58 protein-coding genes and 3 tRNA genes (1 of these 61 only partly in view) are annotated in these 55,077 nt (G+C 65.9%); 27 read left to right on the top strand and 34 right to left on the bottom strand.

What is annotated here, in order from left to right; translation table 11 throughout:
• A protein-coding gene (gene mscL / locus JWP90_RS09440) for a large conductance mechanosensitive channel protein MscL (RefSeq protein WP_297363002.1) crosses the window boundary here: on the top strand, window positions 1-35 show its final stretch. 370 nt of this gene lie to the left of the window's left edge; the window shows 35 of its 405 coding nt (coding positions 371-405); its start codon lies beyond the left edge, outside the window; the stop codon is at window positions 33-35.
• Window positions 36-99: 64 nt separating this feature from the next.
• Here the strand turns inward: mscL and JWP90_RS09435 are convergent, their stop codons facing one another.
• The 3 genes from JWP90_RS09435 to JWP90_RS09425 form a co-directional block, all read right to left on the bottom strand.
• Window positions 100-327, bottom strand: a complete 228-nt coding sequence (locus tag JWP90_RS09435) for a hypothetical protein (protein WP_297362999.1) — start codon at window positions 325-327, stop codon at window positions 100-102.
• A gap of 29 nt (window positions 328-356) precedes the next feature.
• Complete coding sequence (locus JWP90_RS09430; protein WP_297363062.1) at window positions 357-4,058, bottom strand: AAA family ATPase; 3,702 nt, start codon at window positions 4,056-4,058, stop codon at window positions 357-359.
• A gap of 529 nt (window positions 4,059-4,587) precedes the next feature.
• Window positions 4,588-4,659, bottom strand: a tRNA-Arg gene (locus tag JWP90_RS09425).
• Window positions 4,660-4,874: 215 nt separating this feature from the next.
• Here JWP90_RS09425 and JWP90_RS09420 point away from each other — a divergent pair.
• On the top strand, window positions 4,875-5,255 hold the full coding sequence (locus JWP90_RS09420) for a VOC family protein (RefSeq protein ID WP_297362996.1): 381 nt from the start codon (window positions 4,875-4,877) through the stop codon (window positions 5,253-5,255).
• Between the two features lies 1 nt (window position 5,256).
• Here JWP90_RS09420 and JWP90_RS09415 read toward each other — a convergent pair whose 3' ends face one another.
• The 3 genes from JWP90_RS09415 to JWP90_RS09405 all read right to left on the bottom strand — a co-directional run bounded on the left by JWP90_RS09415 (window position 5,257) and on the right by JWP90_RS09405 (window position 7,978).
• Window positions 5,257-5,757, bottom strand: coding sequence for an HNH endonuclease (locus JWP90_RS09415; protein WP_297362993.1), 501 nt, complete (start codon window positions 5,755-5,757; stop codon window positions 5,257-5,259).
• A 332-nt stretch (window positions 5,758-6,089) separates the two neighbouring features.
• The gene (locus JWP90_RS09410) at window positions 6,090-6,857 is read right to left on the bottom strand and encodes a C40 family peptidase (protein ID WP_297362989.1); all 768 of its coding nucleotides are present in this window, start codon (window positions 6,855-6,857) and stop codon (window positions 6,090-6,092) included.
• Between the two features lie 425 nt (window positions 6,858-7,282).
• Window positions 7,283-7,978: a metal-dependent transcriptional regulator gene (locus JWP90_RS09405; protein WP_297362986.1), complete on the bottom strand. Its 696-nt coding sequence runs from the start codon at window positions 7,976-7,978 to the stop codon at window positions 7,283-7,285.
• 123 nt (window positions 7,979-8,101) lie between these two features.
• Between JWP90_RS09405 and serC the strand changes: the two genes are divergently transcribed.
• Window positions 8,102-9,214 (top strand): phosphoserine transaminase, encoded by a 1,113-nt coding sequence (gene serC / locus JWP90_RS09400; protein WP_297362983.1) that lies wholly within the window; start codon window positions 8,102-8,104, stop codon window positions 9,212-9,214.
• Between the two features lie 82 nt (window positions 9,215-9,296).
• On the opposite strand, the gene JWP90_RS09395 is transcribed toward serC, so the two are convergent.
• Together JWP90_RS09395 and JWP90_RS09390 are read right to left on the bottom strand one after the other, a co-directional pair.
• Window positions 9,297-10,229: a DUF3027 domain-containing protein gene (locus JWP90_RS09395; protein WP_297362980.1), complete on the bottom strand. Its 933-nt coding sequence runs from the start codon at window positions 10,227-10,229 to the stop codon at window positions 9,297-9,299.
• 47 nt (window positions 10,230-10,276) lie between these two features.
• A complete protein-coding gene (locus JWP90_RS09390) occupies window positions 10,277-10,660 on the bottom strand; it encodes a cold-shock protein (protein ID WP_121672606.1) in 384 nt (127 codons plus the stop codon).
• Window positions 10,661-10,839: 179 nt separating this feature from the next.
• Here JWP90_RS09390 and JWP90_RS09385 point away from each other — a divergent pair, with 179 nt between their 5' ends.
• Window positions 10,840-11,118 carry a multidrug ABC transporter ATPase gene (locus tag JWP90_RS09385; protein WP_297362974.1) on the top strand — a complete coding sequence of 93 codons (279 nt, stop codon included), beginning with the start codon at window positions 10,840-10,842 and terminating at the stop codon, window positions 11,116-11,118.
• 19 nt (window positions 11,119-11,137) lie between these two features.
• Window positions 11,138-13,021: a helicase-associated domain-containing protein gene (locus JWP90_RS09380; protein WP_297362972.1), complete on the top strand. Its 1,884-nt coding sequence runs from the start codon at window positions 11,138-11,140 to the stop codon at window positions 13,019-13,021.
• A 2-nt stretch (window positions 13,022-13,023) separates the two neighbouring features.
• Here the strand turns inward: JWP90_RS09380 and JWP90_RS09375 are convergent, their stop codons facing one another.
• The gene (locus JWP90_RS09375) at window positions 13,024-13,776 is read right to left on the bottom strand and encodes a pyrimidine reductase family protein (RefSeq protein ID WP_297362970.1); all 753 of its coding nucleotides are present in this window, start codon (window positions 13,774-13,776) and stop codon (window positions 13,024-13,026) included.
• On the bottom strand, window positions 13,769-14,692 hold the full coding sequence (gene folP, locus JWP90_RS09370) for a dihydropteroate synthase (RefSeq protein ID WP_297362967.1): 924 nt from the start codon (window positions 14,690-14,692) through the stop codon (window positions 13,769-13,771). Before folP ends, JWP90_RS09375 begins: the two co-directional genes overlap by 8 nt.
• Before the next feature lie 77 nt (window positions 14,693-14,769).
• On the opposite strand from folP, the gene JWP90_RS09365 reads away from it, so the two are divergent.
• The 3 genes from JWP90_RS09365 to JWP90_RS09355 all read left to right on the top strand — a co-directional run bounded on the left by JWP90_RS09365 (window position 14,770) and on the right by JWP90_RS09355 (window position 17,637).
• A complete protein-coding gene (locus tag JWP90_RS09365; protein WP_297362963.1) occupies window positions 14,770-15,459 on the top strand; it encodes a response regulator transcription factor in 690 nt (229 codons plus the stop codon).
• A 15-nt stretch (window positions 15,460-15,474) separates the two neighbouring features.
• A complete protein-coding gene (locus tag JWP90_RS09360) occupies window positions 15,475-17,181 on the top strand; it encodes an ATP-binding protein (RefSeq protein WP_297362961.1) in 1,707 nt (568 codons plus the stop codon).
• Window positions 17,182-17,346: 165 nt separating this feature from the next.
• On the top strand, window positions 17,347-17,637 hold the full coding sequence (locus tag JWP90_RS09355; protein ID WP_297362959.1) for a WXG100 family type VII secretion target: 291 nt from the start codon (window positions 17,347-17,349) through the stop codon (window positions 17,635-17,637).
• An 84-nt stretch (window positions 17,638-17,721) separates the two neighbouring features.
• On the opposite strand, the gene groL is transcribed toward JWP90_RS09355, so the two are convergent.
• The 4 genes from groL to JWP90_RS09335 form a co-directional block, all read right to left on the bottom strand.
• Window positions 17,722-19,341: a chaperonin GroEL gene (gene groL, locus JWP90_RS09350; RefSeq protein ID WP_297362956.1), complete on the bottom strand. Its 1,620-nt coding sequence runs from the start codon at window positions 19,339-19,341 to the stop codon at window positions 17,722-17,724.
• A gap of 195 nt (window positions 19,342-19,536) precedes the next feature.
• A complete protein-coding gene (locus JWP90_RS09345; RefSeq protein ID WP_297362953.1) occupies window positions 19,537-19,740 on the bottom strand; it encodes a cold-shock protein in 204 nt (67 codons plus the stop codon).
• 245 nt (window positions 19,741-19,985) lie between these two features.
• On the bottom strand, window positions 19,986-20,555 hold the full coding sequence (locus JWP90_RS09340; RefSeq protein ID WP_297362951.1) for a LytR C-terminal domain-containing protein: 570 nt from the start codon (window positions 20,553-20,555) through the stop codon (window positions 19,986-19,988).
• Between the two features lie 74 nt (window positions 20,556-20,629).
• Window positions 20,630-20,920, bottom strand: a complete 291-nt coding sequence (locus JWP90_RS09335) for a DUF3263 domain-containing protein (protein ID WP_297362948.1) — start codon at window positions 20,918-20,920, stop codon at window positions 20,630-20,632.
• A gap of 207 nt (window positions 20,921-21,127) precedes the next feature.
• Between JWP90_RS09335 and msrB the strand changes: the two genes are divergently transcribed.
• Entirely contained in the window at window positions 21,128-21,529 is a 402-nt protein-coding gene (gene msrB / locus JWP90_RS09330; protein WP_297362945.1) for a peptide-methionine (R)-S-oxide reductase MsrB, read from the top strand.
• A gap of 1 nt (window position 21,530) precedes the next feature.
• Window positions 21,531-22,064, top strand: coding sequence for a nitroreductase family protein (locus JWP90_RS09325; RefSeq protein ID WP_297362942.1), 534 nt, complete (start codon window positions 21,531-21,533; stop codon window positions 22,062-22,064).
• Here JWP90_RS09325 and JWP90_RS09320 read toward each other — a convergent pair.
• Together JWP90_RS09320 and JWP90_RS09315 are read right to left on the bottom strand one after the other, a co-directional pair.
• Window positions 22,048-23,004 (bottom strand): DMT family transporter, encoded by a 957-nt coding sequence (locus JWP90_RS09320; RefSeq protein ID WP_297362939.1) that lies wholly within the window; start codon window positions 23,002-23,004, stop codon window positions 22,048-22,050. The two genes, JWP90_RS09325 and JWP90_RS09320, sit on opposite strands and share 17 nt — an antisense overlap.
• 25 nt (window positions 23,005-23,029) lie before the next feature.
• A tRNA-Thr gene (locus JWP90_RS09315) sits at window positions 23,030-23,106 on the bottom strand.
• An 83-nt stretch (window positions 23,107-23,189) separates the two neighbouring features.
• Between JWP90_RS09315 and JWP90_RS09310 the strand changes: the two genes are divergently transcribed.
• Complete coding sequence (locus JWP90_RS09310) at window positions 23,190-24,530, top strand: threonine/serine exporter ThrE family protein (RefSeq protein WP_297362936.1); 1,341 nt, start codon at window positions 23,190-23,192, stop codon at window positions 24,528-24,530.
• A gap of 5 nt (window positions 24,531-24,535) precedes the next feature.
• Here JWP90_RS09310 and JWP90_RS09305 read toward each other — a convergent pair whose 3' ends face one another.
• The gene (locus tag JWP90_RS09305) at window positions 24,536-25,492 is read right to left on the bottom strand and encodes a thioredoxin domain-containing protein (RefSeq protein WP_297362933.1); all 957 of its coding nucleotides are present in this window, start codon (window positions 25,490-25,492) and stop codon (window positions 24,536-24,538) included.
• 305 nt (window positions 25,493-25,797) lie between these two features.
• Between JWP90_RS09305 and JWP90_RS09300 the strand changes: the two genes are divergently transcribed.
• Both JWP90_RS09300 and JWP90_RS09295 read left to right on the top strand, forming a co-directional pair.
• Window positions 25,798-26,901, top strand: a complete 1,104-nt coding sequence (locus tag JWP90_RS09300; RefSeq protein WP_297362930.1) for an ABC transporter ATP-binding protein — start codon at window positions 25,798-25,800, stop codon at window positions 26,899-26,901.
• Window positions 26,902-26,962: 61 nt separating this feature from the next.
• Window positions 26,963-28,249, top strand: coding sequence for a DUF4032 domain-containing protein (locus JWP90_RS09295; protein ID WP_297362927.1), 1,287 nt, complete (start codon window positions 26,963-26,965; stop codon window positions 28,247-28,249).
• Window positions 28,250-28,282: 33 nt separating this feature from the next.
• Here the strand turns inward: JWP90_RS09295 and rlmB are convergent, their stop codons facing one another.
• The 4 genes from rlmB to JWP90_RS09275 all read right to left on the bottom strand — a co-directional run bounded on the left by rlmB (window position 28,283) and on the right by JWP90_RS09275 (window position 32,449).
• Window positions 28,283-29,299, bottom strand: a complete 1,017-nt coding sequence (gene rlmB / locus JWP90_RS09290) for a 23S rRNA (guanosine(2251)-2'-O)-methyltransferase RlmB (RefSeq protein WP_297362924.1) — start codon at window positions 29,297-29,299, stop codon at window positions 28,283-28,285.
• Window positions 29,289-30,707: a cysteine--tRNA ligase gene (cysS, locus tag JWP90_RS09285; protein ID WP_297362921.1), complete on the bottom strand. Its 1,419-nt coding sequence runs from the start codon at window positions 30,705-30,707 to the stop codon at window positions 29,289-29,291. Before cysS ends, rlmB begins: the two co-directional genes overlap by 11 nt.
• A gap of 3 nt (window positions 30,708-30,710) precedes the next feature.
• Window positions 30,711-31,892, bottom strand: a complete 1,182-nt coding sequence (gene ispD / locus JWP90_RS09280) for a 2-C-methyl-D-erythritol 4-phosphate cytidylyltransferase (RefSeq protein ID WP_297362918.1) — start codon at window positions 31,890-31,892, stop codon at window positions 30,711-30,713.
• 74 nt (window positions 31,893-31,966) lie between these two features.
• Window positions 31,967-32,449 (bottom strand): CarD family transcriptional regulator, encoded by a 483-nt coding sequence (locus JWP90_RS09275; RefSeq protein WP_090713134.1) that lies wholly within the window; start codon window positions 32,447-32,449, stop codon window positions 31,967-31,969.
• A 154-nt stretch (window positions 32,450-32,603) separates the two neighbouring features.
• Here JWP90_RS09275 and JWP90_RS09270 point away from each other — a divergent pair, with 154 nt between their 5' ends.
• Window positions 32,604-33,083: a DNA modification methylase gene (locus JWP90_RS09270; RefSeq protein ID WP_297362910.1), complete on the top strand. Its 480-nt coding sequence runs from the start codon at window positions 32,604-32,606 to the stop codon at window positions 33,081-33,083.
• Between the two features lie 52 nt (window positions 33,084-33,135).
• On the opposite strand, the gene JWP90_RS09265 is transcribed toward JWP90_RS09270, so the two are convergent.
• Window positions 33,136-33,816: a response regulator transcription factor gene (locus JWP90_RS09265; RefSeq protein WP_297362907.1), complete on the bottom strand. Its 681-nt coding sequence runs from the start codon at window positions 33,814-33,816 to the stop codon at window positions 33,136-33,138.
• An 11-nt stretch (window positions 33,817-33,827) separates the two neighbouring features.
• Entirely contained in the window at window positions 33,828-35,021 is a 1,194-nt protein-coding gene (locus JWP90_RS09260) for an ATP-binding protein (RefSeq protein ID WP_297362904.1), read from the bottom strand.
• Between the two features lie 182 nt (window positions 35,022-35,203).
• Here JWP90_RS09260 and phoU point away from each other — a divergent pair, with 182 nt between their 5' ends.
• Complete coding sequence (gene phoU / locus JWP90_RS09255; RefSeq protein ID WP_297362901.1) at window positions 35,204-35,860, top strand: phosphate signaling complex protein PhoU; 657 nt, start codon at window positions 35,204-35,206, stop codon at window positions 35,858-35,860.
• A gap of 78 nt (window positions 35,861-35,938) precedes the next feature.
• Here phoU and JWP90_RS09250 read toward each other — a convergent pair whose 3' ends face one another.
• The 4 genes from JWP90_RS09250 to JWP90_RS09235 all read right to left on the bottom strand — a co-directional run bounded on the left by JWP90_RS09250 (window position 35,939) and on the right by JWP90_RS09235 (window position 38,973).
• Window positions 35,939-36,697 (bottom strand): phosphoglyceromutase, encoded by a 759-nt coding sequence (locus JWP90_RS09250; protein ID WP_297362899.1) that lies wholly within the window; start codon window positions 36,695-36,697, stop codon window positions 35,939-35,941.
• Window positions 36,698-36,815: 118 nt separating this feature from the next.
• A complete protein-coding gene (locus JWP90_RS09245; protein WP_297362897.1) occupies window positions 36,816-37,949 on the bottom strand; it encodes a folate-binding protein in 1,134 nt (377 codons plus the stop codon).
• Window positions 37,949-38,545 (bottom strand): FABP family protein, encoded by a 597-nt coding sequence (locus JWP90_RS09240; protein WP_297362894.1) that lies wholly within the window; start codon window positions 38,543-38,545, stop codon window positions 37,949-37,951. Before JWP90_RS09240 ends, JWP90_RS09245 begins: the two co-directional genes overlap by 1 nt.
• A 137-nt stretch (window positions 38,546-38,682) precedes the next feature.
• Window positions 38,683-38,973, bottom strand: coding sequence for a hypothetical protein (locus JWP90_RS09235; protein ID WP_297362891.1), 291 nt, complete (start codon window positions 38,971-38,973; stop codon window positions 38,683-38,685).
• A 108-nt stretch (window positions 38,974-39,081) separates the two neighbouring features.
• On the opposite strand from JWP90_RS09235, the gene JWP90_RS09230 reads away from it, so the two are divergent.
• The 8 genes from JWP90_RS09230 (at window position 39,082) to pstB (ending at window position 48,074) form a co-directional block, all read left to right on the top strand.
• Window positions 39,082-39,771, top strand: a complete 690-nt coding sequence (locus JWP90_RS09230; RefSeq protein ID WP_297362889.1) for a response regulator transcription factor — start codon at window positions 39,082-39,084, stop codon at window positions 39,769-39,771.
• Window positions 39,743-40,621 carry a mycothiol synthase gene (gene mshD, locus JWP90_RS09225; protein WP_297362886.1) on the top strand — a complete coding sequence of 293 codons (879 nt, stop codon included), beginning with the start codon at window positions 39,743-39,745 and terminating at the stop codon, window positions 40,619-40,621. Before JWP90_RS09230 ends, mshD begins: the two co-directional genes overlap by 29 nt.
• Before the next feature lie 92 nt (window positions 40,622-40,713).
• Entirely contained in the window at window positions 40,714-42,888 is a 2,175-nt protein-coding gene (locus tag JWP90_RS09220) for an RNA degradosome polyphosphate kinase (RefSeq protein WP_297362883.1), read from the top strand.
• The gene (locus JWP90_RS09215; protein ID WP_297362881.1) at window positions 42,885-43,820 is read left to right on the top strand and encodes an NUDIX domain-containing protein; all 936 of its coding nucleotides are present in this window, start codon (window positions 42,885-42,887) and stop codon (window positions 43,818-43,820) included. Before JWP90_RS09220 ends, JWP90_RS09215 begins: the two co-directional genes overlap by 4 nt.
• Window positions 43,821-43,940: 120 nt before the next feature.
• Window positions 43,941-45,062, top strand: a complete 1,122-nt coding sequence (locus JWP90_RS09210) for a phosphate ABC transporter substrate-binding protein PstS (RefSeq protein ID WP_297362878.1) — start codon at window positions 43,941-43,943, stop codon at window positions 45,060-45,062.
• 113 nt (window positions 45,063-45,175) lie between these two features.
• Entirely contained in the window at window positions 45,176-46,141 is a 966-nt protein-coding gene (pstC, locus tag JWP90_RS09205) for a phosphate ABC transporter permease subunit PstC (RefSeq protein WP_297362875.1), read from the top strand.
• Window positions 46,142-46,227: 86 nt separating this feature from the next.
• Window positions 46,228-47,280 (top strand): phosphate ABC transporter permease PstA, encoded by a 1,053-nt coding sequence (gene pstA, locus JWP90_RS09200; RefSeq protein WP_297363059.1) that lies wholly within the window; start codon window positions 46,228-46,230, stop codon window positions 47,278-47,280.
• 14 nt (window positions 47,281-47,294) lie between these two features.
• A complete protein-coding gene (gene pstB, locus JWP90_RS09195) occupies window positions 47,295-48,074 on the top strand; it encodes a phosphate ABC transporter ATP-binding protein PstB (protein WP_297362872.1) in 780 nt (259 codons plus the stop codon).
• Window positions 48,075-48,140: 66 nt separating this feature from the next.
• Here the strand turns inward: pstB and JWP90_RS09190 are convergent, their stop codons facing one another.
• The 6 genes from JWP90_RS09190 to JWP90_RS09165 form a co-directional block, all read right to left on the bottom strand.
• Window positions 48,141-49,037, bottom strand: a complete 897-nt coding sequence (locus JWP90_RS09190; protein WP_297362869.1) for an anti-sigma factor — start codon at window positions 49,035-49,037, stop codon at window positions 48,141-48,143.
• Window positions 49,034-49,633 (bottom strand): ECF RNA polymerase sigma factor SigK, encoded by a 600-nt coding sequence (gene sigK, locus JWP90_RS09185; RefSeq protein ID WP_297362866.1) that lies wholly within the window; start codon window positions 49,631-49,633, stop codon window positions 49,034-49,036. The genes JWP90_RS09190 and sigK overlap by 4 nt, the downstream gene beginning before the upstream one ends.
• A gap of 83 nt (window positions 49,634-49,716) precedes the next feature.
• On the bottom strand, window positions 49,717-50,403 hold the full coding sequence (locus JWP90_RS09180; protein ID WP_297362865.1) for a hypothetical protein: 687 nt from the start codon (window positions 50,401-50,403) through the stop codon (window positions 49,717-49,719).
• A gap of 73 nt (window positions 50,404-50,476) precedes the next feature.
• Window positions 50,477-50,917, bottom strand: a complete 441-nt coding sequence (locus JWP90_RS09175) for a plastocyanin/azurin family copper-binding protein (RefSeq protein WP_297362862.1) — start codon at window positions 50,915-50,917, stop codon at window positions 50,477-50,479.
• Between the two features lie 468 nt (window positions 50,918-51,385).
• Complete coding sequence (locus tag JWP90_RS09170) at window positions 51,386-52,966, bottom strand: bifunctional phosphatase PAP2/diacylglycerol kinase family protein (RefSeq protein ID WP_297362860.1); 1,581 nt, start codon at window positions 52,964-52,966, stop codon at window positions 51,386-51,388.
• Between the two features lie 39 nt (window positions 52,967-53,005).
• Window positions 53,006-53,635, bottom strand: coding sequence for a DNA-directed RNA polymerase subunit beta (locus JWP90_RS09165; protein WP_297362857.1), 630 nt, complete (start codon window positions 53,633-53,635; stop codon window positions 53,006-53,008).
• Between the two features lie 101 nt (window positions 53,636-53,736).
• On the opposite strand from JWP90_RS09165, the gene JWP90_RS09160 reads away from it, so the two are divergent.
• The 3 genes from JWP90_RS09160 to JWP90_RS09150 all read left to right on the top strand — a co-directional run bounded on the left by JWP90_RS09160 (window position 53,737) and on the right by JWP90_RS09150 (window position 54,468).
• Window positions 53,737-53,809: transfer RNA gene (locus tag JWP90_RS09160), tRNA-Lys, on the top strand.
• Window positions 53,810-53,849: 40 nt separating this feature from the next.
• Window positions 53,850-54,068, top strand: coding sequence for a hypothetical protein (locus tag JWP90_RS09155; RefSeq protein ID WP_297362854.1), 219 nt, complete (start codon window positions 53,850-53,852; stop codon window positions 54,066-54,068).
• Between the two features lies 1 nt (window position 54,069).
• A complete protein-coding gene (locus JWP90_RS09150; RefSeq protein ID WP_297362852.1) occupies window positions 54,070-54,468 on the top strand; it encodes a transaldolase family protein in 399 nt (132 codons plus the stop codon).
• A 194-nt stretch (window positions 54,469-54,662) separates the two neighbouring features.
• Here JWP90_RS09150 and JWP90_RS09145 read toward each other — a convergent pair whose 3' ends face one another.
• Entirely contained in the window at window positions 54,663-54,821 is a 159-nt protein-coding gene (locus JWP90_RS09145) for a hypothetical protein (protein WP_297362849.1), read from the bottom strand.
• Window positions 54,822-54,911: 90 nt separating this feature from the next.
• Between JWP90_RS09145 and JWP90_RS09140 the strand changes: the two genes are divergently transcribed.
• A partial coding sequence (locus tag JWP90_RS09140; protein WP_297363056.1) for an EamA family transporter occupies window positions 54,912-55,077 on the top strand: 166 nt, incomplete at its 3' end.

Here is a 55,077-nt window from a genome sequence, read left to right as displayed (position 1 = left end):
GAGACCTGCTCGCCAGGAACACCCTGCGCCCCTAGCCCACCAGCGAAAGACCGACCGCGAGCAGCCCGGCTGCTCGCGGTTCGTCGTTGACGATCCCGTTCAACCCCAGTGCGGCGGGACGTCCTGCTTCAGCTGGGCGTCATTGGTGTCCGTGCCGGCCGCGCCCCACGGAGCATCGGTGTCCTCGACGGCGCGCACGGCTTCGGCCGTCAGCTGGGGTGTCGGGTCGGCGCCAGGAACGCCAGGTCGAATCACCCGGCGAGAACCACGGATGCGTCGCACGACGGGTGCGTCCTGGTTCTCGTTCGAGGGAGGAAGAGCGGGCATACCTCCAAGCCTAAACGGGAAAGCCTGACTTACTCGGCTGGGCCCTCCGACGCCTCCGACGTTTTCGAGTCGGCAGCCGGGGCGCCGAGCATCGACACGATCTTCGACGCGACACCGTCCGGATCGCTGAACAGGTCGAAGCTGTGCACTCGAAGGTAGTGCCAGCCCAGCCGTCGCAGAACATCGGGGCGGAGCCGCAGCGACTCGCGCAGGGAATCGGAACCGACCTCGGGGTCGGATTCCACCGCGATGGCTTTGTTCCCGTACGAGGCGACGAGGGCAAGCTTGCCGCGATATCCTACTTCGACCGAAAGCCCGTGGCGGTAGAGGCGCTCGGCGAGGTCGAGCAGCATCGGCTCTGCGCCGTCGGTTGCCGGCGGCGTCGGCTCGTGTTGCACGGGCTGGCGCAGAATCCCGGTCAGGGCGGCGATCCCGTGCTGCATCCTGTCCACATCGATGTCCTCGGGGCGGATGCACGAGACGATGACCATCGAGCGGCGGGCTCGAGTCATGCCGACGGCCAGCAGGCGATCGCCGCCAGGGGCACCGAGCGCGCCGAAGTTCGACAGGACGCGACCGTGCGGGGTGACGCCGTAGCCGAGCGAGAAGATGACCCGGTCACGGCTCTCAGCCACCGACTGCTCGAGTGTCAGCACGGTGAACGGTTCAGCGCGTTCCCTGAGGATGAAGTCCGAAAGGTCCGCGCGCGTTGCGAAAGCGGAGATGACCGCCTGATGCACGCGAGTGGCGTGCTTCTCGCTCGCGGTGATGACCATGAGCGACTCGCGCGGCCGGGAAACGGCGTGCTCGAGAACGAGGTTGACGACGCGGGCGACCTCGGCGTCGACACTCTCCACTCCCCCGGTCTCCGGGTCCGGCATACCATGCCCGTTCGGCACGTAGTCGAGGGTGAGGCTGCCGTGCCCGAGGAAGGATCCGGCCCACGGCAGCGACTCGATCTCGCCGCCGTAGAAACGGTGGTTCACGAGTTCGGCGAGGTCCTCGCCCCCAGCGCGGTAACTGCGAGTGAGGGTGAGGGTCGGCAGCAGGCCAGACAGGTGCGCGAGGGCGGAATCGGCGTGGCGTGCGTCGACGTTCTCGGCGGCATCCGGTTCCCGGAGGTCTCCGATTGCGATCTGGAACGGCGTCGGGCTCTGGGTCACCGGGTCGCCGACCGCGACGATCTGCCGTGCCCGGCGGATCGCGACGGCGTTCTCGGCGAGAGTGGTCGCGCCGGCGTCGACGAGGAACACAGCGTCGAACCGGACGCTCTCGGGGATCACGTGCACCTCGTACGGCGAGGCCAGCCACACCGGCGAGAGCACCCGTGACAGGTGCGGCGCCGAAGCCTCGAGCTTCGCCGGGCTGGCGGTTTCGGCACGGAGCAGCTTCTTGAGGGCGTTGGCTTCCTCCGGGAAGTCGACCAGCCCGATCTTCCAGGTTTCTGCGAGCAGCGAGCCGAGAAGCGCACCGGATGCCGACGCGTGTGCTTCGTCGACCAGCCGGAAGTCTGCCTCGAGGCGGTCGATGACGCTCGTGTTGGCCCCGAGCAGGGCACGGTCGGTCGCGAGCATGTGCTCGAGGACCGACTGCCACCAGGCGAGTTCGAGCTCGGCGGCGACCTGGTCCTCTGGAACGTGCCGGACGGACAGGTCGGTGATCAGCGGGGCGAGACCCTTCTCGCGGAGTTCCCCGAGAAGGGTGGTGCGCTCCTGAAGGTTCTCCATCACCTGCGAATCAGCGGCGAGCCCGGAGAGCAGCCTGATCAATTCCTTGACCGGCAGGGAGACCAGGGGCTCGGATTTGTTGCGCCCGAGGGGAACGTCGAGCTTGGCGAGATCCTCGACGACACGCTGGTAGGCGACCTGGACGTCGGCGATGCCGAGCGGAACCTCAGGGGTGACGCCGGCAGCGACGTACCGCTGCCACAGGGTCCTCTGCTGCTGGATGCGGTGGAGCGCGGCGTTCATGTCCGCGATGTGCACCCCTGGGCGCACGTATTCGCGGGCGAGTTTCTTGAGGCGGCGACGGTTCGCGCCGGACATGGCCGGGGCATCCCGCCTGTTGCTCGTCGCGGCGATCAATTCGCCGAGCGACCGGTCGAAGACGCTCGGCTGGAACTTGTCGAGGGTCTCTCGCACATCGAGGAGCAGCCGCAGGTACACGCCGAGTTCCTCGACCGATTCGAATGCGCGCATGCGGGTCTGGCCGATGAGTTCGAAACCACGCTCGAGCAGCCGGGGAAGCTCGGTGCGGTGCAGCTTCTTGGCCAGGTCATGAGTAGCCTTGGCCTGCCGGGTGCTGGCGAACTGAGCGCCGTACCAGGGAGAGTCGTCCGGGCCGTACTGGAATTCACCGAGCGCTGCCGCCGTCGCCAGCTTGCGGGCGACGATCCCGCGGTTGCCTGCGAGTTTTTCGAGCGAGACGAGATCGAGCCTGGCAGACGTGGTCGGCGGGACCGGGAGGTTGCCGAGCCTCGTCAGAGCTTCGAGGGCATCGATGACGCTGACGCCGAGGCCGCTGTCGATGCGGCGGAGCGAACCGCGGTAGTCGAGGAGCACCTTGCGCAGACGCACAAGGGCGTCGTCGACGTCGGCCACCTTCGGGGCGACGGCTTTCTCGTTGCGGGAGATCGCCTGGATCAGGTCGCGCTTGATCGTCGCCGGACTGACGGTGAAGCCGGGAAGACCCACCTTGCTGAAGCGGTGACGGATGCCGTCGAGACTTGAGCGCCGTGCGCTGACGACGAGGACACGCTTGTGCTGCTCGACGAGGGCGCCGATGGCGTTGACGACGGTCTGCGTTCCGCCGGTGCCAGGGAGTGTGGTGACGACGATGGAGTGCCCGGCGGAGATCTGCGCGATCACGTTTTCCTGCTCGGTGTCAGCGTCGAGGAGGAGGGTGTCGGTTGCCGGCGGGCGTTCGTCCTGCCCGATGGCATCCACCGGGCTGAACAGACCTTCGACGAGCCGCCGCGCGCCAGGGTTGCCTGCGAGGGCGTCCAGGACAGGGTGCTCGAGGTCGCTCGCGTCGCGGGCGAGGGCGTGTCCGACATCCGCGAAGGACGACACGACCAGCCGCGGCTGCACGCTGAACCATTCGAGGTGCTGGGTCAGGCCGCGGAGCCGGTCGATCACCGGCTGCGGCTGGAACACTCCGTTGGTGACGGCGAGCGCTTCGAACGCCTCAGCGTCGAGGGTGATCCGGTACTGCTCGTGCAAAGCTCGCGCGAGCTCAGGGTTCAGAAACGGCGCGCCCTTGAGCTTGAGTTCGAAGTCGCGCCCGTAGCGGCGGATTGCGACCGGCCGGAGAAGGACAGGCGCCGAGAATTCTTCACCGTTGTTACGCCACTGGGCCAGGCCGATCGCCAGGTGGACAGACTCGATGCCGCGCACGGTGCGCAGTTCGATGCCCTTGACGGTGATCTGATCGGCAGCCGCCTTGGCGCTACGCAGGGCGAGTTCGTCACGGATGAGGTTGGACAGCAGTGTGGAGTGGCCGGTGATGAACTGCGGAAGGCCGCCGGGGTGCGTTGAACTCAGCTCGATCCGCGTGCGCGGCTCGTCGATGAAGTGAAGCAGGGGGGAGCGCCCGCCCGCCGCTGCCAGTTGGCTGCGCCACCGCTGCCGTTCCGTGTCTGCCACGTTGCCCACCACGAAGTTCGGGTCGCCGACGCTCAGGCCGGTCGGACTGGTGACCGAGAGCGCAAGCGAGGTATTTGCGTCGTCGATATCGAAATCGCGCGCATCTGGTTTCTTGTCTAGCCGCCACACAACCCACACCCTAAGCGCTAGCCGGGCGAAATGCCGGTAGCATCACCGGTTTTCGCCGAGTTGCCAGCGTTCTTGGACGATCCACCCTCTCTGTGAACATTCCTCTGCCGCTGTGACGCGTTGGGCAGCGATCCCGCCCGCCGAAGGGACCCGCACCGCTTCCCGCGCACACGGCTCACGCCGAGAGGGCCCCGGTTGTCGTTCGGATGCCACCGCAGCAGCAGCATCACCGGACCCCTCACCATCCGCGAATCCACCGCAACAGCAACAGGGGCCCTCACCATCCGAGTCACGCCGCAACGTCGATGGAGTCGGACCCGCGGAAATAAGTGTCGCGCCCGACGCGCGTGCGTGCGCCGGTCTTCTCCCCGCGCCTCGCGGCGTCCTTCCCCGGCGACGCCGAACGCTCCCCTCAGATGGTCGAGACGGGCTCGGTACCGAAGTTCAGCGTCAGGTACCGGCCTCGTTCCGCCTGACCCCAGCGACGTGCCCCTGGAGGGATTCGAACCCCCAACCAACTCCTTAGGACGGAGGTGCTCTTCCGTTGAGCTACAGAGGCTGACTCGCCAAGTTTAGCGGAGGCGGATACCCCCTGTGCCACACCTGCGCTCGGGCGTACCATGCCAGTTGCAACATCGTCCTCCGCGGCGCCTGCCCCTCGACGGATCAACCGTCACCGAGCGGGCACCATTCTCTTCAGCCTGACGAAGATCAGGCCAACCGACCGTGGCGGAATCTCGGGCGCAGCGGTCACACACAGACGGAGTCGGCATCATGCTGATGACAAGCGCTTCTTTCACTGTCCTGCCCGCTACTGATATCAACCGCGCCCGCGAGTTCTACCGCGACAAGCTCGGCTTGGAGCCCACCCTCGACCAGGGCGAAATGCTCATGTACGGCAGCGCGACCGCCCCTGACTTCATGATCTACCAGACTCCCAACGCAGGGACCGCCCAGAACACTCAGATGTGCTGGGGCGTCACGGACATCCGCTCCGCGATGGACGAGCTTCGCTCCAGCGGCGTGACATTCGAAGAATACGACTCGGACGACCTGAAGACCGTAAACGGAATCGCGGAGTATGAGGGCGAATACAGCGCCTGGTTCAGGGACAGCGAGGGCAACTTCCTTTGCTTGTCGCAGTTCCGCAGCTAGCTCACGCGGCCGCCGGCGTCAGGTACTGGTCCCAGGACGGTGTCGCACGCTCAGCGCCGCGCACAGCCCAGGTCGGCCCGTACGGCATCCGGGGCTTGGTGCGGAGGGACCAGCCCATCTCACCAGGGGTCCTGTCACTCTTTGCGTTGTTGCATCGCAGGCAGCATGCGACGAGGTTCTCCCACGAGTCCGCTCCCCCGCGGGAGCGGGGCAGGATGTGGTCGATCGTCGACGCAGTGGTGCCGCAGTAGCCGCACCGGTTGGCGTCCCGGCGAAGCACACCGCGACGGGTGACGGGTACTCGCCGTGCGTTGGGGATTTTCACGTACCGGGTGAGAACGATGACGGATGGCCGGTCATGCGCACCGTCGGTCGCCCACACCGGGTGGCCGGTGTCGATTTCGACGATGGACGCCTTGTGATTCATCACGAGCACGAGTGCCCGCCGGAATGAAACGATGGCAAGGGGTTCGTACCCGGCGTTCAACACCAGTGTGCGCATGTCGGTTCCTCTCAAATCGCCGTGACGGCTTCACGGTCATTCGGTTCTCTCCGACCGAGGAAGAACGGGATCCGGGCAACAAAAAAGGCGCCGTCTTACAGACAGCGCCTTTCTCCAACCGACGAGCGGCAGGAACAGATGTAGCCGGCGGGCCCGGTTTCGAAGCAACCGCAAGCATCCGTGGTGTGGATACCGGGTATTCGATCCATGAGCTTCCCGCACTTTCCAAAGGTCAGGGCTTTAATGTAACGCACAAATGGCGTGCCCCCTCCAGAAGGCACACCAATTCTGTGCGAGTACCGAGGCTGTCGCGAAGACAACCTCGGATTCGATCAGATCCCGATGCGGACGACCCACCAGTTGTCGGCATAGATCGGGCCGATTCGCAGGGGCGTTCCTGGCCGTGAAGCGTGCAGGATCTTGTTGTCGCCGGCGTAGAAGCCGATGTGCCCGTCGCTGACGATGAGGTCACCGGGGACGGCATCCTGAATCGAAATCCGCTTTCCCATGTTGCCCTGGGCGGTCGACGAGTGCGGCATGCTGACGCCGAACTGGGCGTACACGTATTTCACGAAACCGGAGCAGTCGAAGCCGGCAGGAGTTGCTCCGCCGTACACATACGGCACACCCTGGTACTGCAGCGCGACCGAGTAGACCTGGGCGAGGCTGAAGTTCGGGTACGGCGGCGCCTTCGCGAGGTCCTCGGCCGACGGGCCGGAGAACTTATTCTGCGTGTTGGTGAATGCGGCGCGCTGGGAGGCGGCGTCGGCCGCAGCTTTCGCAGCCGCTTCTGCTGAGGCGGCGTCTGCTGCGGCCTTCGCGGCCGCCGCAGCAGCAGCGGCGTTCGCGGCGGCGAGTTCCTCCTCGGTCGTGGCCGAGTAACCGTCGCGGGCGACAGCGTTCGCGGTGATGCTGGTACCGACGGAGAGGGACTGCGCCCCGGATTCCTTCAACGACTGGAGTGAGGCGGTGCCCGCCGCATCCGTCTCAGGTGTGAAGGCGTACGCCGGCAACGCCATGGTGGCGAACAGGCCGGGCACAACGAGCGCCATGATGGCGGTGGAACGCCAGGCCCTCCAGCCGGACGTGGTCGAACTCATCGGCCGGGGCGCTGGCCTGGTTGGCGCGGCGGGTGGTGTGGTGCCGCGGGGGGCCGCGAGGCGTGAAGAGACCGCTGCCTGCCTCGCGACGGTTCCGGAGCCCGAAGGCTGCAACGTTTCCCCGAGCGACTGAGGATCAGTAGAAATGGGCAAGGTGGAAACCTCCGGCGCCCTGCACAACCTTTAGGGAGGCTGCCTCGTCCGCGAAAAGATCGGGTTTTCCGGCGCAGGGAGACGAGCAAGAAAGGCGCCCGGCGCTGGGTCCTGTGATCGGCTTGCGACCTTCGGACTTATCCGAGGGTACGGGATCGTTACCGATTTGTCACCAAAGTCGGAATATTTCTAACGAATTCATAACGACCGGAGATCGGATGGTGCGGACGCCTTCGTTGGACACGGACTTCGGAACCGCGCTAGGACCCGGGTTACGCGTCCTGCACGAAGATGTGTCCGGCCACTTCATTGGGCAGCTCGAGGCCGTCACCGAAACCATCAACCCGCACGAGAACGTACGATCCGATCGCTGAGAAGCTGCCGATGTTGCCGGGCATCACACCGGCCTGCTTGAGCTGGAGCAACAGCTCTGGGTCGACCTGCGCCGGTTCGCCGAGGCGGCGGATTGTCGCTGTGATGGCGCTCGGGGATCCGCGGACCAGTTCCACGAGGTTCGTGACGCCATGGGAGAAGGTACCCGCCGGGGTGTCGCCCAACTCGTCGAGCCCCGGAATCGGGTTACCGTACGGCGACTCGGTGGGGTGATCGAGCATTGCCAGGAGCTTGCGCTCGACCTGCTCGCTCATCACGTGTTCCCAGCGGCAGGCTTCCTCGTGGACGAATTCCCACTCCAGGCCGATGACGTCGCTGAGCAGACGCTCCGCAAGGCGGTGTTTGCGCATCACGTGGATGGCTTTCCGGCGGCCGGGGACAGTCAACTCGAGGTGGCGATCACCGGAGACCACGACGAGGCCGTCGCGTTCCATCCGGCCGACCGTCTGTGACACCGTCGGGCCCGAGTGACCAAGCCGCTCAGAGATCCGTGCACGAAGCGGCACGATGTTCTCTTCTTCAAGCTCAAGAATGGTACGGAGGTACATCTCGGTGGTGTCAATCAGATCTGTCATTGACGTCTCCCCTGGGTTCAGCGCAGTTGCGACCAGCCTACCGGTCCACCCTGAACGGATCTGGTCGCCGCCGCGCTCCCTGTCGGCACCGCGATGGCACGCCTGAGCTTCTACAATTGGCGGATGCCAGAGATTACCCTCCCCCCAGAACTCCTGCCCGCCGATGGTCGCTTCGGTTGCGGCCCCTCAAAAGTCCGGGCGGAGCAGGTGGACGCCATTGTCCGCGCCAGCGCCGACCTGCTCGGCACCTCGCACAGGCAGGCGCCTGTCAAGGATCTCGTCGGGAGCGTGCGCTCCGGATTCGAGGACCTGTTCTCGCTTCCGGATGGGTACGAGGTCATCCTCGGCAACGGCGGGTCGACCGCATTCTGGGATGCCGCCGCATTCGGCCTGATCGAACGCCGCAGCGAGAACCTGACCTTCGGCGAATTCGGCCAGAAGTTTGCAAAGGCCGCAGCAGCACCGTGGCTCGAGGCACCGCTGGTTCGCGATGCCCCCGGCGGCTCGCGCAGCGAGGTCGAGGTAGCCGAGGGCATCGACGTTTACGCTTGGCCGCACAACGAGACATCGACAGGCGTCATGGCCCCCGTTCGCCGGGTGGCCGGCGACGACGGCGCACTCACCGTGATCGACGCGACCAGCGCCGCCGGCGGCATCTCGATTGACGCGAGCGAGACGGATGTCTACTACTTCGCCCCGCAGAAGAACTTCGCGTCGGACGGCGGCCTGTGGTTCGCCCTTTTCTCACCGGCGGCCCTCGAACGTGTGAACCGCGTCGCAGCATCCGGTCGCTACATTCCTGAGTTCCTCAGCCTCAAGAACGCGGTGGACAACTCGCGCCTGAATCAGACGCTGAACACCCCGGCGCTTGCGACTCTCATCATGCTCGACAGTCAGCTCCAGTGGATGAACGGCAACGGCGGCCTGGACTGGGCATCCGCACGGACCGCCGAGTCGTCCTCGCACCTGTACGACTGGGCTGAGAAAACGTCGTACACGACCCCGTTCGTTTCGAACCCCGAGCACCGGTCGCAGGTCGTCGTCACCATCGACTTCGACGAGTCGATCGACGCCGCCGCGATCGCCAAGGTCCTTCGGGCCAACGGCATCGTCGACACTGAGCCATACCGGAAGCTCGGCAGGAACCAGCTGCGTGTGGCAACCTTCACCGCCATCGAGCCCGAAGACGTCCGCCAGCTCACCCGCAGCATCGAGTACGTCGTCGACGCGCTGTAAACGACAGTTCGACAGTGTGAAGGCCCCCTCCGCGGAGGGGGCCTTCACTGTCGAACGAACGGGTGATGCTCAGTCGCCGCACTCAGTAGCTGCGGTCAAGACCCTCGCTGCCGGACTCGTCGTCGTCCTCGTCGTCGTCATCGTCGGACTCGTCATCGTCATCGTCGGACTCGTCGTCGTCCTCGTCGTCGTCATCATCGTCGGACTCGTCATCGTCGGACTCGTCGGCGTCATCGTCATCGTCGGACTCGTCATCGTCGTCATCGTCGTCGGTCTCACCCGGGTCCTGGTCGATCTCGTCGACATCCACGCCGTCGACATCGCCGGCGTGGAGAATGCTGAAGACGTCTTCGTCGTCTTCATCGTCGCTGTCGTCGAGAACGGCGGCGGCCTCGGCAAGCGCACGTGCCTCGTTCTCCGCGACTTCCTGACCCGCCTGGTAATCGGCGAGACGCTCAGACCACGGCACCCACTCAGGGGCAAGAAGCGCGTCCTCGCCCGGCATCAGCTCCGTCTCGAGCACGGTGACGGTTTCCGCATCACCGACACGGGAAAGTGTGACGGTCCAATGCCAACCCGGGTAACCACGGAGTTTGCTGTCGAAGAAAAGCGAGAGCACGTGATCATCTTCAGCAACGTGCCCGACGGGGTCGCCGACGGTGTCAGCGGGGGTCACCTCGAGCAACGCTGCGCGCGCCAGGTCGACCGAGGCGAGCAGGACCTCGTCGGCAACCGGTGCCGGGCGGGCCACCGCGGAATCCCCGGCGGCGCTCGACGCGTCGCCCGCCTCGTGGACCGAGCCGTCCGCCGCAGGCTCATCGGTCTGGGCGCCGTCAGGCACCTCTTCGCCGATCGCCGCAGGTTCGTGCGGCGCAACATCCGCCTGCTGGTCGCCGTCGTCCGATACTGCGCCTGCAACATCCGCCGCCGGTTCCACCGCGGTCTGCGGCGATGTCTCTTCTGAGAGGGCTGGTTCGTGCGTCGGCTCTATGGTGGAGTTCTCAGTGGTGGTCATCGGAGTGCTCCTCTGGAAAAGACGGCGGGCCCAGCCTGGCGCAGCGATCACGCGTCCAGTTCGTCGGCCACGCGTCGCAGCAACAGCGCGACCTTGCGGCTATGGGCGTTGTCAGGATAACGGCCCCTGCGGAGGTCTCCTCCGAGTCCGTCGAGCAGCTTCACGAGGTCCTCGACGATGATGGCCATGTCGTCAGCCGGCTTGCGCTTCATCTTCACGAGGCTCGGCGGCGCATCGAGCACCCGGACGGAGAGCGCCTGCACTCCGCGCTTGCCATCGGCGATACCGAACTCGAGGCGGGTGCCTGCTTTGACGGAGGTAACGCCTGCAGGCAGAGCGGAGGCATGCAGGAAGACTTCCTGGCCGTCGTCGCTCGAGATAAAGCCGAAGCCTTTCTCGTCGTCGTAGAACTTAACCTTGCCGGTGGGCATGGACGAACCTCGCTGTGAACTGGACACGCCGACCTGGAGCCGGCGTGCGGTGCTGTCGTCCCGGCAGGAGCCGCAGACGAACGGGACGTTCCCGCCCCTCCAGCTTAGAGCGTCAGTGGAATCCGCGGCACCTTCCCGTCCATTGGGGAAGGGAGCCCTATGCCGATAGCCTGAGAACTGTGACCGATCCTCAAAAGCACAACGTCAGCCGCTCCGAACGGGTCCTGGCATTCATGCTGCTCGCGCTCGTCCTGCTCTCCGTTGGCACTTTCGTCGCGATCATGGTCGGCACGATGCAGGGAATGGGGTCCGACGACTTCGCGAGCGGGCTGTGGCCCGTCGTCGTCATGGTTCCGTACATCGGCCTTCCGCTGGCGATCGTGCTCCTGATCACCCTCATGGTTTCCAGCGCTGTGCGGCGCGCGCGGGAATCCCGCCGAGACCAGCCGGAGCACTGACCGGGGAACCGGCTACCAGATGACCGACATCCTGACCCTCGCCAGCAACCTTCGGGCTCTGCCGGATGCAGCGCTGGAGGAGCTGCTCACCGAACGCCGTGTGGCGTCCGCCGTTCGGGCGCAGGATTTCTTCGACCTGGCTGAACTCCTGCTCGACCCGTCGAGCATCCGGGGCGTTCTTCGACGACTCGATCGGCTGACCCTCAGCGTCCTCGCCGCCGCCACGACGACGCCGCTCCCGGCCCAGGCGATCGCCGACCGGCTCACCGCACTCGGGGCGACAGACGTGAAGAGCGACGAGGTGGAGGAACGCGCTGCGTTCGCCGCGGACCGCGCGCTCCTCTCGCGCGTCGACGGCGGCTACGCAGCGATCGAAGCAGTCGCAGCGGTGCTGGCGACATGGTCGACGTCCGGTGTCCCGATCGCTGTGCAACTGGTGACAACGCCTGCTCCTGCCCTTCCCCCTGCACCGACCGAGGCATCACACGCCCTGACCGACCTGAGCGCCGCGGAACACGCCTTCCAGACCACCTCGGCCAGCGGTGAGCTGCTCCTGGAGCTCCTTTCCAATCCGGCCCGTGAACTGGGCAAGGGCGGTCCGGCTCTGCCCGAGCGCAAACGGCTGGCAGCGATCATGCAGGTCCACGGCCACACAATCGACGCCTATCTCGACCTGACCGTCCGCGCCGGCCTCGTCAACCACGTTCCCGGCCTCTGGCTCACAGCACCGGCCGGCGAGGAGTGGCTCACCCTCACCGCGAGGGAACGCTGGCGGATTCTCGCCGCTGCCTGGCTCAACGCGCTCCCCTCACAGGTGCGTGCCGTGCTCAGCGGACGCACCCGCTCCACTTGGGGCACTGCACTGCATGACTACGCCCAGTGGTTGTATCCCGCGGGGGGCGACTGGATCCGCGGCCAGGTCTCCCGTGTCACCGACCAGGCCACCATGCTCGGGATAACCAGCGGCCCCTCTCCCGAGATGCAGGTGCCGAGCACCGCTGGGCGGATCCTTCTTGAAACGGATGCCGCGGCCGCCGCGACCGCCATGGCCTCCCACTTCCCCGCCCACGTGCGCAACGTGTACCTCCAGCACGACTTGACCGTCATCGCGCCCGGTCCGCTCCAGCCTGAACTCGACCGTCGGCTTCGGACGGTCGCCGACCTCGAGGGACGGGCCCAGGCCTTCAGCTACCGCCTGTCGGCTGAAAGCGTCAACCGGGCGCTGTCCGCGGGCGAGTCGGCACCCGGAATACTCCAATTCCTTTCCTCTCTCTCGCTGACCGGCATCCCGCAGCCCGTCGATCAGCTCATCTCACAGGCGGCGTCCCGGTTCGGCGCGATCCGGGTGGGTGCCATCCCGGACGACCACCCGGATGCCGTCTCCCGCGATGCGAGGACCTACGTGCGCTCCGATGACAGCTCCATGCTCGGCCAGCTCGACGTCGACCAGTCGGTCGCGTCGCTCGGACTGCGGCGGACGGGCACCAACCGGATGCTCAGCCGGTTCGACCTGGAGGTCGTGTTCTGGGCGATCAGCGATGCGCGGTATCCCGTCGCGGCAGAGACCGCATCGGGTGAGTTGATCAGCCTGCGCCGTCGTCATGTGGCGCCGCCGATGGACGCTCCTCCTCCACTTCCCGATCACGGCATCCTGATCAGCCGGCTGCGCGAGGTCGAGGGTGACACGTCCGGCGGCACGGATGTGGCCTGGATCGCACGTCAGCTCGACGCGGCGATCCGCGCGAAGCAGACGGTGACGATCACCGTCGAGGTGCCGCGCTCGGGCCCCATGGATTTCGTGCTTGAACCTACCGGCGTGTCCGGGGGCAGGCTTCGGGGGCGGGACAAGAAGGCGGACATCGAACGCACCCTGCCGCTGTCGAGCATCATCGCCCTGAAGTAGGTTCAGGCCGGCTGGCGCACATAGCGCAGCAGCAGCGTCCCCTGTGAGCTCAGCACGTGCGCGAGTGCCATCCGGCGCTGGATGCCCGTCCGGGTTCCCTCGGTGATCCGCCCGGCCCCTGGGCCTTCCGCGAACGGGCTGATGGTGAGGCAGATCTCGTCGACGGCGTCGCCGCTGAGGAGGTCGCCGAAGAAATGCGGCCCACCCTCGGAGTGCACCTGCACGAGCCCGCGCTTCGCGAGCAGCGAGCGGATCCTGGCCGTGTCGACGTGCTCTTCGCCGGCGAGGAGCACATCCGCGACTTCGGCGAGCGCCATCCGTCGCTCCGCCGGTGCTCGTTCGACGGTGACCACGATCGGCCGCACGGGGGCGTCGGTGAAGATCCGGTCGGCGGGGTCGAGCTCCAGCCCGGCCGATACGATCCCGAAAACCGGCTGGTCTGCAAGGCCGTGCTCACGCCGCCACCGCACCGCCGGCTCGTCGAGTCTCATCGGTCCGTAGCCCTCGGCGCGCACGGTGCCGGCGCCGACGAGAACGACGTCGCACAGTCGCCTCAGGACGTCGAAGACCCGCTTGTCGGCGGGAGTGCCGAGGCCCGCCGTCAGGCCGTTGTGGGTCCCGGCACCGTCGATGCTGGAGACGAAATTCACCCGCAGCCACGGCACGGCACGGTCGGCGACCGCGTACAGGTCTGCGATCTCGTCGTCGCTGAGTGCCGCGCCGCCCTCGAGCAGCGAGATGCCGGACTCAGTCATTCGTCTCCCCCATGTTGTGGCGCAGGCGCGCCGGTTGCCGGAACCCGAGGATCGCCTCGGTCATGCGGGCAGTCTGGAGGGCAGGGGCGACGTTGTGCATGCGAAGAATCCTCGCACCGTTGACGATGGCGACGACAGCGGCAGCGAGCGAACCGGTCACGCGCTCCCCGCGATCCCGGTCGAGCGTCTCACCGATGAAGTCCTTGTTCGACACTGCGGCGAGCGCTGGATAGCCCAGATCCGCGATCTCGGCGAAGCGCCGGGTCAGTTCCAGGGAGTGAAGCGTGTTCTTGTTGAGGTCATGCCCTGGATCGATGAGAATCCTCTCGGCAGGGACTCCGGCGGCCAGGGCGGCATCGACGCGCTCGGCCAGAAAGGCAGCAACCTCGGCGACCACGTCGGAGTATTGCGGCCGGGCGAATGGCGTGCGCGGCTCCGCGAGGCTGTGGGTGATGACGACCCCTGCTGTGCTGTCCGCGATGACGCCGACCATGTCCGGGTTCCGAAGGCCGGTGGTGTCGTTGATGAGATCCGCGCCCGCACGGATGCTCGCGAGCGCCACCTCCGGCTGGAAAGTGTCGACGGAGATCACCACGTCGGATGCCGCCCGCACGGCTTCGATGACGGGCACGACGCGGTCGATCTCGGCCGGGACGGAGATCTCAGGCCCTGGCGCAAACGGCGCTCCCCCGATATCGACCATTTCGGCGCCGTCGGCCACGGCCGCGAGCGCCGCTGCGACGGCGCGATCGAGACTGAACGTGCTCCCACGGTCGTAGAACGAATCCGGCGTCCTGTTGATGATCGCCATCACCACGACCTGCCGGGAGAAGTCGAACGTGCGGAACCCGATCGTGCGCACCGGCGCGATGAGTTCCGGCGCCCGCGCTGGGTTCGCCGGTTGATGGTTGGACATGCGTCCATCGTGCCGCACGAGCAGCGCACACCGGGGGTGTACAGGAAGGTCTCAGCTAACACGCAGAGACTGGTGTCATGACTGGACCACGCATTCTCATCGTCGATGACGAACCGAACATCCGCGACCTGCTCACCACGAGTCTCCGCTTCGCCGGCTTCGCCGTGCGCGCGGTGGGAAACGGTGCCCAGGCCATCTCGGCGGTCCTGGAAGAAGAGCCTGACCTGATCATCCTGGATGTCATGCTGCCCGACATGAACGGATTCGGCGTCACCAAGCGCCTGCGCTCCGCCGGGTACACAGCGCCGATCCTCTTCCTCACGGCGAAGGACGACACCGAGGACAAGATCATGGGCCTCACCGTCGGCGGCGACGACTACGTCACGAAGCCCTTCAGCCTCGACGAAATCGTCGCCCGCATCAAGGCAATCCTCAGACGAACGATGCATGCTGATGAGGATGCCGTCATCCGCGCAGGCGAACTCACCATGGATCAGGACACCCATGAGGTTGTCGTCGGCGAAACGCCCATCGAGTTGAGCCCGACCGAGTTCAAGCTTCTGCGCTACCTCATGCTGAACCCCAACCGGGTGTTGAGCAAGGCGCAGATTCTCGATCACGTCTGGGAGTACGACTTCAATGGTGATGCCGGCATCGTCGAGAGCTATATTTCCTACCTGCGCCGCAAGCTGGACCAGTTCTCGACGGAACCGCTCATCCAGACCAAGCGCGGATTCGGCTACATGCTGAAGACAGCGAAGGCGTAGACCGAATACAGGTACATGCACGATCAAGTAGCCGAGTGGTGGAACGCGATTTCACTGCGCACGAAGATCACCGGCGTGACCGTGCTCGTCCTGACCTTCGGACTGCTCATAGCCGGGGTGGGCACGGTCGTGATGCTGCGACCGGCGCTCGTGGACAAAGTCGACACCGACCTCATCTCTGCCGCGCAGTCCCCCGTGCCGCCCGGGTTCCTCAACCTGGAGAACACGGAGGCCGACAACGCGGGTGACATGGTCAAGGACGCCATGTCGTCGGATTACTTCACCGCGATCTACGACGCAGACGGACAGTTGCGCGCAGCAACCTGGCAAGACCGCCCCGAAGAGTCGCTGCCGAAGATCAGCACGACGTTCGAGTTGTCTGACGCCGTCAAAAGCGACGGGGTGTTCGAGCTCGAAAGCCTCGACCGCAAGGCGACGTACCACGCCGTCGTGGTGCCGTACCAGTGGGACCACCAGGGCAACATCGGTGTCGTCCTCGTCGCCATCTCGATGCGCGAAACCGAGACGATCATCGCCACCTACCTGACGATCTTCTTCGGCCTCGGCCTCGGCGTGATCATTCTCGGCGCGCTGCTGACCCGGCTTCTGGTCACAAGCACGTTCCACCCGCTGCGCGAGGTCGAGCACACGGCGGCCGCGATCGCCGACGGTGACTTCAGCCAGCGCCTCGCTGTCGCGACGCCGAACACCGAGGTCGGCCGCCTCAACCGCTCACTCAACACGATGCTTGCGCGCATCGACCAGGCCTTCGCCGATCGGGCCAGGACGATCGAGCAGATGCGCCGCTTCGTCGGCGACGCCAGCCATGAACTTCGCACCCCGCTGGTCACTGTGCGTGGCTACGCCGAGTTGTACCGGATGGGCGCATTGCAGAACACCGAGGACCTCGCTCAGGCGATGGAGCGGATCGAGAAAGAGGCGATCAGGATGGGCGGTCTCGTCGAGGACCTGCTCGAACTGGCCCGGCTTGATGAAACCAAACCGATGGTGCTGACTCCCGTCGATCTCTCTCCCATCGCCAGGGACGCTGCCCTCGACGCGAACGCGTCGTCCCCCCGCCGCACGGTGTCCGTCGTGGTCGACAACCCCCCGGCATCCGAGACCGCGCCAGCGCCGCAGCCGTCGGAATCGGTGGCTACGGCGTCGACGGTCACCCGCTCGCCTCGCGCCGACGAGGAGTCGACTCCCACTCGCCCGATCGCGTTCGCCGGCGCGACGCTCGCCCGGTTGCGGCAGCGCCGGCCCCGGAAACCGGTCGGCGGCGTTCTGCTCGATCCGGATCCCAGCGTGGCATCCCAGCCGATCCCTGAAACACCGGCAATCGTGCTCGGCGAGGAGAACAAACTGCGTCAGGTGGTGACCAACCTGGTCGGCAACGCGCTGCGGTTCACGCCGGACGACAGCCCCCTGGAGATCGGGGTGTCAGCGAATCCGCATACCGGCACCGCCACGATCGCGGTCATCGACCACGGCTCTGGCGTGCCTCCACAGATTCGGGAGAAGATCTTCCAGCGCTTCTGGCGCGCAGACACGTCTCGTACCCGCGAGACAGGAGGCTCGGGTCTCGGACTCGCGATCGTCTCGTCGATCGTCGCCGCGCATCACGGCCGGGTTTCCGTCTCTGAGACGCCGGGAGGTGGCGCCACCTTCCGCATCGAACTGCCACTCGCCGAATCCGTGGGAGCGGCGACGGCCGGCTGACCGGTCGCCTCTGGCTCCACAGCCTCGGGGTTCCTCCCCAACAGCCAGGGCTGTTCACGGAGTGCACCGCCGGGCTGATCGCAGGAATCTCCGCCCGCACCACGCCTACCGTCGACGAGACGGATGACGCGCCACGCGCCCTCCGAAATACTGAAGGAGGACGACATGACCAGGTACCAGGTCGACAGCGACATCGTTATGGGAACGACGGGTTCCGTCCGTGCGCGGATCGAAACGATCCAGGGAGAGGTTCAGGCGATGATGCAACAGCTGACAGAGCTTCAGTCGACGTGGACGGGAGAAGCCTCGAACGCCTTCCAGAGCGTCGTCGCTGACTGGCGCGGCACACAGCGCAGGGTCGAGGAGAGCGCGATCCATATCAACACAGCGCTCGCGAGGGCAGGGGCGCAGTATTCCGAAATCGAGCGGTCGAACGCCGGCCTGTTCAGGATGTGACGCGGCACAGCGCGACTGCCTGCACGACGACAGCGGGGCGCCTCCCGAAGGAGACGCCCCGCTGGTGATGCGTGGTTGCTCGGACTAGAAGTCCATGCCACCGGTCGGGTCGCCGGCCGGAGCGGAGTTCTTCTCCGGCTTGTCGGCAACGACGGCCTCGGTGGTGAGGAACAGTCCCGCGATCGACGATGCGTTGAGCAGCGCTGAACGGGTGACCTTCACCGGGTCGTTGATTCCGGCGGCCAGCATGTCAACATACTCACCGGTCGCGGCGTTGAGGCCGTGTCCGACGGGCAGGTTGCGGACCTTGTCGGCCACGACGCCGGGCTCGAGGCCCGCGTTGAGGGCGATCTGCTTGAGCGGTGCGTCGATAGCGACCCGGACGATGTTCGCCCCGGTTGCCTCGTCGCCCGTAAGCGACAGCTTCTCGAACGCGGTCTTGCCTGCCTGGATCAGTGCAACGCCACCACCGGCGACGATGCCCTCTTCGACGGCAGCCTTCGCGTTACGGACGGCGTCCTCGATGCGGTGCTTGCGCTCCTTGAGCTCGACCTCGGTCGCTGCTCCGGCCTTGATGACTGCAACGCCACCGGCCAGCTTCGCCAGGCGCTCCTGCAGCTTCTCACGGTCGTAGTCGCTGTCGGTGTTCTCGATCTCCTTGCGGATCTGGGCAACGCGGCCCGCGATCTGCTCGGCGTCGCCGGCACCTTCGACGATGGTGGTCTCGTCCTTGGTGATGACGACCTTGCGCGCACGGCCGAGAAGGTCGAGCGTGACGTTCTCGAGCTTGAGGCCGACCTCTTCCGAGATGACCTGTCCGCCCGTGAGGATCGCGATGTCCTGCAGCTGAGCCTTGCGGCGGTCGCCGAAGCCGGGAGCCTTGACGGCGACGGACTTGAAGATGCCACGGATCTTGTTCACGACGAGAGTCGCGAGGGCTTCGCCGTCGACATCCTCGGCGATGATGAGGAGCTGCTTGCCCGACTGGATGACCTGGTCAACGATCGGGAGCAGGTCCTTGATGTTGGAGATCTTGGAGTTGGCGATGAGGACGTAAGGGTCCTCGAAAACGGCTTCCTGGCGGTCAGGGTCCGTAACGAAGTACGCCGACAGGAATCCCTTGTCGAAGCGCATTCCCTCGGTCAGCTCCAGCTCGGTGCCGAACGTGTTCGACTCCTCGACGGTGACAACACCTTCCTTGCCGACCTTGTCGATGGCCTCGGCGATGATCGCGCCGATTTCGGCGTCACCGGCGGAGATGGAGGCTGTCGCCGCGATCTCTTCCTTGGTCTCGACCTCTTTCGCGTTGGCGATGAGCTCTTCGATGACGGCAGCAGTTGCCTTTTCGATGCCCCGCTTCAGCGAGATCGGGTCAGCGCCGGCTGCGACGTTGCGCAGACCTTCACGGACAAGCGCCTGGGCCAGGACGGTGGCGGTGGTGGTGCCGTCGCCTGCGACGTCGTCGGTCTTCTTGGCGACCTCCTTGACGAGCTCCGCACCGATCTTCTCGTACGGGTCGTCGAGTTCGATCTCCTTGGCGATGGACACACCATCGTTGGTGATCGTGGGGGCGCCCCACTTCTTCTCAAGGACAACGTTGCGACCGCGTGGGCCGAGCGTTACCTTGACGGTGTCGGCCAGAATGTTCAGACCGCGTTCGAGGCCGCGGCGGGCTTCCTCGTCAAAAGCAATGATTTTTGCCATGTGGTTTTTCGTCCCTCCCGGACGTGATGAACGTAATTAGCACTCTACGAATGCGAGTGCTAACACGATTCTGGCACTCTCCACCGGTGAGTGCAAGCTCGTCGGTGTCCCTGCCCTCCGGATCGCCTGGCGCGCCTGGGACGCAAACGACGCCGCCCACGGGTGTGGGCGGCGTCGCGGAGGGATACGCTGCGCTCAGGCCAGACGCACGGCTTCCGCCTGCGGACCCTTCGCCCCGGTGCCGATCTCGAAGCTCACCTGCTGGCCTTCTTCGAGCGACTTGTACCCCGCGCTGTCGATGGCCGAGTAGTGGACGAAGACATCTTGGCCTTCTCCGTCGACGGTGATGAAGCCGTAGCCCTTTTCAGCGTTGAACCACTTCACGGTTCCGTTCGCCATGTGTTACTCCCATTGCTGTGTTGTCTCCGTGCAGGCAGGCGCCAGCCCGGGTCTGCCGCACCGAGGCCCGGCGATCATGCTGACCTCGGCTGCCTGGGGCGATTCCGGCGGGGCACAATGATGACCAGTTCCAGATACTAGCGAGGAGAGCTCACACGCCAACAGTGGTTCGGCTCGGGAAGTCCGATTGATCGCTGCCCGGCGCACGGGAAAGCGACCGGAACAAAGGTTCCGGTCCGCGGATGCTACTGGGCGGCGTAGTCAGCACCGAGAACGACGGTGAGCTGGAGAACGGGCTCTTCACCTTCCTCGACCGGAATCTGGAACTGGGTCGACAGCTGGATCCTGCCCACACCGAGACCTTCTGCCAGGCCGCGCGCTGCGCCTTCCTGGGATGGGTCCTCGTAATAGACGGTCGTCGTACCGACATCCGATACCGATGCGTTTCCCGGCGTGATGCTCTGCGGCCAGCCTGCCGCATTGAGCTTCTCGATCGCTTCGGTGGCGAGCCCCCGTGTCGTTGTCCCGTTCAGCACGGTGACCATGGAGTCAGGGTCGATCGTCGCCACAGGGGTTGGCGTGTCGGTCAGCTGCGGAGCCGTGGCGACGGGTGTGGAGTCATCGACGAAATTGACCCGGTCGCCGAGCAGGGTCAAGCCGATGATGCCAGCCGCGACGAGAACGACAGTTGCCAAGGCTGCCCAGAGCAACAGGAGCCCGCCCCGGCCGGGCGGGATTGGGGCGCGATGCGCGCCGACGCGCTTCAGATCGGCGGGGACTTCGTCGAACCTGTCCTTGGCGAAGGTGTGTGCCATTCGGTGTCAGGTCCTCTGTGTCGCAGTTCGGCGGTTTACGTGCGGCCATCCGGCCCCGGTCCCAAGCCGCTGATCTACTCTGCGTTCCGGGCTCGCGCCCGGCGTGCGGCTTGCCGGGTGTCGCGAAGCCTTTGCAGGCGCTTCACCAGGAGAGGATCGTGCCCGAGAGCGGCTGGCGAGTCGATGAGCACACCCAACAGTTGATAGTACCGGGTGGGCGAGAAGCCGAACGCAGCACGCACGGCCTCCTCCTTCTGCCCGGCATGCTGCCACCACCGATTCTCGAATTCGAGGATCGCGAGGTCACGCTCCCCGAGTGGTTCCGCGTGAGGGTGTGTCGATTTTCCCTGGTCGTCGTTCAACATTCACCACCACTCGGATCGCCGGATTCCTGGACCTTCCCCGTGCCGCAATCCTAAACGGTGCTGCGATTGCAACGACCGACACACCGCGGGAGACTCAGGATCCGGCCCCGCGATGCCCAGCTGTCCCTCAGCCTGAACGCCAACCGGGAACACGTCGGGCTCGGAGGCGGTTAGATAAGTAGCAAGGACAATCCCGTGAGGAGCACAATGACGCAGCCCGTGAACAAAAGCAACGAAGAATGGCGCCAGGAACTGACCAGTGAACAGTACGCGGTACTGCGGGAAGCAGCGACCGAGCGCCCGTGGACCGGAGAGCTGCTCGACGAGAGCCGGTCGGGGCTTTACACGTGTGCAGCGTGCGGCGCCGAACTGTTCAAGAGCGGCACGAAGTTCGATTCCGGTTGCGGATGGCCGAGCTTCTACGAGTCCGTCCGCCCAGAGGCAGTGAAGCTCATCGAAGACAACTCGCTCGGCATGGTGCGCACCGAGGTGCGCTGCGCTACGTGTGACTCGCACCTGGGCCACGTCTTCGACGACGGCTTCGGCACCCCGACAGGCGACCGCTACTGCATGAACTCGCTTGCGCTCAATTTCGCCCCCGTCGAATAGCGTGACCGAACTGATCGATATCGTCGCGGGCCGGAGGTCCTGGTCGCGTGTGACAGACGATGCCCCGACCCATGAAGAGCTGCTGCCCCTCGTGGCAGCAGCGGCCCGTGTGGCCGACCACAGCGCACTGCGGCCGTGGCGGCTGATCGAGTTGCGTGGGCGGGCGCGCGAAAAGCTGGGGGCGGCGATCGCGAAAGCGGAGGGCGACACGCATCCGTCCACCAAACCGCTGCGTGCTGCGCTTCTGATCGCCATCGTCGTGACGGTGAAGAAGAGCTCGAAAGTACCGGCGTGGGAGCAGGAGGCTGTCGCCTCGGGCGCGGCGCACATGCTGAGCCTGTTGCTTCACGACGCGGGGTGGGGCGTCTTCTGGCGATCCGGCTCGTACACCCGCTCCAAGCCTGTTCGCAAAATGCACAAGCTTGCGAAGAACGAGCAACTGCTCGGCTGGCTCTACGTCGGCGGTATCCCTGCTGACGCCAAGCCCGGGTCACGGAAGCCGGTAGACGCCGAGTCGCTCATCTCCGAACTGTAGGGCGCATTCCCAGCGTCGCGATGCTCACGGCGACGAGCGCGAGCGCGGCACCGCTGAGGGTGGTGAATGCGAGCCCCGCTCCGCCCGGCACGATTGCGTCGATGACCACCGAGCCGATCAGCTGGCCGGCGACGGTGCCGAGACCGAGAATGAGCACGCCGGTGTGGGAGACCAGGAAGGCGTTGACGCCGATGAAGATGCAACCGATCGCGCCGCCGAGGTAGAGCATCGGCTCCGCAGGCAGCCGGTCCGGCCAGCCGACGAACACGGCCCGGCCGAGCATGATAACGACCAGGGCGAGCGTCCCGATGACGAAGTTGGTGAATGTGGCCGCGATCGCACTCTGCGCGAGCGCGCGGACACGGCCGTTGACCGCTGACTGCCAGCCGGTACCGAACCCCGCCACAAGGGGCATGGCGAGCATCCAGAGCGGTAGGTTCCCGCCGATCTGGCCGGAAACCGACCACAGCACCGCGAGCACGGCGAGCGCCGCACCGACGAGACGCGGCCACGTCGTTCTCACCTTCCCATGCGGCCCGAAGCCGATCCTGTCCAGGATCAGGCCAGAGACCGTCTGACCCGCGACAAGCGCGACGCTGAAGAGGGCGACACCCACCACAGCACCGGTGAGGCCCTGGGAGAGCACAAGGAACGCGCCGGAGAGCCCGCCGAGAACCGTCCACCACGGCACGCTCCGGTCCAGGAGCGCCGCGGTGACGACTGCCACGCCGCTCCGCGCCTTCCGGGCGAAGAGCAGGCACACGAGAAGGATGCACAGCCCGGAACCGAACGAGATCGCGGCGGCGACGAAGCCGTCACCGAGGGCCAGCCCGAGCGCGCCATTGAGACGGGTCTGCGCGGCCGCAAGCGCCCCACAGAGAGCCGCGAGGCTCACGGCGAGCCACGCGGGGACGGCCGGATGTGACGGCGCCGCGCTCACAGCGGGGGGATTCGAGGTCCGGACATGGAGCCGCCTGTCGGATTCGAACCGACGACCTGCGCATTACAAGTGCGCTGCTCTGGCCAACTGAGCTAAGGCGGCGTGTGCTCGTCAATCATAACGAACCCTCGCCGTTCATCTGGCCATGACATCCTTGAAGGACACCACCACAACAAGGAACACGCATGCCCGAGGAGTCCACCGCACCGTCCATCGCCGAGAGCACTGGGCGCGGTGCACTCGACCTCGCCATCCGCTGCGGCGAGGTCATCTTCGCCTCCGGCGCGAGCGCCGAGGATGCGACGGCCACAATGCTCGCGGTGACGCGGGCGTACGGCCTGAAGGGCTGCGAAGCGGACGTCACGCACACCGTGATCACGCTCACCTGGGACGATCCCGCCTCGAGTGACACCATCGTCCGCTCCCGGAACGTGAAGTACCGAACCATCGACTACACCCGGCTGACGAACACCTCGACCCTCATCGGCGAGCTCCTGCACGAACCGCTGCCCCTGGCCGAGGCCAGGATCCGGGTGAACACGATCATCACCGCCAAACCCATCTACCCGTGGCCGGTGCGCCGGGTCGGCTGGAGCCTCGTCGGTGCTGGCGCAGCGTTCCTGCTCGGCGGCGGGCCACTGGTCGTCGCGGCCGCCTTCGTGGCCACCTTCTTCGTCGACCTTCTCACGCGGATGCTCGCAAAGACGCGGATGTCCGTCTTCTACCAGAACCTCGCGGGTGGCGCCGTCGGCCCCCTGGTTGCCGCGGTGGTTCACTTCCTCGATCCTGCGGCGAGCTCATCCCTGGTCGTCGTTGCGACGATCATCATGCTGCTGGCCGGGGTGACGTCCTTCGGCGCCGTGCAGGACGTGCTGTCCGGGTTCTATGTGACCGGAACGGCGCGGGTACTCGAAGCTCTGCTGATCACCGGTGGCCTCGTCGCCGGTGTGGCCGGCACGACCATGCTGCTGGCCCGTTTCGGCCTTGTACTCGATATCGCACCGTACATGGCCCCGTCGTTCTCCGACCTTCCGCTGCTTCTGGTCGCGACCGTCGTCATCATCCTCGGTTTCGCGCTCGCCGTCGAAGTTCCGCCACGAGCGATCTGGGCGGTCAGCGTCCTGGGCATCCTGGGCTACCTGGTCTACACCGCGGGTGTGGCGACGAACATCGGCGTCAGCTGGGCCGCTGGCTCAGCCGCCTTCGTTGTCGGCGTCCTGTCCGCCGTGGCTTCGCTCATCGTGCGCACTCCGCCGCTGCCGCTCGTCGTCTCGGCGCTGATTCCGCTGGTGCCTGGGCTGATCCTGTTCCGTGGCCTCCTGGAACTCAGTGTCGGGTCGATCGACGGGCTGCTCAGCATGCTGGAAGCGGCATCGGTCGCCGTCGCTCTGGCCGCTGGCGCGCTGCTCGGCCAGTACCTCGTCCAGAATGCCCTCGGCCCTGCCCGGCGCATCCAGCGCCGTTTCGTGGGACCGCTGATGGGCGTCCAGGTGCGGCTGGGCCGCAAACGGGACGAGAAGATCTAGCCGGTCTACTGCGCGGGCGCAGGAGCAGGCGCCGACGGGCTCGGGCTGGAGCTCGGGTTGGAGCTCGATTTCGCGTATGTCTCACTCGCCACGGAGAGCACGAAGGCCTGGAATTCCTTTTCGTCGGTGATCGAACCGGTGTACTGCTTGTCGTTGACCAGCACGGTCGGCGTGGCCTTGACCTTGTCGAGCGACGAATGCGGCACCGGCTGCGTCGTCGCCCGGTCGGTGGCCGACTGCACCCACGCCTTGTGGCTGGCGTCGTCGATGCAGGATTCGATCTTGCCCTGGACGGGAGCGGCGGGGGCGGATCCAGCGTCGGTTGCGATGGCCTTCGAGACGATCTTCTTGAGATCCTCGTCTGAGTGGCCTTCGGTTCCCTCCTCCGGCTGGTTCTCGAACATCAGGGAGTTGAATGCGAAGAAGTCGTTCGGCGAGAAGTTGGCCACGCACGCAGCAGCGTTGGCGGCACGGAGAGAGTATTGCGACCCGGCGGATCGGCCGGTGAGGATTGCGATCGGGTGGTACTCGACAGTGGCCGTGCCGTTCTCAGCCCACGTGGCGAGCTGCTCAGAGTTGGTGTCCTCGAACTGGCCGCACACCGGGCACAGGTAGTCGACGTAGATCCGGATGTTGGGCACCTTCGGGTCGACGGTTGTTGCCACCGGCGCGGCACCCGCGGCGAGGGCCGGTGTCTGGACGGCTTCGAGCTCCGATCCAATGACGATGCCGTCGCTGGCCATGTTCATCGGACCAGGTGCCGGAGGGCGGATGGCACTCGTGAGGATGAAAGCGACGCCGGCAACGACCGCCAGGACGACGACCACGATGCCCCCTTGCAGGAAGATGCGTTTGCGCTTCTCCTGCTTGCGGTGCGCATCCCGAAGTTCCTTGGCCTTCTCACGGGTCGCCTGACGACGCTGGTTCTTCGTCGGAAGAACTTCCGGTGCGTCGTTGTCCATTTATCCTCGCTTCGGTAGGTCAGTAGGCCGTCGGCTTCAGCTGTTCTCTGCCGAACTCAACACCCACCGATCGTAGTTGCGCTCTCTGGGAAATGCCCAAACGGATGCTGGAAGCAGCATCGGGGGGATCCCCGGGATTGCGCTCATGCACCCGAATTGCTGGCATACCTTTTGGGGGGCTTTCTGCCATACTGGGATTCCGCGATCGAGCGCAAGCCCGGTCGCGTGCATGCAGCGCAGCACGCAACGCATGGTTCCATTCACTCGGATCGTCCGGCACGTACCTGCCGGTGAAGGAGAAAAATATGTCATCCGTAACGTTCGACAACGCGACACGCCTGTACCCAGGCGGTACCCGCGCCGCCGTTGACAAGCTGAGCCTCGAGGTCGCCGATGGCGAGTTCCTCGTATTGGTTGGCCCGTCCGGCTGTGGAAAGTCCACCTCCCTGCGCATGCTGGCCGGCCTCGAAGAGGTCAACGACGGCCGTATCCTCATCGGTGACCGTGACGTCACCGACGTGCCGCCGAAGGACCGCGACATCGCGATGGTGTTCCAGAACTATGCGCTGTACCCGCACATGACGGTCGCCGAGAACATGGGCTTCGCCCTGAAGATCGCCGGCGTCAACAAGGACGAGCGCGCCGCGCGCGTTCTCGAGGCCGCGAAGCTCCTCGACTTGGAGGAGTACCTCACCCGCAAGCCCAAGGCGCTCTCCGGTGGTCAGCGTCAGCGTGTCGCCATGGGTCGTGCGATCGTCCGCCAGCCGCAGGTCTTCCTCATGGACGAACCGTTGTCGAACCTCGACGCGAAGCTCCGTGTGCAGACGCGCACCCAGATCGCGTCGCTCCAGCGTCGCCTCGGGGTCACAACCGTCTACGTCACGCACGACCAGACGGAAGCCCTCACCATGGGTGACCGGATCGCCGTGCTCAAGGACGGGATCCTGCAGCAGGTGGGGACCCCTCGCGACCTGTACGAGAAGCCGCAGAACGTCTTCGTCGCCGGTTTCATCGGCTCCCCAGCCATGAACCTGCTCACGGCCGACGTGGCAGACGGAGGTATCCAGTTCGGTGCCCGCGTCGTCCCGGTCGACCGCGACGTCATCGGCGAGGCCACCGCCAGGCAGGTCACCGTCGGTGTCCGTCCCGAAGACATCCAGGTGTCGACGGAGCCGGGCAACGGGCTCGAGGTGCAGGTCGACCTCGTCGAGGAGCTCGGTGCTGACGGTTACCTCTACGGTCACGCAGACGTCGACGGAAAGCGCACCGACCTCGTTGCCCGCGTTGACGGCCGCATCCACGCACATGCCGGCGAGAAGGTATTCCTGATCCCGGCGCCGCGCCACGTGCACTTGTTCGATGTCGAGTCGGGTCTCCGTCTCGGCAACAAGGCTGTCGTCCCGGAGTAAACAGTTATCGCGCCGGCTGATCGGACCCCGTCCGGTCAGCCGGCGCTACTGTTTAACCACCATGAGCGCATCACTCAACATCACCGCGGCCACCGTCGATCCCGCGCTTCTCGACCTTCCCTGGGATCTACCCCTTGAGAACTGGCCAAGCGAGACGATCGCGTCCCTGCCGAAGGGCATCTCACGACACCTGGTGCGGTTCGCGAATCTGTCAGGCTACGTCATCGCCGTCAAGGAGACGACCGCTGAGATGGCACGCGGCGAGTACGACATGCTGCGGACGCTGCAGCGCATGGACATCCCCTGCGTCGAGCCCGTCGCTGTCATCACCGGACGGTCGGACGAATCCAACGATCCCCTGCCGAGCGTGCTCGTCACCCGGCACCTGAAGTTTTCGCTGCCGTACCGGGCGCTGTTTTCGCAGCAGTTGCGCCCTGACACCGCCGGCCGTCTCGTCGATGCCCTCGCCGTGCTGCTCGTCCGCCTTCACATCGCCGGTTTCTTCTGGGGCGACGTGTCGCTCTCCAATACGCTCTTCCGCCGGGATGCCGGCGCTTTCGCCGCGTACCTGGTCGACGCGGAGACCGGCAAGCTTTACGCGGGCGGTCTCTCGAACGGCCAGCGTGAGAACGACCTCGAGATCGCCCGTGTCAACATCGCCGGCGAACTCATGGACCTCGAGGCCGGCGGCCGGGTCGACGACGAACTCGATCCGATCAAGCTGTCTGACCGCATTGTTGCCGCGTACCGGTCGCTGTGGAAGGAACTCACCGGGACGGAGATCTTCTCCTCCAGTGAGCGCTGGAGGATCAACGAACGGGTCGATCGCCTGAACGCCCTGGGTTTCGACATCGAGGAACTCGCGATCAAGACCGACGAGACGGGCTCCCGGGTCAAGATCCAGCCGAAGGTCGTCGATGCGGGGCACCATCAGCGCCGCCTGTTGCGCCTCACCGGGCTCGACACCGGCGAGAACCAGGCCAGACGTCTGCTCAACGACCTGGACTCCTACGGTGCGACGTTCGCCAAGGCTCATATGGACGAGGAAATGATGGCCCACGAATGGCTCATCCGCGTCTTCGAGGCTGTCGTGAAGTCGATCCCGCGTGATCTGAAGGGGAAGCTGGAACCGGCGGAAGTGTTCCACCAGTTGCTCGAGCACCGCTGGTTCCTGTCGCAGAACCAGGGCAGGGACGTCCCGCTTTCCGAAGCGCTGACCTCGTACATCAACGACATCTTGCGCCACCGCCGTGACGAAGCGACCGTGATCGCTCCCCCAACGGGTTCCGTCACCCTGCCGGTCGACGTCGTCGACGCGCCTGACGTGAATTGGCGCGATCGGGTCTGAGACCCGACCGCGCCAGCGAAACGACGATTGTCGTTACTTCTTCTTCATCTTCCTGGCCGAACGCAGCTTCGAGATCTCATAGAGAGTGACGGATGCCGCGATGCCGGCGTTGAGCGATTCGGTCGCCGACGAGATCGGGATCGAGACGATGGCGTCGCAGGTCTCGGTCACGAGGCGGGACAGTCCCTTGCCCTCGCTGCCGACAACGATGACGACGGGCCGGTCGGCAAGCTCGAGGCCCGGGAGGTCGGTGGTACCGCCGCCGTCGAGGCCGATCACGAACACACCGGCCTCCTTGAACGCCTTGAGTGCCTGGGTGAGGTTGGTGGCCATCGCGACCGGCGTACGTGCTGCCGCTCCCGCTGACGTCTTCCATGCCGACGCGGTCAGACCGACGGAGCGACGCTGCGGAACGATGACGCCGTGGCCGCCGAAAGCCGCGGTCGAACGGATGATCGCCCCGAGGTTACGCGGGTCGGTGACGCCGTCAAGGGCGACGAACAGCGGGGTCTGGCCCCGAGACACAACCTGCTCGAGCAGTTCGGTGGGGTGGGCGTAGTTGTACGGAGGCACCTTGAGCGCGAGTCCCTGATGCACCGAGTCGAACCCCGCCAGGCGGTCGAGTTCGGGACGCATGACCTCGAGAATGGGGAGCCCGCGTGCGGTCGCGAGGGCGAGGACTTCCTTCACCCGGTCATCGAATTCGATACGCGTGGCCATGTACAGCGCCGACGCAGGAATCTTGGCGCGGAGCGCCTCGAGCACCGAGTTGCGGCCGGTGACGATTTCACTGTCGTCTGCCTGCTTCTGCTTGGGCTTGCGGCCGGCGACCGGAGCGGAGCTCGGACGCGCGCCGCCCGCCTTCGCCTGGGCCTGGTTCAGGCGGTCCTTGGCGAGCTTGCGCTTGCCGGCGGCGTGGTAGGTCCGGTCCTCCGCCTTGGGGGTCGGGCCCTTGCCCTCGAGTGAGCGACGGCCGAGACCGCCTGTGCCCTTCGCCGGGCCCTTCTTCGTCTTTCGAACCGCCCCGGGGCGGCCTGCCTTACTGGCCATCAATACTCCAATGTGCACCTGTCGAGGTGTCTTCAATCGTGATACCCGCCGTTGTGAGAACGTCACGGATCTTGTCGGCGGCTGCGAAGTCGCGTGCCGCCCTGGATTTCTGGCGTTCGTCGAGAAGCTGGTCGACGAGGGTGTTGAGAACCCCGGAAACTGCCTTGTCCTGACCGCGGGACCATTCGACCGAGAACGGGTTGATGCCAAGGATCTCTGTCATGGCCATCACCTGCCCTTGCGCGGCGGCGGCCAGGGCGAGGTCTTCACCGTCGATGCTCGCGTTGCCTTGCCTTATTGTGTCATGCAATACGGCAAGCGCCTGCGGAACCGACAGATCGTCGTCCATCGCCGCAGCGAAGGCATCCGGGATCTGCTCGGTTCCGGTTCCGGCGAAACGGGTGCCGGTGAGTCTGCGGCCGACTCGCTCGAGGAAGCTTTCGATCCGGTCGAGGGCCGCTTCGGCCTCTGCGAGGGCGCCGTCGTGATAGTCGATGGTGGAGCGGTAATGGGCCTGGCCGAGGTAGTAGCGCACCACGATGGGGCGCGCCGCGCCCAGCAGGTCCGCGGCGTACACGGAGTTGCCGAGCGACTTCGACATCTTCTGGCCGTTCACGTTGACCAGGCCGTTGTGCACCCAGTACCCGGCGAACCCGTCCCCGGCGGCGGTGGACTGGGCGAGCTCATTCTCGTGGTGGGGGAAGCGCAGATCGAGGCCTCCACCGTGGATGTCGAAGGCGGCCCCGAGATAGCGTCTCGCCATGGCCGAGCATTCGATGTGCCAGCCAGGCCGGCCGTCGCCCCACGGGCTCGGCCACGAAGCCGAAGCGGGTTCGTCGCTCTTGTGCCCCTTCCACAGCGCGAAGTCGCGTGGGTCCCGTTTGCCGCGCGGATCGGCATCCGTCGCAGCGTCCATGCTGTCGATGTTCTGGCGGGTCAGGGCGCCGTACTGGGGCCAGCTTCGAACGTCGAAATACACGTCGCCCGATCCGTCTTCTGCGACGTACGCGTGCGACTCGGCGATGAGCCGATCGATGATGGAGTGCATTTGCTGGATGCTTGCCGTCGCTCGCGGCTCATACGTGGGAGGGAGGATGCCGAGCGCGCGGTATCCCTCTGAGAACTCCAGTTCGGTGCGGTACGCGAGCGCCCACCATTCCTCGTTCTCGGTCGCGTTGACGAGGACTTTGTCGTCGATGTCTGTGACGTTCCGAACCAGGGTGACGTCGAATCCCCGGTAGTTGAGCCACCGGCGCATCTGGTCGTAGACCAGGGCAGAACGCAGGTGCCCGATGTGAGGCGATGACTGCACCGTCGGTCCGCAGACGTACATCCCGACCTGGCCTGGGACGAGAGGAGTGAAGTCGCGGAGGGCCTGTGCCCGGGAATCATAGAGTTGCATTGCCACCCGTCAAGAGTACTGGCGCGAAACCGTCGCCGTCGCGATGGCGCAAACGCCTTCGCCCCTCCCGGTGAAGCCGAGGCCGTCCGTTGTCGTGGCCGAGATGCTGACCGGTGCGCCGAGCAGCCCGGTCAGAAGGGCCTCGGCCTCTTGCCGGCGAGGCGAGAACCGGGGGCTGTTGCCGATGATCTGCACGGCGACGTTGCCGACGACGAAGCCCTCCGCTTCGAGCCTGGACCTGGTGGCGGCGAGGAACACTTCCCCGTGGGCGCCAGCGAATCGTGGGTCGCTCGTGCCGAACACACTGCCGATGTCACCGAGCCCCGCCGCAGACAGCAAAGCATCGGTGATGGCGTGGCTGACCGGGTCTCCGTCGCTGTGACCGGAGAGTCCGCGCTCCCCCGGCCAGCGCAGCCCGGCGAGCCAGAGTTCGGAATCGTCGTCGTACGCGTGCACGTCGGTCCCGATACCGGTCCGGATGCCGGCCTGCCCCGATACAGCGGAGAGCATCCCTTCAGCGCGCCGGAGGTCCCACGGTGTTGTGATCTTGAACGAGGCTTGATGCCCGTCGATCACGGACACCGTGTGGCCGTTCGCAGCGAAGAGAGCGGCGTCGTCGGTGTACTCGAGGGCCGCGTCCGCATACGCGGCGTCGAGTGCCGCCCGGGGGAAACCCTGCGGCGTCTGGATGGATCGAAGCTCCGAGCGGTCGACGGTCTCCACGACGGTGTCCTCCTCGTCGACGCGCTTCACGGTGTCCTGCACCGGGACGCCAGGAACGATCCCGGACGCCGTCTGGGCGACCCCGGTGACCACGGCGTCGAACACGGTGGCCGGGGTGAGCGCGCGAGCGGCGTCATGGACCAGGACGATGCGAACCGCCTCGCGAAGAGCGGCGAGGCCGAGCGCGACCGACTGCTGCCTGGACGCTCCCCCGGCGACGACGGAGACCGACGAGGCGGCCGCACCGGCGGCGTGGTGCGCGATGGTTTCGGCTTCCGTTACGAGGTCGGCGGGTGCGACGACGACGACCTGCGCCTCGCGCTGCATGCCGAACACGGACGACAGTGACCGTTCCAGGACAGAACGGCCTGCGAGATCCACGAACGCCTTCGGACGGTCGGCACCCAGGCGGGTCCCACTGCCTGCTGCGACGACGATGACGCCGACGATGGGAACGCGATTATTCATGGATGGAGCCTAACGGTCACCGCGCACGACAAAAGCTCGGTCACCGCTGCGCGGTGATCGAGCTTGTCGAGATCTCAGGACGCCAGTACCTCGTCCAGGACGTTCGAGGCCTTCTCTTCGTCGGTCTTCTCCGCGAGGGCGAGTTCCGAGATGAGGATCTGGCGCGCCTTGGCCAGCATGCGCTTCTCACCTGCCGAGAGGCCGCGATCCTGGTCGCGGCGCCAGAGGTCGCGAACGACCTCGCTCACCTTGATGACGTCGCCGGAGGCGAGCTTCTCAAGGTTTGCCTTGTAGCGGCGTGACCAGTTCGTGGGCTCTTCGGTGAACGGCGCACGAAGCACGTCGAAGACGCGTTCAAGACCTTCTTTACCAATGACATCACGAACGCCGACCAGGTCGACGTTCTCAGCGGGCACCTCGATAACGAGGTCACCCTGGGTGACGCGAAGCTTCAGATAGAGCTTCTCTTCTCCCTTGATGACCCGAGTTTTCACTTCCGCAATAGTTGCGGCTCCGTGGTGGGGGTATACGACGGTTTCGCCAACCTCAAAAAGCATGGATGTGTATCCCTTCAGCATCTACCAGAATACCACAGCGGGCATGCGCTAGAGTTCGCTCTGCAGCGGGCGGTGGCTGGACATGGCTAGGCTAAACTCGGACTCGTTCCGCACGCCGTTTCCGCGCGTGCACCCCTGTGTTTTTGGAGGACCTGTGAAGGCGCGTTTGATCGCATCCGTCGTGCTGGCGGCATCCGTCGTGTTGGGCACCAGCGCGTGCAACCTGGTCGCCCCGCAGGCCACGACGAACATCTACGACCCGAGTGACGGCGTCAGCGGGCGCACCGGCGACCTGAAGATCCGGAACGCGATGATCATCGTGGACGAGACCGGCACAGACGGGAACCTCGTTGCGGCCGTGACCAACGGCGACGACGCCCAGTCATTGTCCATCCAGTTCGGTGAGGGCGAGGACGGAACCGTCACCGCCAGCATTCCCGCGCGATCCACCGTGTCGTTCGGCACCCTGGAGGAGGACCCGATCCTCCTCGAGGGAATCGACGCTGATCCGGGCTCGCTTGTCGAGGTGTTCTTCCAGTACGGCAACGAGACCGGTGTCAAGATTCTCGTTCCCGTCCTCAACGGCGAACTCGAGGAGTACAGCGACCTCGTCCCCGAGAGCGCAAGCCGATAGACCAGAATGAAGCGCGACGCCCCGGAGGGGACGTCGCGCTTCGTCGTCTCTGTCACGCCTCGAAACGGTAGCCGAGCCCCCGGACGGTGACGAGCATCCGTGGCTCTGACGGGTTCGCTTCGATCCGTGAGCGGATACGTTTGATGTGCACGTCGAGTGTTTTGGTGTCGCCGAAGTAGTCACTCCCCCAGACCCTGTCGATCAGCTGGCCGCGCGTCAGCACCCTCCCGGCATTGCGCAGGAGCAGTTCGAGAAGCTCGAATTCCTTCAGCGGCATGGGTGTTTCCGTCCCGCTTACCTCGACGGTGTGACGTTCAAGGTCCATCCGCACGGTCCCTGCCTCGAGCACCGCGTCATCGACGGTCTCGTCGGTGCCGCGACGCCGCAGCACGGCGCGTATGCGTGCCAGCAGCTCCCGGCTGGAATATGGCTTCGTCACGTAGTCGTCTGCGCCGAGCTCCAGTCCGACCACGATGTCGACCTCCGAGTCCTTGGCGGTGAGCATGATGATCGGAACGCTCGACACGGCACGCATCTGCCGGCACACTTCGGTGCCCGGGATGCCTGGCAGCATGAGGTCGAGAAGGACGAGGTCCGGCTCGGCGACGTGGAACGCCGCTATGGCGCTCGGGCCGTCCTGGACGACGTCGATCTCGTAACCTTCCCGCCCGAGCAGATAGGCGAGCGGCTCGCTGAGGGCTGCTTCGTCTTCGACGAGGAGGATGCGGGTCATCTGTCGTGGTCCTAACGGGCGTCGTCGTGTGCCGGGATGTCGGCGGATATTTCGCTGATCGGAATCTGGGCGGTCTGCGGCTTCTCCGACGCCTCAGGGATCCGGACGGTGAACGTCGACCCCCGGCCGACGAGCGACCAGACCTTGACCTCTCCGCCGTGGTTCTGCACGGTGTGCTTGACGATCGACAGACCGAGCCCGGTGCCGCCGGTGTTCCTGGACCTGGCCTGGTCGACACGGAAAAACCGTTCGAAGACCCGGTCACGGTCGTCCTCGGGGATGCCGACTCCCTGATCGGTGACGGCGATCTCGACGATGCCGTCCTTGCGGGAAACCCCGACACCCACCCGCCCGCGCGGCGGCGAATAGGCGATCGCATTGGCGATGAGGTTGTGCACGGCCACGACGAGCAGGGCCTCGTCGCCGTACACCTTCGCGGCGCGGTCGCCGGCGAAGACGAGGGAGACATCGTTGGCTTCCGCTGCGACCCGGTTCTGGTCGAGCGCCGCAGCCACCACCTGGTCGATCGCGACGAGCTCCGGCTGGTGCAGCGCATCTGCGGCCTGCAGCCGGGACAGGTCGATGATCTCGCCGGTCAACCGAGCGAGCCTCGACGCCTCGGTGCGAAGCCTGGCGGCGAACTTTCGCACCTGCACCGGGTCGTCTGCGGCAGGTTCGAGCGCTTCAGCGAGGAGGCCGACGGCCCCGATGGGTGTCTTCAGTTCGTGGCTGATGTTGGCGATGAAGTCACGACGCACCTCGTCGAGCCTGCGGGACTCGGTGTGGTCCTGGGCGAGGACGAGCACGTACCGCGTGCCGAGGCGTGCAGCGCGGACGCCCAGGTGCACCGTCGCGTCGCTGAACCGGCCGCGGGTGATGTCGATGTCTGCGCTGCTGGCCTCACCACTGTCCCGAACCCGGTCGGCGAGCCGGCCGATCTCCGCGTGCGCGATCCTGCCGTCACGGACGAGGCCGAGGGCGAGGGCTCCAGGGGAGGCCTTCACAACGTTCCTAGACGGGTCGACGACGATGCCGGCGGTCTCAAGGGCATCGAGCACCTGGCTCACGCCGTCGGGCACCGACGGGGTCACCACCCCGGCGACACGTTCCCCCCGACGTGCCGCAGAGAACACGGCGGCGGCGAATCCGCCGCCCATGACGAGTCCGAGCAGCGCGGCCGCAACCAGCAGCCAGGGAGAGTCCATACGACTAGGTTAGAGGCATAGCAGTGGCATGCCAGCCGGACGGCGGCTCTCATCAGGGGATCTGAGTTGTTGTTCAGACTCACGCCACCAAACGTTAACCTGCGCACAGCAGAGTGGAAGCGGGCTTGTTCCCGGGCGCCCAAAAGCGGTGCGCCAGGTCCCGACATCCGAATGGAGATCAGATGCGTGAAGTATTCCAGCAAGAGCTGGCCGAGGTGCAGGAGCGGCTCGTCGCTATTTCGGAGCTAGTGGCGATCTCCATCACCAACGCCGTCCAGGCGTTCACCCAGTCCGACGTCACCATCGCCGACGAGGTCATCGAGAACGACGTCCGAATCGACGAGCTCACCCTCGCCCTCGACGAGCTGGCCATCAACATACTCGCTCGACAGCAGCCGGTCGCCCGTGACCTGCGCATCGTCGTCAGCGCGCTGAGGATCAGCTCCTCCCTCGAACGGATGGGCGACATGGCCGAGCACATCGCGCAGCTCGCGCGGTATCGCTTCCCGGAGCGCGCCGTCCCCAAGGGGCTGCGTTCGACCTTCGTCGAGATGGGTCGTCTTGACGTCGAAATCGCGCACAAGCTGACCCAGCTGCTCCGCACCCAGGACGTGCGCCTGGCGGAGGAGATCAGGAATCAGGACGACAAGGTTGACGAGCTGCACGTCAGTGTCTTCGACAAGGTCCTCGGCGAGACGTGGAAGGGCAAGCCCGTCGCGACGGTCGACGCCACGCTCGCCTCGCGCTACCACGAGCGCTTCGCCGACCACGCCGTGTCGATCTCGAAGAAGGTCCAGTACCTGTCAACGGGTGACTGGATCGCGGAGAGCGACGACTGACCGCGGGTAACACACAAAGGGCGCGAACCGTTCGGTTCGCGCCCTTTGTGGTTTGCTCAGATTTCGACTGCGTCGCGTTTAACCTTCGGACTTCTTGCCTTGGGCGGCAACGGCGGCCGCACCGGCCGCGGCCGCGGCCGGGTCGAGGTACGCGGCCGGCTCGGTCGGAACGAAGTTCTCGTCGAGCTTGTAGACGAGCGGGATGCCCGTCGGAATGTTGAGCGACGCGATCTCGTCGTCCGAGATACCGTCGAGGTGCTTCACCAGGGCCCGGAGCGAGTTCCCGTGTGCTGTGACGAGGACCGTCTTGCCCGCAGCAAGGTCGACCGTGATGTCGGAATGCCAGTAGGGAAGCATCCGGTCGATGACGTCCTTGAGGCACTCGGTCCTGGGAACCTCCCCGTCGATGCCGACGTAACGCGGGTCGTGGGCCTGGGAGTATTCGTTGTCGTCGGCGATGGGCGGAGGCGGAACGTCGAACGAGCGACGCCAGGTCTGGAACTGCTCGGCGCCGTATTCGGCGAGCGTCTGGGCTTTGTCCTTGCCCTGGAGGTCGCCATAGTGGCGCTCGTTGAGCCGCCAGGTGCGTTTCACCGGAATCCACGCCCGGTCGGCGACGTCGAGGGCGATGTTCGCGGTCTGGATCGCGCGGGTGAGCACCGAGGTGTACTGGATGTCGGGGGTGAGACCCGACTCGTTGAGCAGTTCACCAGCGCGGTTCGCTTCGGTGACGCCCTGGTCGCTCAGGCGGACGTCGACCCAGCCGGTGAAAAGGTTTTTCTGGTTCCAGTCGCTGTTGCCGTGGCGCAGCAGGATGAGTGTGTATGGCGAAGACATGCCTCCACTCTATCGACCGACCCCGCCGCTGGATTCACCCCGCTCCGGACGGATACACGCGGCGCGTCGCATGACCTCGTCCGGGACGGGTGATTCCACGGCAAGCCGAAACGCAGACCTACGGGTTGCGGCGCACAGCCCCCAGGCGCGGCAACCGGGGCACGTCGGCGACGGCTCCCGCATCCGCTGGCACGATGACCTGCTGCGCCGCTGCGATCGAGATCCCGTCCTCGTCGACGGTGAGCCGGGCTTCCGGATCGATGTTCCTGCGGATGACGGCCAGGGCGATCGGCCCGAGTTCATGGTGCATCACGGCCGTCGTCACCACCCCGACGGCGACGGACTCGCCGTTTCGGTCTGCGAGCACCGTTGCCGTGCGCTTCGGGAGCACCGAATCGGAACCATCCAGATGCAGCAGGACGAGGCGGCGCGGCGGATGCCCGAGGTTGTGGACCTTCGCGACGGTTTCCTGGCCCCGGTAGCACCCCTTGGTGAGGTGGACGGCGCTGCGCAACCAGTCGAGTTCGTGCGGGATGGTTTTCTCGTCGGCCTCTGTCGCTTTCCTCGGCCGCCACGCGGCAACGCGAAGCGCTTCGGCCGCGAGCGACCCGGCCACGGGCAGAAGCCCAGCGGCGAGCAGGTGAAGTTCCTCACGGGCAACGAGGACCTCGGTCCAACGCCAACCAGCTGACGGATGCTCGCCGCGCGCGTACTGGTGCCCGCCGGCGACGACCTCACGCCACGGGTCTGTCCAGAGAAGGGGGACGCCGTTCGGGGATGCGACGGCGAGGTCGAGGGCGGAATCTGACGGCATCAGACCGATGCGCGCGAACTCCGCCGACCGGTCGGCGATCTCAACCCGAAGCATGAACTTCATCCGGTTGAGCCAGGTGACAAGCGGTTCGACCTCGTCCGCCTCGACGAGCAGCCAGGTCGTTTCACCGTCATCGACGATCCCCGCAACATGTTCCAGCCGCCCGTTCGGGTCCAGGAACAGGGTTTCGCTCGAGGCCCCGACCGGAAGGTTCGTGAGTTCGGCGGACGTCATCGAGTTGAGCCAGCTGAGCCGGTCAGGGCCGGCGACCGAGACGATGCCCCGATTGGACAGGTCAACGATCGCCTCACCGGCGGCGAGCATCCGCTGCTCGATATTGGGGCTGCCGTAGTGGGAGGGCACCCCTGCGTCGACCGCGTCCGGGAGCACGACGGCGCCCGGGCGGTTCACGAACGGAGAGGAGCCAGGAACAGTCATCAGTCAACCTTTGCGAGTCGCCCGGAGGCATGGGTGCGGAGGTCCTGGCCGAGCGCGGCGATGTCCCACGCCCAGAGCAGGTGGCTCTCGACGAGTCCGTACAGTCGGGTGGCTGCGGCGTATTCCTTCGCCCCGGCCGTGCGCATGACGGCGTCGGTGGCCAAGTCGATGCGCGGCCCGCGAACCTGGCCCAGGTACAGTTCGCTCACCCCGCCCGGGTGCACAAGGGAGACCTCGAGGTCGAAGCCGCCGTCACGATTACGGAGGGACTCGACGTCCTCAGCGGTCTGGAACGGGCGCTTCCCGACCGCCGGCAACAGTGCCGGACCCGGGTCGCCGTCTCGCTGGGAACGGTGCAACCGCCAATAGCCGGTCTCGGCGGTGAGGCCGGTGTGCTCCTCGTCGAGAAGCCAGGTGTGGGAGGTGTAGTTGAGGTACGGCATCCCGTCGTGACTGAAGCTCACGCGCTGCCCGAACTCGGAACTGACGTCGCCCTGCGCTGCGGCGTAGTCGATGACCCCTGTGCCCTCCCAGACACCGAGGAGCCAGGACAGCGGCACGAGCTCTGCGGGCAGGCCGGTCGGGATCTCGATCATCGACGCCCCAGCGGTCAGCGCTGTCCGCGGAAGAGGTTAAGGAGCACGACGACGGAGATGCCGGCGATCGCGAGGCTGGCAAGCCCGAGAAGACCGACAAAGAAGAGTTCGAGAGCGACGAGGTCCATGGCAGCAGTCTATCCCTGGAAGAGCGCGCCGAGGCCGAGCGGGGCCGCCGCGACGGAGAGAATGCCCACAAGGCCGACGACGCTGATCGACAGCCGGTCGATGAAGCCGATCTTCTGGTGCGTGAGCAGCTGCACGATGAAGGCCAGCATGGTGCAGGCCGCCAGGGTGAGCGACAACCAGGTGAACCGCAGTCCGACGGGTACGAACACCGCAACGAGGATCGCACCGACGACGGCGACGCCCCACACACCGAAGATGCCGCGCCAGGTGCGCGACGGGGTCATCGGAATGTCTGTCATTGCTCTATCTTGCCTGAAGACTGCCGACTTCGTGGTCCAATCCTCCCCGGTCTGAGCAGTCGTCGAGCGAAAGCTAGTATGAGTCCACGTAATCACTGGAGGTCACACGTGGCACAACTGTTGATTCTGACCTCACAGGTCGACAATGACGTGCTGCCGTCACTCGGCCTGCTCAGTCACCGTGTGCGTCAGATCCCTGCTCAGCCTGCCCAGCTCGTGAACGCGCCTTCGAGCGATCTGATCATGATCGACGCCAGGACGGACCTCGCCGGCGCCAAGGCGCTGTGCAAGATCCTTCGGACCACCGGCCTCACCGTTCCGCTCCTCGTCATCCTCACCGAAGGCGGACTGAGCGCTGTCAGCGCCGACTGGGGCGTCGACGATGTCCTCGTCGACATGGCGGGGCCTGCGGAGATCGACGCGAGGATCCGCCTTGCCATCGGACGGCAGGCGCTCGAACAGACGAACACCAAAATTCAGACCTCAGGCGTCGTGATCGACGAAGCGAGCTACTCGGCCAAGGTTCAGGGCAAGCCGCTCGACCTCACCTACAAGGAATTCGAACTGCTCCGTTTCCTCGCCGCCCACCCGTCACGCGTCTTCACCCGCGAACAACTGCTCAGCGAAGTGTGGGGCTACGACTACTTCGGCGGCACCCGAACGGTGGACGTCCATGTCCGGAGGCTGCGCGCCAAACTCGGCGAACTGGAGCAGCTCATCGGTACCGTCCGTAACGTCGGTTACCGCTTCAACGTCTACGAGGATGACAGTGCCCAGACCGATATTGCACGTTCGTGACATAACGGATGCCGCGCCCCGCGCCGCATTCGATCGACTCGTTCAGCGCGCCGTCGCCGTCGACGGGGCATCGCCGTTCAACGACCAGGCGCTCATCGACGTCGAGGCCGGTTCCCGGTCACTGCTTCTCGCGACTGCGCCGGAGTCGACGAGCGAAGCAGAACCTGTCGTCGGCGCTGCCCTGATCGGCCACGGTGAACTCGAATTCGTCGTCGACCCTGAGTGGCGCGGCGCCGGAGTCGGCGCATCGATGCTCAGCGGCATCATTGCCGACGCTTCCCCCGGTCTGCTCGCCTGGGCCCACGGCGACCACCCGGCGTCGCGTGCGCTCGCCGTGCGGTTCAACTTCGACCGGGTGCGCACGCTCCTTCAGCTGCGGATGCCGCTTTCGCCCTCCGCAGACCCGTCGCCTCGCTCGGACAGCATCACCACGTTCGCCCCGGGGATCGATGACGCCGAGTGGGTGGAACTCAACGCGCGGGTGTTCGCCAGCCACCCAGAGCAGGGCCGGATCACCGTCGACGACCTCAGGGCACGCCAGGCGGAACCGTGGTTCGACGCCGGAGATTTCCTGCTCGCCCGGGACCAGTCCGGACGGATGCTCGGCTACAACTGGCTCAAGATCGACGCCGACCATGGCGAGATCTACGTTCTCGGCGTCGGGGAACCCGGGCGTGGCCTTGGCCGTTCCCTCATGCTTGCCGGTCTCGACCGGATGAGGGAGCGAGGGGTGCGCACGGCATCCCTCTATGTGGAGGGCGACAACGAGCGTGCCGTGCACCTATATCGCTCGCTCGGATTCACGGACCACGCGGTCGACGTCCAGTACCGCAGGCGCGCCACGGACTGATTTCGCCGGTTTCCCGGCCGGTGCCGCCGAACCGACGTCCCCGATTGTTCAGGATCACCGCGCATGCCTGCGCACCGTGACAAGATGTTGGGATGGCAACACAGAGCATCGCGCATGACTCGGGACTCCTCGGCGACGACGACGATTTCGACCCGGTGTTCGAGCGGGACGACCCCGCACTTCCCGAGGGCCGGTACCTCGACCGTGAAGTGAGCTGGCTGGCGTTCAACCAGCGTGTCCTCGAACTGGCGGAAGACCCAACGGTACCGACACTCGAACGGGCCAACTTCCTCGCCATCTTCGCGTCGAACCTGGACGAGTTCTTCATGGTTCGCGTCGCCGGGCTCAAACGACGGGTCCTGACCGGGCTCGCCGTGCCGACGAACGTCGGCCGTGCGCCAGCAGACGTGCTCAGTGACATCTCGGACAAGGCCCATGAGCTCCAGTCCCGTCACGCCCGCGCATGGTCCGAGCTCGTCAAACCGGACCTCACCGCCGCCGGCGTGAGTGTCGTCACCTGGGCCTCGCTCACCGACGACGACCGTGAAAGCCTCCGTGACTACTTCGGGCAGCAGATCTTCCCGGTCCTGATGCCGTTGGCTGTCGACCCCGCGCATCCGTTCCCATACATCTCCGGGCTCTCACTCAACCTCGCGGTCCGGGTGCGTAACTCGAAGACCGGCCGGCAGGAGTTCGCCCGGCTCAAGGTGCCGCAAATGCTGCCACGCTTCGTACCGGTCGACCCGTCGGCGTCCCTTGACGATGTGCGATACATCCCTTTGGAAGACCTCATCGCCAACCACCTCGGCGACCTGTTCCCCGGCATGGAGATCATCGAACACCACGTCTTCCGCGTCACGCGGAACGAGGACGTCGAGATCGAGGAGGACGAAACCGAGAACCTCATCCAGGCACTGGAGAAGGAACTTCTCCGACGCCGGTTCGGCCCGCCGATCCGGCTGGAGATCACCGAGGACATGGACGATGTGACCCTCGACCTGCTGGTGCGGGAACTCGACGTCACCGACCAGGAGGTGTACCGGCTTCCGGCGCCGCTCGACCTCGGCGGCCTGTTCAGCCTGTCAGGAATCGACCGCCCTGACCTGCGCTACCCGCCGCGGGTGCCGACCACGGTCATGCAGTTCCAGCCGGTCGAATCCAGCGCCAAGGCCGACATCTTCCGTGCGATCAGCCAGCAGGATGTCCTTGTCCACCACCCGTACGAGTCCTTCGCCACAAGCGTGCAGGCGTTCCTCGAACAGGCAGCCGCTGACCCGCAGGTCCTCGCCATCAAGCAGACCCTGTACCGCACCTCAGGTGATTCCCCCATCGTCGAAGCGCTCATCGACGCAGCCGAAGCCGGCAAACAGGTCCTCGCCCTCGTCGAGATCAAGGCCAGGTTCGACGAGCAGGCGAACATCACCTGGGCTCGCAAGCTGGAGAAGGCGGGCGTGCACGTCGTGTACGGGCTCGTCGGGTTGAAGACGCACTGCAAACTCGCCCTCGTCATCCGTGAGGAAAAAGGCACCCTCACGCACTACAGCCACATCGGAACGGGCAACTACAACCCGAAGACCAGCCGGATCTACGAAGACCTCGGTTTATTCACTGCGGACGCCCAGGTCGGCAAGGACCTCACCCGGCTGTTCAACGAGCTATCGGGCTACGCGATCGAGAAGAAGTTCAAGAGGCTTCTCGTCGCTCCTCTCCACTTGCGCAAGGGCCTGCTCAAGCACATCGACCAGGAACGCAGGAACGCGGAGGCAGGCAAACCAAGCGGCATCCGGATCAAGGTCAACTCGATGGTCGACGAAGCGATCATCGACGGCCTGTACCGGGCCAGCCAGGCGGGTGTGCCGATCGACATCTGGGTCCGTGGGATCTGTGGCCTCAAGCCCGGCCAGAAGGGCATGAGCGAGACGATCAGGGTCCGGTCCATCCTCGGCCGTTTCCTCGAACACTCCCGGATCTTCTCCTTCGTCAATGACGGGGACCCCCACGTGTTCATCGGCAGCGCCGATATGATGCACCGCAACCTCGACCGTCGGGTCGAAGCTCTCGTACGGCTGGTCTCCCCCGCACATCTCACCGAGATCGCGTCCCTCTTCGACGTGGCGATGGACGACAGCACGTCGACCTGGCATCTGGATGCGGACGGCGAGTGGGAACGACACTCAACCGATGAGTTCGGCGTGCCTCTCGTCGACATCCAGGATCGGCTGATGCTCAAGACCAGCCTCCGGCGCAGGCCGAGGGCTCGACGGTGACGACAGCGATCTACGCGGCGGGCGCGGTGTGCTGGCGCCGAATCGACGGTAAAGTGCACGTTCTCGTCATCCACCGCACGAAATACGCGGACGTCTCGCTGCCCAAGGGCAAAGTCGACCCGGGAGAATCGCTGCCGCAGACCGCCGTTCGGGAGATTCTCGAGGAGACCGGGCTGGCCGTCGTGCTGGGCGTTCCGCTCGGGATCTCCCGGTACCCGCTCCCATCCGGCCGGGAGAAGATCGTGCACTATTGGGCCGCCGAGGTCAGCGACGGGGCGGTCCAGTCGTCGACCTTCGTACCCAACGGCGAAGTGGCCGCGCTGGAATGGGTCACCCCGCGCCGCGCCCGCACCTATCTGAGCCACGCCCCCGACCTCGAAATCCTCGACACCTTCACGAAGCTGCTCGACGAGGGCGTCAGCTCCACTTTCGCGATCATCGCGCTTCGGCACGGCAAAGCACTTGCGGCATCCGCGTGGGCAGGAACGGACGCCTTACGCCCGCTGACCGCACGCGGCGTTGAACAGGCGACGGGTATCGTGCCCACCCTGCAGGCATTCGGTGTGCGGCGGATCGTTTCGAGCACCGCCGTTCGGTGCGTGACGACCGCGGCTCCGCTCGCGGCGGCATCCGGGCTCGAACAGCGCCGGACGGACCTGATCAGCCAGGATGCGTGGGAACGCGGCGAAGCCGACGTCCGGAAGGTCGTCGGCAAACGGGTGAAGTCCCGCAAGACCGCCGTGCTCTGCAGCCACGGACCCGTTCTCCCCGAGATTCTCCGTGAAATCGCCCTGGCCACGGGCAGCATCACCGGTTCGTACCTGTCGAGCGCTGCCGACCTGCCGACCGGCGCCTTCAGCATCGTGCACCTCTCAGCGACGAACCCCAGCTCGGGCATCATCTCGATCGAAACCCACGAACCCCGCGCTTGAGGGTCTGGGGCCCCAACCGTCGAACGTCGTTTACCTCCCGTTCACCGTCATGAGGGACTCTCGTTAAGCCGGTTGCTTAGCGTTCGTTGTGGGCCTGCACCGGCCCGTCCCCAAATTCCTATGAATGGACACAATTCCGTGAAGTTCACCCCGTTCGGCCGCGCGGCGGCTGTCGCAACACTCGCTGCCCTCACACTGACCTCCTGTGCTGTCAACGAAATGCCCGGTGCTGCAACCGGAAACGGCGCGGCCACCGAGCTCACCGGCACGCTCGTCGGCGGCGGCGCCTCATCGCAGCAGTCCGCCCAGGAGGCCTGGGTCGCCGCGTTCCAGGGCATGCACTCCGCTGTCACCGTCGAATACGACCCGGCCGGCTCGGGCGCTGGACGTGACACCTTCATCGCTGGCGGCAGCGCGTTCGCCGGTTCCGACCGTGCGTTCAAGGACGCTGAGCTCGCAGACGAAGAGTTCACAGCCTGCGTCCCCGACACCGGGCTGGTCGAACTTCCCGCCTACATCTCCCCGATCGCGGTCGTCTTCAACCTCGAGGGTGTCGACACCCTCGACCTCGACCCCACCACTCTCGCAGGCATCTTCTCCGGCACCATCACCACCTGGAACGACAAGGCCATCGCCTCGCAGAATCCGGATGCCACGCTGCCGAACCAGACGATCACGCCCGTTCACCGCGCGGATGACTCCGGCACCACCGAGAACTTCACCGAGTACCTCAACGTCACCGCACCGGATGTGTGGAGCTGGGAAGCGGACGGCGTCTGGCCGGATGCGGTGAAGGGCGGCGAGGCCGCGCAGCAGACCTCGGGCGTCATCGACGCTGTGACCTCCGGCACCGGAACCATCGGCTACGCCGATGCATCGCGCTCCGGCGAACTCGGCACCGTCGCCGTCAAGGTCGGAGACGAGTACGTCCCATACTCCGCCGAAGCCGCGGCCGCGATCGTCGATGCGTCGCCGTTGGTGGATGGCCGAGGCGAGGGAGACCTCGCGATCCAACTCGACCGCGCGACGACCGAAGCGGGCGTCTACCCGATCGTCCTGATCAGCTACCTGATCGGCTGCACCGAGTACAAGGACGCCGAAACGGCCAAGCTCGTCAAGGAGTACTTCAGCTATATTGTGAGCGAAGAAGGCCAGAAGGTCAGCGCAGATGCCGCAGGCTCTGCCCCGATCTCGGCGGCAATCGCCGAGAAGTCCGCAGCTGCGATCGAACTCATCAAATAACACTTCCGTAGACCCCGGCTGCCGCCTCACGCGGCAGCCGGGGTTGCCCCGGTAGCGGGCATCCCGCCGCCGTCCCGCCCACTTCGACCCGAACCCCAGGGGGAACTCAGCAGATGTCGTCGCCACCGGTTGCTCGCACCGAAAGCGCCCAGCCCCCCAGACCCGTTCAGCGTCTCGGCGATCGGATCTTCTCGACGAGCACGCTCACCGCGGGTGCGCTGATCCTCGCAACGCTCGCCGCCGTCGCCGCCTTCCTGATTCTCCAGAGCACCCCAGCGCTCACCGAGAACCCCGAGGACATCTCCATCTTCACCTCAGGGGAGACGTTCTGGACCTATGTCGGGCCGCTGATCTTCGGCACCCTTTGGTCGGCCGCCCTCGCTCTACTGATGGCCGTGCCCCTTGCCATCGGCATTGCCCTGTTCATCTCTCACTACGCGCCCCGCAAGCTCGCCCAGGGACTCGGTTACGTCATCGACCTGCTCGCGGCGGTCCCCTCCGTCGTCTTCGGTCTCTGGGGTGCCAACACTCTCGCCCCCCTCGTCCAGCCGTTCTACCTGTGGCTCACCGAGAACCTCGGCTGGATTCCGCTCTTCGCCCCTCCGGCTTCCGGGACGGGTCGCACCATCCTGACGGCGGCGGTCGTCCTCGCGGTGATGATCCTTCCGATCATCACCGCACTCTGCCGGGAAGTCTTCCTCCAGACTCCCGTTCTGCACGAAGAAGCAGCGCTCGCCCTCGGCGCGACCCGTTGGGAGATGATTCGCATGACCGTTCTGCCATTCGGCCGCGCCGGCATCGTGTCCGCCTCCATGCTCGGCCTCGGCCGTGCGCTGGGCGAGACCATGGCCGTTGCCATGGTGCTGTCGTCATCCGGTGTCATCAGCTTCGCTCTTCTCACCTCCTCGAACCCGAGCACCATCGCCGCGAACATCGCGCTCAGCTTCCCCGAGGCGTACGGGCTCAACGTCAACGTCCTCATCGCCACCGGCCTGATGTTGTTCGCCATCACACTCGTGGTGAATGCCATAGCGCGCTACGTCATCAACCGCCGCAAGGAATTCTCGGGAGCGAACTAATGGCACAGACAACAACTGCTCCGCTCCAGCGGTCCGGCTCCGGCGTAGGCCCTGGCCGCCCCAACCCCGCGCCCGGCCCTGGCGCCATGCCGAACGTGTACGCGAGCGGCCGCCTCGGCAAATCGGTGCCGTGGATCGTGCTCGGTGTCTCTCTCCTCGTCAGCGCCGCCATCTTCGGACTCGCCCAGGCGGCATCCGGCGGGGACTTCAACGTCGTGGGAACGATCGTCCTCACCGGCCTCCTCAACGGCATCGGGATCTACCTCACGGCTCTCCTGGTGGAGGGCGCGCGGCAGGCGAAGGACCGCCTGGTCACCACCCTCGTCACGAGCGCGTTCATCGTCGCGCTGGCACCGCTCGTCTCCCTCTTCATCACCGTGCTGTCACGCGGTACGGCGAGATTCGACATCCAACTGTTCACCTACTCGATGCGCAACATCGTCGGTGAAGGCGGTGGAGTGCTCCATGCGATCGTGGGAACGCTCATCATGACCGGCATCGCCACGATCATCTCCGTACCGATCGGGTTGCTCACCTCGATCTACCTCGTCGAGTACGGTCGCGGTGCCCTCGCTCGGGCGATCACGTTCTTCGTCGACGTCATGACCGGCATCCCCTCGATCGTCGCCGGCCTGTTCGCCTACGCACTCTTCGCGATCTTCTTCGGTCCTGGCATCCGCCTGGGCGTCGCCGGCGCCGTCGCGCTCAGCGTGCTGATGATTCCCGGGGTGGTGCGTTCGAGCGAGGAGATGCTGCGCCTCGTCCCGAACGAACTCCGTGAAGCAGCTTTCGCCCTCGGCGTGCCGAAGTGGCTCACCATCCTCAAAGTCGTCCTGCCGACATCCATCGCGGGAATCACCACGGGTGTCATGCTCGCCATCGCCCGCGTGATCGGTGAGACGGCTCCGCTCCTCGTCGCCGCCGGGTTCACCTCCAACATGAACTACAGCCCATTAGAAGGCCGCATGCAGAGCCTGCCCGTCTTCGTCTACAGCTCCTATGTGAGCCAGGGCACCGACGCTCAGGCGTACCTCGACCGTGCCTGGGCTGCGGCCCTCACCCTCATCCTCATCGTGATGGCACTCAACCTCATCGCGAGACTCGTCGCCAGAGCCTTCTCCCCCAAGCTCGGCCGTTAGCACCGAAGGAAACCATGTCCAAGCGCATCGAAGTCAAAGACCTCAACGTCTACTACAGCAAGTTCCTCGCGGTGGAAGACGTCACCCTCACGATCGAACCGCGAAGCGTCACCGCGTTCATCGGCCCTTCAGGCTGCGGCAAGTCGACCTTCATCCGCACCCTCAACCGCATGCACGAGGTCATCCCTGGTGCCCGTGTCGAGGGAGAAGTCCTCGTCGACGGGGACAACCTGTACGGACCGGGGGTCGACCCTGTCCTCGTTCGCCGGAACATCGGCATGGTGTTCCAGCGGCCGAACCCGTTCCCGACGATGTCGATCCGGGAGAACGTGCTCGCCGGCGTGTCACTCAACAACCGTCGCATGCCGAAGTCGGCCGCAGACGACCTGGTGGAGAAATCCCTCCAGGGAGCGAACCTGTGGAAAGAGGTCAAGGACCGGCTCGAGAAGCCCGGCTCCAGCCTCTCCGGTGGCCAGCAGCAGCGATTGTGCATCGCCCGCGCCATTGCCGTGGAACCGGACGTGTTGCTGATGGACGAGCCGTGCTCGGCTCTCGACCCGATCTCGACCCTCGCCATCGAGGACCTCATCGAGGAACTCAAGAACGAGTACACCATCGTGATCGTCACCCACAACATGCAGCAGGCGTCACGGGTCTCCGACCGCACCGCGTTCTTCAACATCGCCGGGACCGGTAAGCCGGGCAAGCTCATCGAATACGACGACACCAACACGATCTTCACTCAGCCGAGCGTGCAGGCGACTGAGGACTACGTCTCGGGCCGTTTCGGGTAACATCCGAGTTCGGCGGGGCCCATCGAAAAGCAGGAGATCCGATCGGATCTCCTGCTTTTTCGTGGCCTAGGCCGTGTGGATGACGATGAGCGGGTCGGTGGTGGGCTGCTCCGAGCCACCCGCCGGTTCGACGGTCACGCCGACGGCGTCACCGGCTGCCATGGTGCCCCCGAGGATCCGCCAACTGTCGCCGCCGCCGGTCGTGTTGAACGTTCCTGCCGAAATCGGCCCCTCCTCGCGGATGTACCAGAGTTCGTAGGTCTCTTCCTCGCTGAGCGAAGCGAGTCCGTCGACGATGAGCGCGGACTGGCCCAGTTCCCCCGACCAGACGAGGGTGGCGACGACTCGCTTGTCGTCATTGATGTTCGTCAGCTTGACCGTCTCGCGCTGGGCGTCCGGCTGAGCGTTGATGTGGGCAAGCTGCAGGGCCTCCGGGAGCCCGTTGCCGTTGTTGAGGGCGCTGGTGAGACCGTTGACGCCGAGAAGAACGGCGACGAGGGCTGCCGCGGCAACCGCCGCTGACAGCGGCTGGCTGTACCAACGGCGGTTGGCCTTGCGTTGGGCGGCGGATGCCGGCCGGGCTGTTGCTGCCTTCGTGGTCGGTGCTGCTGCCGGGGCAGAGGTCGGCCGGACGGGCTGTGCTTCCGGGGCACCTGCATCGGTCGAAGCAATCGGCGCCGGGTTTGCCGCGCTGGTGGCGGCATCCGTTCCTGCGCTGTCCAAGCGGCGAAGCTGCGGGGTTGAGGCGATCGACGCGAGCACGCTCGCGCGGAGGGCGGCGGATGGCTCAACCGGTTCCGCGTCGAATCCGAGCAACGCGGCAGCCTCACCGAGACTCTCCGCCTCCCGGCGTGCGTCGACGGATGTGGCGAGGTGGCGTTCGTATTCCGCCTTTTCCTCTGCATTCAGCGCGTCGAGGGCGTACGCTCCTGCGAGTTCAGCTGGATCCCGGTTCTCGGTCATGATGCCACCCCCATCTCGTCTCGTAGTCTCATCATTCCGTCACGGAGACGGGTTTTCACGGTACCGAGGGGCACGGACAGAATGTCTGCGACCTCGCTCTGGCTGTATCCGCCGTAGTAGGCCAGCGACACAGCCTGCCGCTGGATCTCGGTGAGGTTCGCCATCGCCCGGCTGACTCTCTCGTGTTCGATGGTGATCTCCGCCGATTCCGCAACCGCGTCGAAAGCCGTCGGGAAGTCGCGGATGCCGATCCTGACGTCACGGTCCCTGCCTGCTTGTGAGGCACGGACCCGGTCGATCGCCCTGCGGTGGGCGATCGTCATGATCCAGGAAGCGGCAGCGCCCCTGCCTGGTTCGAACCGGGTGGCGTTCTGCCAGATCTCCAGGAAGACCTCCTGGGCTACTTCCTCTGACTGCGCGTGGTCGATGAGAACCTTGCGGATCAAACCGAGGACGCGAGGTGCGATCAGGTCGTACAGCGAGGCGAAGGCCTGCTGGTCGCCTGTGGCGACACGGCCGAGCAGTTCCTCCAGCCTCGACGAGACAGCGGCGACGTCGCTCTCGGTGCCAGGTGCATTCTCCACAAGAACTAGCATGTCAGGTTCCCCGCCGATGCGCTGGCGCCGCTCGGGCGGGCGACGATGCAATACCGTCGCCCGCCCTTCGCGTGCCGGTGTGTCTACTCGATGTTCTGGTCTTCAGCGATGGCGCCTGCGATGGCGGTGGCCGTCATCGGCATGTGGCCGGCCGCGTCCTTCAGAAGGGTGTAGTAGTCGGGGCTCCCCGCGATGTCGGCGTCGATGGCCGCGATGAGCGTGGTGGCGTGCATCCCGAGCGCTTCCTCGACCGCGTCAGCCGGCAGCGTCGGGACGACCGAGTTCAACAGTTCGCCGAAGCTGGCCGCGTATTCGGTGAGGTCGGCAACGGCCGCGTCGGCTCCGGCCTGGTCGCCCGTCGCCTTGCCGATCGTGTAGTTGACGAAGAACCCGATGTGCTCGCGCCAGGACTCGAGGAACGGTTCCTCGGCGTCCGGGTAGACCGATCCGACGGCTGCGGCGATCTCCACCGAGTTGGCGTCAAGAGCGGCGACAGCGCCTGCGGTCTTGGCTTCGGTCAGGTCGCCACCTGCGGCGAGCGCGGAGTGGATGGCGGCGCCGGCCAGGTAGACGTGGTCGCTGAACAGCGCGGTCAGCCCAGCACGGAGGCCCGCGCCATCGCTGTTGACGGTGTCCATGACCGCGGCGCTGCTGGATGTCGCCTTGTCCGCGCTTTTCGACATGGAGTCGCTTGCAGCGCCCATGCTGCAGCCGGAAAGGAGCAGGGTTGCGGCAAGTGCTGCGCCGACGAGTGGTGTTGCCTTTTTCATGACGTTCTCCTTGGAATGTGCCCTGGTGGGCGGATGTGACAGGGTGTTCGAATTCGATCGCCAGCGTCGGCGATCAGCCCTCTTCGACGACCACGGTGGCGTTCATACCGTTGTGGATGTCGCAGAAGTACTGGTAGGTCCCGGCGGTTTCGAAGGTGTACGAGAACGTGCCGCCTTCCTCACCGAGCTTTTCGTCGAAGAGGCCGTCGGCGGATTCGCTTGCGCGAAGGCCGGTGGTCTCGTCGACGTCGGAGAACGTCCCACTCGTGATCGTGTGGGTGATGGATTCTCCGTTGACCCAGGTGACCGTGTCTCCGGCCGAGACCGTCAGGGTCTCCGGCATGAAGTTGAGGCTCACCAGGGTGACGTCGCCGTCGAGGGCAGTTTTCATGCCGCTCCGGGCGTTCGACTCCGGTGCGGGAGCGTCGCTCGGTGTGCAGCCGGTGAGGCCGACAGCGCCGAGGGAAAACACGAGCATCGCCGGGAGGGCGAGGCGGGTGCTGAGCTGTTGCATCGAAGTCATGTAGGCGGTTCGGCACGGTGGGCGTGCCGGTTTGCTCCGGATGCCCGATCCCAGCTAACTGCCAGACTTCGCGACGCCCGAGCCGCCGCAGGTCAAAAGCCCGTTGAGCCCGAGCCGCCGCAGGTCAAAAGCCCGTTAAAGAGAAGAAGCCGGGCCGCAAAACGCCTCTCGGCGGAAGGCCGCTCGCGGCGGCAAAAATTGGAGCCCGGGGTTATGCGGCCCGGCTCGATCAAGTGTAGCAAGCGCAAAGCGCGCATGTGGGGTGTTCACCAGCCGCGAACACGCTTGACTCGACGCCCACGCGACGGTCCGGCGACTCCGGCCGGCCGGTTTTTTGCGCACAACTCCGCCTCCCCGTGCCCGACACCAAGCCCGCTCCCCGTCTTCGAGCGAGAGCCGGTTGCCGTCACCGGCGGATCGGCGGAGTTGTGCGCATACGGCCGGCCGAACGGCGGCCGCCTACTCGTGCGGCGCGTAGACGCGAAGCCCGCCCTCCACGATGCGCACCGTCGAGAGGTAACCGCCCTGAGGCATCCCACCGTCGCCCACCTCACGGCGAACCTCGCCGTCGTGCGCGAAGCCGGGTGCCTGGCCCTCCCGGGGGAGCACAGCGGTGACGAGGTTCTGCACACTGAACGATTCCACGGTCGAGCCGACGGGCATCAGCCGCAAGCGGGCGAGGATGGCACTCGTGCGCTGCCCGAACGACAGCGCGGCCACCGCGTGCGCCCGGCTCCTGGCATGCAGGATGCGGATGTCGAGCACTCCGTCGTCGAGCCTGCGCCGCTGCAGCGGGGCGGGGATGATGGCGTGGTTGCGGTTGATGCCCACGAACAACGACCAGGCTCGGATCGGCCGTCCGTCGAGGACGAGCTCGACGGGACCCGCCCGCCGCAGCACAAGGACCGCTGACACGATCCCGGCCACCCACTTGCCGAGGAGGAGCTCGCGTTCCTCCCGTTCGGCGACGAAATCAGGGTAGATCCCCACGGATGCCGCATTGAGCACCGTTTCGGGCTCCCCCGTGCCCAGGCGCAACTCACCGACGTCGACAAGGAGTCCTTGCCCGGCGGCGAGCGCGGCGACGGCGTCCTCGATCGTCTCGATTCCAGCGGTCCGTGCGAAATGGTTGAACGTCCCGCCGGGCACGACAAGGAGCGGCAGTCCGCTCTCCCTGGCCAGGTGGGCAACGGACGCCGCTGTTCCGTCACCGCCGCAGACACCGAGGATGCGCGGCCGTGGTTCCGTCTCGAGCGCCGCCCGCACGACCGCGGTGACCTCTTCGCCAACGGCGAGGAGGTGGATCCTGGCGTCCGGCAGCAGGCGGGCGAGAATCGGCGCCGGGTCCGGCCGGGTGACGACAGCCCGACCGGACGACGGATTCCGCACCAGGAACAACCCGTTCCCCGTCGGTGACGCCGGGAGCGGGATCGGGGTTCCGCCGTGCCGCTCGGGTTTGCGCCGCGGCGCCGGGACGAGCACCTTGCCGAGAAGAGCAACGCCGGCGCCGATGGCGATGCCGCCGAGGACATCGGAGAGCCAGTGCGCTCCCGTGTGCAGGCGGGAGTAGGCGACCGCGCCGGCGACGGGAGCGGTCACCGCTCCAACCCGTGGGGACTCGAGCGCCACGCCGGTGGCGAAGGCAGCGGCGCTGGCCGAGTGGCCGGACGGGAACGACCCGGATTCGGGATGCTTCGCGAGCCGGCGCCCGACGGGGATGTCCTTGAGCAGTGGCCGGTCCCCGCCGAAGACCTGTTTGCCGACGAGATTGGCGAGGGCGCTGGTGAGGGTCAGGGACGCCAGCCCGCGCAGGGCGGCACGATATCGGGTCAGCAGGAGGAGGACGCTGGCAGCGGTGAACCAGAGCGCTCCGCGATCGGCGGAGTGCGACAGCCGGACGAGACCCCTGTCCAGAAGCGGATGCACCTTCCGGGAGTTGATGCGGCGGCCGGCCGCAGCGTCAAGGCGCCGAACCCACGCGGGCAGGACCGCAACCCGCCGAAGCAGAAGGAACGGGTGTGCCACACGGCTCGGGCTCATGCCCCAACAGTAGTGAGCGACGCGGCCGGGCGGGAAGGGTCAGTCGAGCGACTCGTGCCGCCAGAGTTTCGCGCAGCTGGACAGCTCGTCGGCGAGGGTCGACAGCCGCAGTGCGCGGGTCGTCAGGGTCGCAGACCTGGCCGGTTCGGCGGCATCCGAATCATCGGCGACGCTTGCGCTGCCCGCGGCTGACACCCGGCAGAACGCTGCCGCCCTCTCGAGCGCGACGGCGAAGTCGCCGTCGAAGATACCGCGCAGGATCTGGTCGGCGAGCGTGATGATCTCGTCCGGGCCGGTCGGCATGGAAGCACCGGCCACGACGGGGTCGATGGTTTCAATGACTTCGCTTCCCCGCTGGAACAGGAAGCTCGATTCGTGTGGGTCTTCGCGAATCATCAGCCGGAGCAGGTAGATGCGCCACAGCGCGCCGGGCAGGCTGCGCGGCGTCGCCCGTGACCACAGTTCGGCGATGGTGTCGATGCCGTGTTCATCGGTGTATGCGACCAACCGCTCGACCACATCCGGGTCAGGGTCGACACGGACGCGTGCGAGAAGCGCCATCGCGGTTTCGTGCGCGATGCGGCTCGACTCGGCCGGGTCGATTCCGCCGACGAAAGATTCGAAGATTTTGCCTGGGAACTTGGTGGGCTTGTGGAAGTCATCAGCCATGAATTTCCCCTCTCGCAATGGGCACCGGTTAACGGTACTCCGCGCTCGCCGCGTGTGGGTGGTCACAGCGTTCAGCTGGAACCGGTAGATTAAGAGTGTTGGGGCCTCTAGCTCAGTTGGTAGAGCATCGGACTTTTAATCCGCGGGTCGCCGGTTCGAGCCCGGCGGGGCCCACCCATACCTCCTCCCGAACTCTCAGCGCTCGTCTTGACGGGTGCTGACCGCAGGTGTTGATCTCGCCGCAGAAAGCAGGGGAACGGCGCTTATCGTTCTCGACTGGCAGGATTCTCGAGCCACTCTCCTCGAATTGCATCGGGGCGCCCACGGCCAGGATCGCCCGCACGGCCGGCAGCGCACCGTCGACCAGGCAGAGACACCCCGCTCGCTCCTCGCGGACGGCGACAAGCAGCTGGCCCTGACCGGTTCCGGCTGAGGTGGGCTCGACGAATGGTGTCATCGACGTCTCGGCCCGCTCCGCGAACGACACCCAGGCGACGATCGCCGAGGCTGAGCGGCCCGCCGGCGCGATCTCCCGACCGAACGTCATCGTGAGAATTCCGGCGACCCTCGAGGGACTCGACGTCATCACAGCTGCCATCGCTCGGGAAATCAGCCACGCTCACCGGCGTGCAGGGTTCACTGCCGACCGAACAGTTCGGCGCGACGCCCCGCACCTCCGGCGCGTCGACGGGCTACCCGATCGCAGCGTCGGTCGGCGGATTCGCGCCGCTCATCGCGGCTCTGCTGGTCGGCGCGATGGGCTGGCCAGGCGCCTCACTGGTCGTGCTCCTCGCGGCGTCGATCGGTCTCGTCGGCATCCTTCCGACCCGTGAGACCTGGTCAAGGCAGAGCGTCGCCCCGTCGCCGAGCTGCTGGCGGCCGAGGACGCCCGGTAGTCACTCGCCGGTACAGAACTCAGGGGAGGCCGGTTCCGACCGGTCTCCCCTGAGTTCTTCTGGCTCTGCGGTCTGCACCGTCGACAAGACGATCGGCAGGTCACCGAGGGCCCGACTGCGGGAAAAATTCTCTAGCGCTTGGCGAGAACGTGCGCGGGGATGCCGAACGACAGGCTGATCGAGAGGATGCCGGCGAAGAAAACGAGGGCATGGAAGCTTTCGACCGTGAACGCGAAATAGAAGAGGAAGATGCCAGCCAGGAACAGCGCGAAGGAGAGGACGAAAGCCATGCAGCAAGTCTATCCAAAATCGGCAGTCGGGATGCCAGCGAAGCGGTCGAACCTTGCTGGGCACCTGTCGCCGTGTGCGAGAGTTGAACGGTGAGCCTCAGACACAGCCTCCTGGCGCTCCTCGTCGCCGTGATCTGGGGAGTCAACTTCGTCGCCATCGACGAAGGACTTGCCGGCGTGCCTCCCCTTGTCTTCGTCGCGATGCGGTTCCTCCTCGTGGCGATCCCTGCCGTCTTCTTTCTTCGGCCGCCGGCAA

It is taken from the genome of Mycetocola sp., from assembly GCF_025464835.1.
Lineage (GTDB): Bacteria > Actinomycetota > Actinomycetes > Actinomycetales > Microbacteriaceae > Mycetocola_A.
The sequence above is the reverse complement of the archived record's forward strand: the minus strand, read 5'-3'. Positions and strand labels throughout refer to the sequence as shown.

Coding starts and splice junctions, on each gene's coding strand:
- JWP90_RS09295 (WP_297362927.1), top strand. CDS start 26,963: ATGAGCGCATCACTCAACATCACCGCGGCCACCGTCGATCCCGCGCTT.
- JWP90_RS09165 (WP_297362857.1), bottom strand. CDS start 53,635: ATGGCTGATGACTTCCACAAGCCCACCAAGTTCCCAGGCAAAATCTTC.
- groL (WP_297362956.1), bottom strand. CDS start 19,341: ATGGCAAAAATCATTGCTTTTGACGAGGAAGCCCGCCGCGGCCTCGAA.
- JWP90_RS09390 (WP_121672606.1), bottom strand. CDS start 10,660: ATGCCCACCGGCAAGGTTAAGTTCTACGACGACGAGAAAGGCTTCGGC.
- JWP90_RS09210 (WP_297362878.1), top strand. CDS start 43,941: ATGAATGGACACAATTCCGTGAAGTTCACCCCGTTCGGCCGCGCGGCG.
- JWP90_RS09415 (WP_297362993.1), bottom strand. CDS start 5,757: ATGCGCACACTGGTGTTGAACGCCGGGTACGAACCCCTTGCCATCGTT.
- JWP90_RS09235 (WP_297362891.1), bottom strand. CDS start 38,973: ATGACAGACATTCCGATGACCCCGTCGCGCACCTGGCGCGGCATCTTC.
- msrB (WP_297362945.1), top strand. CDS start 21,128: ATGACGCAGCCCGTGAACAAAAGCAACGAAGAATGGCGCCAGGAACTG.
- JWP90_RS09420 (WP_297362996.1), top strand. CDS start 4,875: ATGCTGATGACAAGCGCTTCTTTCACTGTCCTGCCCGCTACTGATATC.
- JWP90_RS09305 (WP_297362933.1), bottom strand. CDS start 25,492: ATGGACAACGACGCACCGGAAGTTCTTCCGACGAAGAACCAGCGTCGT.
- JWP90_RS09355 (WP_297362959.1), top strand. CDS start 17,347: ATGACCAGGTACCAGGTCGACAGCGACATCGTTATGGGAACGACGGGT.
- JWP90_RS09275 (WP_090713134.1), bottom strand. CDS start 32,449: ATGCTTTTTGAGGTTGGCGAAACCGTCGTATACCCCCACCACGGAGCC.
- JWP90_RS09435 (WP_297362999.1), bottom strand. CDS start 327: ATGCCCGCTCTTCCTCCCTCGAACGAGAACCAGGACGCACCCGTCGTG.
- JWP90_RS09380 (WP_297362972.1), top strand. CDS start 11,138: ATGACCGACATCCTGACCCTCGCCAGCAACCTTCGGGCTCTGCCGGAT.
- JWP90_RS09340 (WP_297362951.1), bottom strand. CDS start 20,555: ATGGCACACACCTTCGCCAAGGACAGGTTCGACGAAGTCCCCGCCGAT.
- JWP90_RS09335 (WP_297362948.1), bottom strand. CDS start 20,920: ATGTTGAACGACGACCAGGGAAAATCGACACACCCTCACGCGGAACCA.
- JWP90_RS09170 (WP_297362860.1), bottom strand. CDS start 52,966: ATGAGCCCGAGCCGTGTGGCACACCCGTTCCTTCTGCTTCGGCGGGTT.
- JWP90_RS09345 (WP_297362953.1), bottom strand. CDS start 19,740: ATGGCGAACGGAACCGTGAAGTGGTTCAACGCTGAAAAGGGCTACGGC.
- pstC (WP_297362875.1), top strand. CDS start 45,176: ATGTCGTCGCCACCGGTTGCTCGCACCGAAAGCGCCCAGCCCCCCAGA.
- JWP90_RS09180 (WP_297362865.1), bottom strand. CDS start 50,403: ATGAAAAAGGCAACACCACTCGTCGGCGCAGCACTTGCCGCAACCCTG.
- JWP90_RS09260 (WP_297362904.1), bottom strand. CDS start 35,021: ATGGACTCTCCCTGGCTGCTGGTTGCGGCCGCGCTGCTCGGACTCGTC.
- pstA (WP_297363059.1), top strand. CDS start 46,228: ATGCCGAACGTGTACGCGAGCGGCCGCCTCGGCAAATCGGTGCCGTGG.
- sigK (WP_297362866.1), bottom strand. CDS start 49,633: ATGCTAGTTCTTGTGGAGAATGCACCTGGCACCGAGAGCGACGTCGCC.
- phoU (WP_297362901.1), top strand. CDS start 35,204: ATGCGTGAAGTATTCCAGCAAGAGCTGGCCGAGGTGCAGGAGCGGCTC.
- JWP90_RS09365 (WP_297362963.1), top strand. CDS start 14,770: ATGACTGGACCACGCATTCTCATCGTCGATGACGAACCGAACATCCGC.
- JWP90_RS09310 (WP_297362936.1), top strand. CDS start 23,190: ATGCCCGAGGAGTCCACCGCACCGTCCATCGCCGAGAGCACTGGGCGC.
- serC (WP_297362983.1), top strand. CDS start 8,102: ATGCCAGAGATTACCCTCCCCCCAGAACTCCTGCCCGCCGATGGTCGC.
- JWP90_RS09395 (WP_297362980.1), bottom strand. CDS start 10,229: ATGACCACCACTGAGAACTCCACCATAGAGCCGACGCACGAACCAGCC.
- folP (WP_297362967.1), bottom strand. CDS start 14,692: ATGTCCAACCATCAACCGGCGAACCCAGCGCGGGCGCCGGAACTCATC.
- rlmB (WP_297362924.1), bottom strand. CDS start 29,299: ATGGCCAGTAAGGCAGGCCGCCCCGGGGCGGTTCGAAAGACGAAGAAG.
- JWP90_RS09190 (WP_297362869.1), bottom strand. CDS start 49,037: ATGACCGAGAACCGGGATCCAGCTGAACTCGCAGGAGCGTACGCCCTC.
- JWP90_RS09405 (WP_297362986.1), bottom strand. CDS start 7,978: ATGACAGATCTGATTGACACCACCGAGATGTACCTCCGTACCATTCTT.
- JWP90_RS09240 (WP_297362894.1), bottom strand. CDS start 38,545: ATGATCGAGATCCCGACCGGCCTGCCCGCAGAGCTCGTGCCGCTGTCC.
- JWP90_RS09145 (WP_297362849.1), bottom strand. CDS start 54,821: ATGGCTTTCGTCCTCTCCTTCGCGCTGTTCCTGGCTGGCATCTTCCTC.
- JWP90_RS09360 (WP_297362961.1), top strand. CDS start 15,475: ATGCACGATCAAGTAGCCGAGTGGTGGAACGCGATTTCACTGCGCACG.
- JWP90_RS09410 (WP_297362989.1), bottom strand. CDS start 6,857: ATGAGTTCGACCACGTCCGGCTGGAGGGCCTGGCGTTCCACCGCCATC.
- JWP90_RS09265 (WP_297362907.1), bottom strand. CDS start 33,816: ATGACCCGCATCCTCCTCGTCGAAGACGAAGCAGCCCTCAGCGAGCCG.
- JWP90_RS09250 (WP_297362899.1), bottom strand. CDS start 36,697: ATGTCTTCGCCATACACACTCATCCTGCTGCGCCACGGCAACAGCGAC.
- JWP90_RS09300 (WP_297362930.1), top strand. CDS start 25,798: ATGTCATCCGTAACGTTCGACAACGCGACACGCCTGTACCCAGGCGGT.
- JWP90_RS09175 (WP_297362862.1), bottom strand. CDS start 50,917: ATGCAACAGCTCAGCACCCGCCTCGCCCTCCCGGCGATGCTCGTGTTT.
- JWP90_RS09220 (WP_297362883.1), top strand. CDS start 40,714: ATGGCAACACAGAGCATCGCGCATGACTCGGGACTCCTCGGCGACGAC.
- JWP90_RS09245 (WP_297362897.1), bottom strand. CDS start 37,949: ATGACTGTTCCTGGCTCCTCTCCGTTCGTGAACCGCCCGGGCGCCGTC.
- ispD (WP_297362918.1), bottom strand. CDS start 31,892: ATGAATAATCGCGTTCCCATCGTCGGCGTCATCGTCGTCGCAGCAGGC.
- pstB (WP_297362872.1), top strand. CDS start 47,295: ATGTCCAAGCGCATCGAAGTCAAAGACCTCAACGTCTACTACAGCAAG.
- JWP90_RS09375 (WP_297362970.1), bottom strand. CDS start 13,776: ATGACTGAGTCCGGCATCTCGCTGCTCGAGGGCGGCGCGGCACTCAGC.